48 protein-coding genes and 2 pseudogenes (1 of these 50 cut by a window edge) are annotated in these 56,498 nt (G+C 73.4%); 29 read left to right on the top strand and 21 right to left on the bottom strand.

Annotation, left to right across the window (positions count from 1 at the left end):
* Positions 1-92: 92 nt before the first annotated feature.
* The 3 genes from ACWDYF_RS29200 to ACWDYF_RS29190 form a co-directional block, all read right to left on the bottom strand.
* A complete protein-coding gene (locus ACWDYF_RS29200) occupies positions 93-698 on the bottom strand; it encodes an Rv1733c family protein (RefSeq protein WP_389471681.1) in 606 nt (201 codons plus the stop codon).
* 165 nt (positions 699-863) lie between these two features.
* Complete coding sequence (locus ACWDYF_RS29195; RefSeq protein ID WP_389471677.1) at positions 864-1,688, bottom strand: MOSC domain-containing protein; 825 nt, start codon at positions 1,686-1,688, stop codon at positions 864-866.
* A gap of 42 nt (positions 1,689-1,730) precedes the next feature.
* Entirely contained in the window at positions 1,731-2,159 is a 429-nt protein-coding gene (locus tag ACWDYF_RS29190; protein WP_026253062.1) for a DUF6643 family protein, read from the bottom strand.
* Positions 2,160-2,458: 299 nt separating this feature from the next.
* Here ACWDYF_RS29190 and ACWDYF_RS29185 point away from each other — a divergent pair, with 299 nt between their 5' ends.
* The gene (locus ACWDYF_RS29185) at positions 2,459-3,805 is read left to right on the top strand and encodes a TerD family protein (RefSeq protein ID WP_389471745.1); all 1,347 of its coding nucleotides are present in this window, start codon (positions 2,459-2,461) and stop codon (positions 3,803-3,805) included.
* Between the two features lie 33 nt (positions 3,806-3,838).
* On the opposite strand, the gene ACWDYF_RS29180 is transcribed toward ACWDYF_RS29185, so the two are convergent.
* The gene (locus ACWDYF_RS29180) at positions 3,839-5,008 is read right to left on the bottom strand and encodes a glycosyltransferase (protein ID WP_389471743.1); all 1,170 of its coding nucleotides are present in this window, start codon (positions 5,006-5,008) and stop codon (positions 3,839-3,841) included.
* 69 nt (positions 5,009-5,077) lie between these two features.
* Here ACWDYF_RS29180 and ACWDYF_RS29175 point away from each other — a divergent pair, with 69 nt between their 5' ends.
* The 6 genes from ACWDYF_RS29175 (at position 5,078) to ACWDYF_RS29150 (ending at position 11,808) form a co-directional block, all read left to right on the top strand.
* Positions 5,078-5,863, top strand: a complete 786-nt coding sequence (locus ACWDYF_RS29175) for a glutamate racemase (RefSeq protein ID WP_389471673.1) — start codon at positions 5,078-5,080, stop codon at positions 5,861-5,863.
* A gap of 116 nt (positions 5,864-5,979) precedes the next feature.
* Entirely contained in the window at positions 5,980-6,522 is a 543-nt protein-coding gene (locus tag ACWDYF_RS29170) for a hypothetical protein (RefSeq protein WP_389471670.1), read from the top strand.
* A gap of 193 nt (positions 6,523-6,715) precedes the next feature.
* Entirely contained in the window at positions 6,716-8,326 is a 1,611-nt protein-coding gene (gene lnt / locus ACWDYF_RS29165) for an apolipoprotein N-acyltransferase (RefSeq protein ID WP_389471668.1), read from the top strand.
* A 79-nt stretch (positions 8,327-8,405) separates the two neighbouring features.
* Positions 8,406-8,885 carry an NUDIX hydrolase gene (locus ACWDYF_RS29160; protein ID WP_381737989.1) on the top strand — a complete coding sequence of 160 codons (480 nt, stop codon included), beginning with the start codon at positions 8,406-8,408 and terminating at the stop codon, positions 8,883-8,885.
* Between the two features lie 54 nt (positions 8,886-8,939).
* Positions 8,940-9,740 (top strand): 3-hydroxybutyrate dehydrogenase, encoded by an 801-nt coding sequence (locus ACWDYF_RS29155; protein ID WP_381737990.1) that lies wholly within the window; start codon positions 8,940-8,942, stop codon positions 9,738-9,740.
* A 76-nt stretch (positions 9,741-9,816) separates the two neighbouring features.
* Positions 9,817-11,808, top strand: a complete 1,992-nt coding sequence (locus ACWDYF_RS29150; protein ID WP_381737991.1) for a helix-turn-helix domain-containing protein — start codon at positions 9,817-9,819, stop codon at positions 11,806-11,808.
* Between the two features lie 85 nt (positions 11,809-11,893).
* On the opposite strand, the gene ACWDYF_RS29145 is transcribed toward ACWDYF_RS29150, so the two are convergent.
* Positions 11,894-13,351, bottom strand: a complete 1,458-nt coding sequence (locus ACWDYF_RS29145; RefSeq protein ID WP_389471664.1) for an MFS transporter — start codon at positions 13,349-13,351, stop codon at positions 11,894-11,896.
* 158 nt (positions 13,352-13,509) lie between these two features.
* Positions 13,510-13,935: a MarR family winged helix-turn-helix transcriptional regulator gene (locus ACWDYF_RS29140; protein ID WP_389471662.1), complete on the bottom strand. Its 426-nt coding sequence runs from the start codon at positions 13,933-13,935 to the stop codon at positions 13,510-13,512.
* Between the two features lie 95 nt (positions 13,936-14,030).
* Here ACWDYF_RS29140 and ACWDYF_RS29135 point away from each other — a divergent pair, with 95 nt between their 5' ends.
* The gene (locus ACWDYF_RS29135; protein ID WP_389471659.1) at positions 14,031-14,672 is read left to right on the top strand and encodes an MBL fold metallo-hydrolase; all 642 of its coding nucleotides are present in this window, start codon (positions 14,031-14,033) and stop codon (positions 14,670-14,672) included.
* Positions 14,673-14,763: 91 nt separating this feature from the next.
* Here ACWDYF_RS29135 and ACWDYF_RS29130 read toward each other — a convergent pair whose 3' ends face one another.
* The 5 genes from ACWDYF_RS29130 to ACWDYF_RS29110 form a co-directional block, all read right to left on the bottom strand.
* The gene (locus tag ACWDYF_RS29130) at positions 14,764-16,296 is read right to left on the bottom strand and encodes an epoxide hydrolase family protein (protein WP_389471656.1); all 1,533 of its coding nucleotides are present in this window, start codon (positions 16,294-16,296) and stop codon (positions 14,764-14,766) included.
* A gap of 270 nt (positions 16,297-16,566) precedes the next feature.
* The gene (locus ACWDYF_RS29125; RefSeq protein ID WP_389471654.1) at positions 16,567-17,226 is read right to left on the bottom strand and encodes a TetR/AcrR family transcriptional regulator; all 660 of its coding nucleotides are present in this window, start codon (positions 17,224-17,226) and stop codon (positions 16,567-16,569) included.
* 93 nt (positions 17,227-17,319) lie between these two features.
* Positions 17,320-18,096, bottom strand: a complete 777-nt coding sequence (locus tag ACWDYF_RS29120; RefSeq protein ID WP_389471651.1) for an SDR family NAD(P)-dependent oxidoreductase — start codon at positions 18,094-18,096, stop codon at positions 17,320-17,322.
* A gap of 63 nt (positions 18,097-18,159) precedes the next feature.
* The gene (locus tag ACWDYF_RS29115; protein ID WP_389471648.1) at positions 18,160-19,599 is read right to left on the bottom strand and encodes an MFS transporter; all 1,440 of its coding nucleotides are present in this window, start codon (positions 19,597-19,599) and stop codon (positions 18,160-18,162) included.
* Positions 19,596-19,886: an Atu4866 domain-containing protein gene (locus tag ACWDYF_RS29110; RefSeq protein WP_381738001.1), complete on the bottom strand. Its 291-nt coding sequence runs from the start codon at positions 19,884-19,886 to the stop codon at positions 19,596-19,598. The genes ACWDYF_RS29115 and ACWDYF_RS29110 overlap by 4 nt, the downstream gene beginning before the upstream one ends.
* Positions 19,887-20,024: 138 nt before the next feature.
* Between ACWDYF_RS29110 and ACWDYF_RS29105 the strand changes: the two genes are divergently transcribed.
* Positions 20,025-20,873: a helix-turn-helix transcriptional regulator gene (locus ACWDYF_RS29105; RefSeq protein ID WP_381738002.1), complete on the top strand. Its 849-nt coding sequence runs from the start codon at positions 20,025-20,027 to the stop codon at positions 20,871-20,873.
* A 176-nt stretch (positions 20,874-21,049) separates the two neighbouring features.
* Here the strand turns inward: ACWDYF_RS29105 and ACWDYF_RS29100 are convergent, their stop codons facing one another.
* Positions 21,050-21,502, bottom strand: coding sequence for a winged helix-turn-helix transcriptional regulator (locus ACWDYF_RS29100; protein ID WP_389471643.1), 453 nt, complete (start codon positions 21,500-21,502; stop codon positions 21,050-21,052).
* A gap of 137 nt (positions 21,503-21,639) precedes the next feature.
* On the opposite strand from ACWDYF_RS29100, the gene ACWDYF_RS29095 reads away from it, so the two are divergent.
* On the top strand, positions 21,640-22,512 hold the full coding sequence (locus ACWDYF_RS29095; RefSeq protein WP_389471638.1) for an aldo/keto reductase family oxidoreductase: 873 nt from the start codon (positions 21,640-21,642) through the stop codon (positions 22,510-22,512).
* Between the two features lie 333 nt (positions 22,513-22,845).
* On the opposite strand, the gene lysA is transcribed toward ACWDYF_RS29095, so the two are convergent.
* From lysA to ACWDYF_RS29080, 3 genes are all read right to left on the bottom strand, one after another.
* The gene (gene lysA / locus ACWDYF_RS29090; protein ID WP_389471633.1) at positions 22,846-24,180 is read right to left on the bottom strand and encodes a diaminopimelate decarboxylase; all 1,335 of its coding nucleotides are present in this window, start codon (positions 24,178-24,180) and stop codon (positions 22,846-22,848) included.
* Positions 24,181-24,194: 14 nt separating this feature from the next.
* A complete protein-coding gene (locus ACWDYF_RS29085; protein WP_381738009.1) occupies positions 24,195-24,551 on the bottom strand; it encodes an SAV_915 family protein in 357 nt (118 codons plus the stop codon).
* A gap of 283 nt (positions 24,552-24,834) precedes the next feature.
* Positions 24,835-25,731 carry an aminoglycoside phosphotransferase family protein gene (locus tag ACWDYF_RS29080; protein WP_389471630.1) on the bottom strand — a complete coding sequence of 299 codons (897 nt, stop codon included), beginning with the start codon at positions 25,729-25,731 and terminating at the stop codon, positions 24,835-24,837.
* A 28-nt stretch (positions 25,732-25,759) separates the two neighbouring features.
* Here ACWDYF_RS29080 and ACWDYF_RS29075 point away from each other — a divergent pair.
* Both ACWDYF_RS29075 and ACWDYF_RS29070 read left to right on the top strand, forming a co-directional pair.
* Positions 25,760-26,087: pseudogene (locus ACWDYF_RS29075) on the top strand (metallophosphoesterase family protein); the annotation flags it as partial.
* Positions 26,088-26,268: 181 nt separating this feature from the next.
* Positions 26,269-26,832, top strand: coding sequence for an RICIN domain-containing protein (locus tag ACWDYF_RS29070; RefSeq protein ID WP_381738013.1), 564 nt, complete (start codon positions 26,269-26,271; stop codon positions 26,830-26,832).
* 31 nt (positions 26,833-26,863) lie between these two features.
* Here ACWDYF_RS29070 and ACWDYF_RS29065 read toward each other — a convergent pair whose 3' ends face one another.
* The gene (locus tag ACWDYF_RS29065; protein ID WP_389471627.1) at positions 26,864-27,760 is read right to left on the bottom strand and encodes a LysR family transcriptional regulator; all 897 of its coding nucleotides are present in this window, start codon (positions 27,758-27,760) and stop codon (positions 26,864-26,866) included.
* A 259-nt stretch (positions 27,761-28,019) separates the two neighbouring features.
* Between ACWDYF_RS29065 and ACWDYF_RS29060 the strand changes: the two genes are divergently transcribed.
* Together ACWDYF_RS29060 and ACWDYF_RS29055 are read left to right on the top strand one after the other, a co-directional pair.
* Positions 28,020-28,730: a peptidylprolyl isomerase gene (locus ACWDYF_RS29060; RefSeq protein WP_389471625.1), complete on the top strand. Its 711-nt coding sequence runs from the start codon at positions 28,020-28,022 to the stop codon at positions 28,728-28,730.
* Positions 28,731-28,897: 167 nt separating this feature from the next.
* Complete coding sequence (locus ACWDYF_RS29055) at positions 28,898-29,143, top strand: hypothetical protein (protein ID WP_381738017.1); 246 nt, start codon at positions 28,898-28,900, stop codon at positions 29,141-29,143.
* Between the two features lie 76 nt (positions 29,144-29,219).
* Here ACWDYF_RS29055 and ACWDYF_RS29050 read toward each other — a convergent pair whose 3' ends face one another.
* Positions 29,220-30,131, bottom strand: coding sequence for an aldo/keto reductase (locus ACWDYF_RS29050; protein WP_389471622.1), 912 nt, complete (start codon positions 30,129-30,131; stop codon positions 29,220-29,222).
* Between the two features lie 135 nt (positions 30,132-30,266).
* Positions 30,267-30,746 (bottom strand): hypothetical protein, encoded by a 480-nt coding sequence (locus tag ACWDYF_RS29045; RefSeq protein WP_381738021.1) that lies wholly within the window; start codon positions 30,744-30,746, stop codon positions 30,267-30,269.
* Between the two features lie 197 nt (positions 30,747-30,943).
* On the opposite strand from ACWDYF_RS29045, the gene ACWDYF_RS29040 reads away from it, so the two are divergent.
* The 5 genes from ACWDYF_RS29040 (at position 30,944) to ACWDYF_RS29020 (ending at position 36,146) form a co-directional block, all read left to right on the top strand.
* Positions 30,944-32,251, top strand: coding sequence for a sensor histidine kinase (locus ACWDYF_RS29040; RefSeq protein ID WP_389471619.1), 1,308 nt, complete (start codon positions 30,944-30,946; stop codon positions 32,249-32,251).
* Positions 32,248-32,853 carry a response regulator transcription factor gene (locus ACWDYF_RS29035; RefSeq protein WP_389471617.1) on the top strand — a complete coding sequence of 202 codons (606 nt, stop codon included), beginning with the start codon at positions 32,248-32,250 and terminating at the stop codon, positions 32,851-32,853. Before ACWDYF_RS29040 ends, ACWDYF_RS29035 begins: the two co-directional genes overlap by 4 nt.
* Positions 32,854-32,964: 111 nt before the next feature.
* Positions 32,965-33,678, top strand: coding sequence for a FadR/GntR family transcriptional regulator (locus ACWDYF_RS29030; protein ID WP_389471614.1), 714 nt, complete (start codon positions 32,965-32,967; stop codon positions 33,676-33,678).
* Positions 33,679-33,830: 152 nt separating this feature from the next.
* Entirely contained in the window at positions 33,831-34,961 is a 1,131-nt protein-coding gene (locus tag ACWDYF_RS29025; RefSeq protein ID WP_451584311.1) for a CynX/NimT family MFS transporter, read from the top strand.
* Between the two features lie 147 nt (positions 34,962-35,108).
* Positions 35,109-36,146, top strand: coding sequence for a hypothetical protein (locus ACWDYF_RS29020; protein ID WP_389471609.1), 1,038 nt, complete (start codon positions 35,109-35,111; stop codon positions 36,144-36,146).
* Between the two features lie 86 nt (positions 36,147-36,232).
* Here the strand turns inward: ACWDYF_RS29020 and ACWDYF_RS29015 are convergent, their stop codons facing one another.
* On the bottom strand, positions 36,233-39,607 hold the full coding sequence (locus ACWDYF_RS29015; RefSeq protein WP_389471606.1) for a trypsin-like serine protease: 3,375 nt from the start codon (positions 39,605-39,607) through the stop codon (positions 36,233-36,235).
* 563 nt (positions 39,608-40,170) lie between these two features.
* On the opposite strand from ACWDYF_RS29015, the pseudogene ACWDYF_RS29010 reads away from it, so the two are divergent.
* The 4 genes and pseudogenes from ACWDYF_RS29010 to ACWDYF_RS28995 form a co-directional block, all read left to right on the top strand.
* Positions 40,171-40,503: pseudogene (locus ACWDYF_RS29010) on the top strand (glycosyltransferase family 2 protein); the annotation flags it as partial.
* A gap of 669 nt (positions 40,504-41,172) precedes the next feature.
* Positions 41,173-42,594, top strand: a complete 1,422-nt coding sequence (locus ACWDYF_RS29005; RefSeq protein ID WP_451584312.1) for a polysialyltransferase family glycosyltransferase — start codon at positions 41,173-41,175, stop codon at positions 42,592-42,594.
* A gap of 147 nt (positions 42,595-42,741) precedes the next feature.
* Positions 42,742-45,351, top strand: a complete 2,610-nt coding sequence (locus ACWDYF_RS29000; RefSeq protein ID WP_389471603.1) for a YfhO family protein — start codon at positions 42,742-42,744, stop codon at positions 45,349-45,351.
* An 88-nt stretch (positions 45,352-45,439) separates the two neighbouring features.
* Positions 45,440-46,357 carry a DUF6891 domain-containing protein gene (locus tag ACWDYF_RS28995; RefSeq protein ID WP_389471599.1) on the top strand — a complete coding sequence of 306 codons (918 nt, stop codon included), beginning with the start codon at positions 45,440-45,442 and terminating at the stop codon, positions 46,355-46,357.
* 48 nt (positions 46,358-46,405) lie between these two features.
* Here the strand turns inward: ACWDYF_RS28995 and ACWDYF_RS28990 are convergent, their stop codons facing one another.
* Complete coding sequence (locus ACWDYF_RS28990) at positions 46,406-49,675, bottom strand: BTAD domain-containing putative transcriptional regulator (protein WP_389471597.1); 3,270 nt, start codon at positions 49,673-49,675, stop codon at positions 46,406-46,408.
* Between the two features lie 192 nt (positions 49,676-49,867).
* On the opposite strand from ACWDYF_RS28990, the gene ACWDYF_RS28985 reads away from it, so the two are divergent.
* The 4 genes from ACWDYF_RS28985 (at position 49,868) to ACWDYF_RS28970 (ending at position 54,114) form a co-directional block, all read left to right on the top strand.
* On the top strand, positions 49,868-51,451 hold the full coding sequence (locus tag ACWDYF_RS28985) for an FAD-dependent oxidoreductase (RefSeq protein WP_389471595.1): 1,584 nt from the start codon (positions 49,868-49,870) through the stop codon (positions 51,449-51,451).
* Positions 51,452-51,552: 101 nt separating this feature from the next.
* Positions 51,553-52,218, top strand: coding sequence for an SGNH/GDSL hydrolase family protein (locus tag ACWDYF_RS28980; protein WP_389471592.1), 666 nt, complete (start codon positions 51,553-51,555; stop codon positions 52,216-52,218).
* Positions 52,219-52,267: 49 nt separating this feature from the next.
* Entirely contained in the window at positions 52,268-52,879 is a 612-nt protein-coding gene (locus tag ACWDYF_RS28975) for a winged helix-turn-helix domain-containing protein (RefSeq protein WP_389471589.1), read from the top strand.
* 2 nt (positions 52,880-52,881) lie between these two features.
* Positions 52,882-54,114, top strand: a complete 1,233-nt coding sequence (locus ACWDYF_RS28970; protein ID WP_389471586.1) for an MFS transporter — start codon at positions 52,882-52,884, stop codon at positions 54,112-54,114.
* Between the two features lie 129 nt (positions 54,115-54,243).
* On the opposite strand, the gene ACWDYF_RS28965 is transcribed toward ACWDYF_RS28970, so the two are convergent.
* On the bottom strand, positions 54,244-55,224 hold the full coding sequence (locus ACWDYF_RS28965) for a S41 family peptidase (protein ID WP_389471737.1): 981 nt from the start codon (positions 55,222-55,224) through the stop codon (positions 54,244-54,246).
* Positions 55,225-55,499: 275 nt separating this feature from the next.
* On the opposite strand from ACWDYF_RS28965, the gene ACWDYF_RS28960 reads away from it, so the two are divergent.
* Together ACWDYF_RS28960 and ACWDYF_RS28955 are read left to right on the top strand one after the other, a co-directional pair.
* On the top strand, positions 55,500-56,132 hold the full coding sequence (locus ACWDYF_RS28960; RefSeq protein ID WP_389471584.1) for a DUF1345 domain-containing protein: 633 nt from the start codon (positions 55,500-55,502) through the stop codon (positions 56,130-56,132).
* Positions 56,133-56,408: 276 nt separating this feature from the next.
* A protein-coding gene (locus ACWDYF_RS28955) for a glycoside hydrolase family 65 protein (RefSeq protein ID WP_389471581.1) crosses the window boundary here: on the top strand, positions 56,409-56,498 show its beginning. Its footprint extends 2,334 nt past the window's final position; the window shows 90 of its 2,424 coding nt (coding positions 1-90); it begins with the start codon at positions 56,409-56,411; its stop codon lies off the right edge, out of view.

Here is a 56,498-nt window from a genome sequence, read left to right as displayed (position 1 = left end):
CCGCGCGCACGCGCGCGGAGAGTCGCCGAACGCGTCGGCCGGTCCACCGTAGCGTGTGCGTGGACGGTCGGTTGACCGGAGTCGCGACGCCGTCAGCTGCCGGCGCCGGTGCGGCCCCAGTCGGGACCCGCGCGGTCCCATGCCTGGTCCCAGCGGGCGTACCTGCGGCGGACCAGGCGCCACAGGACCAGTCTGCGTATGCACTCGGTCAGGCCGGCCGCCAGCAGGGCGGTGCCGAGTCCGGCCAGCACCGCGTGGGTGGTGGCGGTGGCGGTGTCCAGGGGGCGGGTGACGGTCCGGCCGTGCCGGTCGGTCCACAGGCCGAAGCGGTCGCCGGGGTGCGGGTGTCTGAGGCCGGTGCTGACCGGGCCGTGCTGCCGGGTGCCGTCGGGACCGGTCCAGTCGGCGAGGACGCGGCTGCGGATCTCCCGGCCCGTCGCGATCTCCGGGTCCGGCGCCGGAGCGGACGCGGTCAGTCGGCGGACGACGACGGCGGAGACCAGGTGCCGGGTGCGGTGCTGGTCGCGCACCGTCCGCTGAAGGGCTTCCTGGGTGACGGAGCCGACGAACGAACCGAGCACGGGGGCGGCGGCCAGGACGAGCAGCAACGAGGCCAGGGCCAGCCAGGATTCGACCAGATCGGTGGTGCGCCGCAGCGGGTTGTGCCGCCAGCGCCAGAGTCCGCAGATCGCTCGCACGGTCCCGCACCCCCTTCCCGCTCCGTGATAACCCCCGGCGGAGCCGTTCGTCCGCGAACCCGGTCGAAGAGAGAGGTACATCACCCCGCACGGGGACTCTCACGAACCTCTCACGAAACCCCAACGAGCGGGCCGCCGCCGGGGGTTCCCGGGACGGGGCGGATGTCACTCCAGGATCGTGACCGGGTCGCCGAGACGGATGGTGCCGGTCGTCTCGGGCACCAGGTTCTGTCCGAAGACCAGGGAGCCGCCGAACCGGCGGTGCCGGCCGAGGGTGCGCAGCGGCTCCTTGCCGCGGGCGCCGGTGTCCTGGTCGGTGGTGGTGACCACGCACCGGCCGCAGGGCTTGGCGACCCGGAAGGAGACCTCTCCGATCGCGACGCGCTGCCAGTCGTCCTCGGCCCAGGCGGCGGTGCCGCCCACCACGACACTGGGCCGGAAGCGGTTCATCGGCACCGGGCCCTCCTCCGCGCGGTCGCCCTCGGCGATCAGCGAGTTGAGGGAGTCGAGGGAGGACAGCGACGTGAGCAGCAGCGGGAAGCCGTCGGCGAAGCTCACGGTCTCGCCGGGGCGCGCGAAGGCCGGGTCGACGGGCCGGCGGGTGGTGGGGTCGTCCATGTGCACGAGGCGCACCGCGGCGCCCACGAGGGCGCTGCACCAGGCGTGCGCGGCGGCGTCGGCCGCGACGGCCTCCACCTTGTCGCCGAAGATGTCCACCGCGACCGTCGTCCCCGGTACCGGCACGGGGACCGTGAGCGGCTCGTGTCCGGGCGCGGAAAGCCGCAGGCCGCCGCCGGGCATCAGCTCGGCGACGGCCGGTGCGAGATGTGGCCGCTGACGCTGGGTGACGACCTTTCCCCCGTCGTCGATCAGCACCCAGCGCCGGTCCCCGGCCAGTCCCCAGGGCTCCACCACGGCCTCCCGCAGCCCCACGGGCCGGAACGCCTTGACCGGGTGGATGTGTAGCGCGCGCAGTTCCGCAGTCCCCATGACCTCATCCTGCCAGGTGGCACGGACAGCCGGGGGGAGCGGTCAGTAGCCGCGGTACTGCTGGTTGTTGTACGGGTCCTGGTACGGCGCGGCGGCCGGCCGCGGGGCCGCGGGGCGCATCGCCTCGTAGCCGGTGCCGTTGACCATCGGGCGGGGCAGCTGCTGCTGCGGGCCCGGGTAGCCGCGCGGGGCGGCGGCCTGCTGCGGGATGTAGGCGGCGGGGGCCTGCTGGAGGGGGGCGGGCTGCTGCGCCTGCGGGTAGCCGTAGGCGGGCTGGGACGGGGCTGCCGGCAGGGCGGGCAGCGCCGAGGGAAGCGCGGGCAGGTGGCTTCCCGTGTCGTACGGCGCGGGGACCCGGATCGGGGCGATCTGCGGGGTGCCCCGCTCGGCGACGAGGGAGTCGTAGATCGGGGTGTCCGGGAAGGAGGCGGAGTAATAGCCGCCGCCATAAGTGGAGCGGGGGGAGGTCATGGCCATAAGTTAAGCCCACGATGTGCTGGTTGGGGAGACCGATAAGAGGGTTGTTTTCCGTGTCGGCGGTGACGTGGGATCCCCAATACGAGCGAAATTGACAAAAAGGGGCGCCGCGAACGGCCCAGATCCTGTAAAAGAGCAGGGTTCTGGGGGGTTACCGGCGGTCGCCCCGGTCGGTTCCGCCGCTCGCTGTGGGAGTTGTGCGCCGCCGGGCATAGGTTGGGCGGGGAGTGAGCCGACGAACTGCCGTGAGCCGGGAAACCGCCTGGCCGAAGTGATGGGGGCGCGACATGTCCATGCCGAAGGGATCGAACACGCCGGTGCCGACGACGGCCCTGCGCGTCGAAGTGGGCCGGCGTTCCGGTCCCGGCGTCCCCGACGTGGACGCCTCCGCCCTGCTGCTCGCACCGAGCGGGAAGGTGCGCTCGGACGGCGACTTCGTCTTCTACAACCAGCCGGCCCACACCTCCGGCGCGGTACGGCACGAGGGCAAGCGGGACGCCGCCGGGCAGGTGACGGACACGCTCCTCGCCGACCTCGCGCGCGTGGAGGCGGCCGTCGACCGGATCGTGCTCGCCGCGTCGGCGGACGGCGGCGCCTTCGGCCAGGTGCCGGGCCTGTACATCGAGGTGCGGGACGCGGCGGCCGACACCGTCGTCGCCCGCTTCGACAGCAGCGGCGCCAGTGTCGAGACCGCCTTCGTGCTGGGCGAGTTCTACCGCCGCCAGGGCGCCTGGAAGTTCCGGGCCGTGGGCCAGGGATACAGCAGCGGACTGGCGGGCCTGGCCACGGACTTCGGCATCACCGTCGACGAACCGCAGCACGCCGCGCCGCCGCCCCCGGCGGGCCGCACCCCGGCACCGCCCGCGTTCCCGCCCCCGGCCCCGGCGACGGCCGCCCCCCTCGCGCCGCCGCCCCCGACCGGTCCCCCGGTGCCCCTGCCGCCGCCCGTCGGCGCCACCGGCGCCGTGCCCCCGCTGCCCCCGGCTCCCGCCGCGGCCCCGGTGCGCCTCACCAAGGTCACGCTCACCAAGGCGGCGCCCTCCGTCTCGCTGACCAAGCAGGGCGGCACCTCGGGCACCATGCGCGTCAACCTCAACTGGCAGGTGCGCAAGCAGTTCTCCGGCTGGACGGGCAAGCGCGGGCGGGCCACCGCCATGCACTCCGACCTCGACCTCGACCTGTGCGCCCTCTACGAACTCAGCGACGGCCGCAAGGGAGTCGTCCAGGCCCTCGGCAACGCCTTCGGGGCACTGCACCGGCCCCCGTACATCCACCTCGACGGCGACGACCGCACGGGCGCCGTGACCGACGGCGAGAACCTCACCCTCAACCTCGACCACACCCACGACTTCCGGCGCGTTCTCGTCTTCGTGACCATCTACGAAGGGGCTCGGTCCTTCGCCGACCTGCACGCCACGGTCACCCTCCAGCCGCAGCACGGCGCCCCGGTCGACTTCTCCCTGGACGAGTGCACGGTCCCTTCGACCGTCTGCGCCCTCGCCCTGATCACCAACACCGGCGGCGACCTCGTCGTCCAGCGCGAGGCCCGCTACCTGGTCCCCGCGCGCGGGGTGAGCCCCCAGCGCACCGTCGACCAGGCCTACGGCTGGGGCATGAACTGGACCCCCGGCCGCAAGTGAGCCCGGCCCCTCCCTCAGCCCCCTCGGCCCTCCTCAGCCCTCCTCGGGCAGGGCGTCCGGACGCGCGTAGGTGCGGCCCTTCCAGGCCGCACCCCGCCCCCGGTAGTGCTGCACGGCCGAGTCCACCGTCATCAGCAGATAGAGGAACGCCGTGAACGGCAGCAGCGGCGCGAGCCACAGCGGTTGGCGGTAGTACCGCAGCATCGGCGCGTACGTCGCCGCCATCACCAGCCACGCCCCGCCCCCGGCCGCGGCCGTCGTCGCGCCGCCCCACCACAGCCCCGCGACCAGCGCCACCGGCGGCACCAGATACACCAGCGCCAGCCCCGCCACCGTCCCGGCCAGCACCAGCGGGTTGTGCCGCAACTGCGCGTACGCGCTGCGCGAGACCATCCGCCACAGGTCGTGCAGCCGCGGATACGGGCGCACGCTGTCCACCCGCTCGGCCAGCCCCAGCCAGATGTGCCCGCCGCCGCCCTTCACCGCGCGGGCCAGGGCCACGTCGTCGATCACCGCGTGCCGGATCGCGTCCGGGACCCGCGCCCGCTCGGCCGCCTCGGCGCGCAGCAGCACACAGCCGCCCGCTGCCGCCGCCGTCCGCCCGCCCCGCCGCCCGATCCACCGGAACGGATACAGCTGCGCGAAGAAGTAGACGAACGCCGGTACGACCAGCCGCTCCCACAGGCTCTCCACCCGCAGCCGGGCCATCTGCGAGACGACGTCGAAGCCCCCGGTGCGCGCGGCGGCCACCAGCCGGCGCAGGCTGTCCGGGGCGTGCGCGATGTCCGCGTCCGTCAGCAGCAGGTACTCCGGCGCACGCGCGCGTGCCAGCGCGATGCCGTGCCGCACGGCCCACAGCTTGCCGGTCCAGCCGTCCGGCGGCTCACCCGGCGAGTCCACCGTCAGGGGCAGCCCGCCGCCGCGCCGCCCCAGCTCGCGGGCCAGCTCCCCGGTGCCGTCGGAGCTGCCGTCGTCGACCAGGAACACCTCCGCCCGCCCCGGATAGTCCTGCGCGAGCAGCGACGGCAGGCTCTCGCCCAGCACCGCCGCCTCGTCCCGCGCCGGGACCACGACGCAGACGGCCGGCCACTCCTGCGGTCCCGGCTCCCGTCCCGCGGGCAGTCTCACGTCCGTACGCCAGAAGAACCCCTGGCCGAGCAGCAGCCACAGCCAGGCGGCGAGGGATCCCAGGGCGGTCCACATGATCACGCTCACCCCCGCAGTCTGCCCCACCCGGACGGCCGGTTCGAGGGGATCGTCTATCGTGGCCGGGTGAAGATCGCGCTCATGGACTCCGGAATCGGGCTGCTGGCGGCCACCGCCGCGGTACGGCGCCTGCGCCCCGACGCGGATCTCGTCCTGTCCCTGGACCCGGCCGGCATGCCCTGGGGCCCCCGCACCCCGCAGGACCTCACCGCACGCGCCGTCGCCGTCGCCGAGGCCGCCGCCGCGCACGCCCCGGACGCCCTGATCGTCGGCTGCAACACCGCGACCGTGCACGCGCTCACCGCGCTGCGGGAACTCCTGGAGCCGGACCTCCCGGTCATCGGCACCGTCCCCGCGATCAAGCCGGCCGCCGCCGGCGGCGGACCGGTCGCCATCTGGGCGACACCCGCCACCACCGGCAGCCCCTACCAGCAGGGCCTCATCCGCGACTTCGCCGGTGGTGTGCCGGTCACCGAGGTGCCCTGCTGGGGCCTGGCCGAGGCCGTCGAGCACGCCGACGAGACGGCGATCGACGAAGCAGTCACCGCCGCCGCCGCACTGACCCCCGACCAGGTGACGACCGTCGTCCTGGGCTGCACCCATTACGAACTGGTCGCCGAGCGCATCCGGCACGCCGTGCAGCGCCCCGCGCACCCCCCGCTGGTCCTGCACGGATCCGCCGGTGCCGTCGCCGCCCAGGCGCTGCGCCGGATCGGCGGCCGTCCCGCGCCCACAGCCCCGGCCGAGGGCACCGTGACGGTGCTGCTCAACGGCGCCGAGGGCGCCCTGCCCGCCCCGGCCCTGGCCTACGCCGAAGGGCGCCTCCTGCGGGCGGCCACCCCCGCCCGCTGACGCACCGCCCCCGCCGCCGCCCGGGGCCGGTCGTGCGCCCGCGCGGGCGAGCGCCCGGGACACTCCCCGTGTGCGACGCGCTACCCAGGCGGCGAAACCTGAGTAACCTCGAAGGCATGAGGGACCCTTCCCGTGTCGAGAACGGCCCGCATCCCGAGGTGTGGACAGGGCGGGCCACCAACCGGTTCCAGTGGCTGCTGGCGCTCGTCGGCGCCGCCTGCCTGGCGCTCGGCATCGAGCTGGCCGTCGACTCCGCCTGGAGTTCCGGCGTTCTCGCGCTGGTGATGTCCGTCGTGGGCTGCATCGCGGCCGGACTGCTGGTCCTCTTCGGCACCCTCGCCTTCGTCCATGTCGCCCTCAAGGTCGACAAGGAGTCCCTGGAGGTGCGCTGCGGCCACATCGGTCTGCCGCGCCGCCGTATTCCGCTGGCCCATGTGGCGGGCGCGGACTTCGTCCCCCATGTCACCCCGCGCCACTGGGGCGGCTGGGGCTACCGCTGGCGGCCCGAGAAGGGCACCGCGGTGGTCGTACGGCGCGGCGAGGGCGTCGTGCTGCGTCTGTGGGACGGCCACACCTTCACGATCACCGTCGACAACGCCGAATCAGCGGTCCGGGTGATCAGGGCCCGGCTGCGCCCGCCGACACCCGGCCCGGCCTGAGCCCGCGGGCCACCACCGCGCGGGCCCCGGAGCCACGACCGGGGCGGCCTCTCGGAAGCCCCAGGTCCGGAGTCCGTGATTCCGCCCCCCGCCGTTCCCGTCCGCCGTACGCGCGCCGGTGACGGCCCGGACACCGGTTCACGCCCGTGCACCGTGCTGTCAAGGGGCAGGAAAGCCGCCGTACACTCCCGGGGTGACCGTCACCGCAACCTCCGTCGACGAGTCGGACCGGGTGGGCCCGCCCTCCGCCCGCGCACCCTGGCCCGCGCGACTCGTCCGGCTCGTACCCGCCGTCGTGGCGGCACTGTCCGGCCTCCTCCTCTACGTCAGCTTCCCGCCGCGGACCCTGTGGTGGCTGGCCCTGCCCGCCTTCGCCGCCTTCGGCTGGGTACTGCGCGGGCGCACCTGGAAGGCGGCGCTCGGCCTCGGCTATCTCTTCGGCCTCGGCTTCCTGCTGCCCCTGCTGGTGTGGACCGGCGTGGAGGTCGGCCCCGGCCCCTGGCTGGCGCTGGCCGCCGTGGAGGCACTCTTCGTCGCCCTGGTGGGCGTCGGCGTCGCGGCGGTCTCCAGGCTGCCCGCCTGGCCGGTGTGGGCGGCGGCCCTGTGGATCACCGGCGAGGCGGCACGCGCGCGCGTGCCCTTCCACGGCTTCCCCTGGGGCAAGGTCGCCTTCGGCCAGGCGGACGGCGTGTTCCTGCCGCTGGCCGCGGTCGGCGGCACCCCCGTGCTCGGCTTCGCGGTCGTCCTGTGCGGCTTCGGCCTGTGCGAGGCCGTACGCCTGGCGGTCCACGGCCGGCGCACCGGGACCCTGCGGCGCCCGGCCGCCGCCGTCGCGCTGCTGAGCGTGGCCGTACCGGTGGGCGGCGCGCTGGCGGCCCGCACCCTGGTGAGCGACAAGGCCGAGAACGGCACCGCCACCGTCGCGCTGATCCAGGGCAACGTGCCGCGCGCGGGCCTGGAGTTCAACGCCCAGCGCCGCGCCGTGCTCGACTACCACGCGCGGGAGACCGAGCGGCTGGCGGCCGAGGTCGAGGAGGGCAAGGCGCCCCGGCCCGACGTGGTGCTCTGGCCGGAGAACTCCTCCGACATCGACCCCCTGGAGTTCCCGGACGCGCGCCTGGTCGTCGACCAGGCCGCCAAGGCGATCGGGGCGCCCATCTCGATCGGCAGCGTCGTGGAACGCGACGGCAGGCTGTACAACGAACAGATCCTGTGGGACCCGGTCAAGGGCCCCCTCCAGACGTACGACAAGCGGCAGATCCAGCCCTTCGGCGAGTACCTGCCGCTGCGCTCGCTGCTCGGCGCGATCAACGGCGACTGGACCTCCATGGTCCGGCAGGACTTCAGCCGGGGCACCGAGCCGGGCGTGTTCACCGTCGGCGGCACCCGGATCGGCCTGGCCACCTGCTACGAGGCCGCCTTCGACTGGGCCGTGCGCGACACGGTCACCCACGGCGCGCAGATGATCTCCGTACCGAGCAACAACGCGACCTTCGACCGCAGCGAGATGACCTACCAGCAGCTCGCGATGTCCCGCGTCCGCGCGGTCGAGCACAGCCGCACCGTCACCGTCCCGGTGACCAGCGGCGTCAGCGCGGTCATCATGCCCGACGGCCGCATCACGCAGAAGACCGGCATGTTCGTCCCGGCCCACCTCGTCCAGAAGGTGCCCCTGCGCTCCTCGCGCACGCCCGCCACCGAGCTGGGCGTCCTGCCGGAACTCGCCCTCGTCCTGGTCGCAGCGGGCGGCGTGGGCTGGGCGATCGGAGCCGGTGTGCGCGGGCGGCGCGCCCGGGACGTGTGACCGTACGCCGGGCGGACGCGCCCGGCCGCCCCGTGGATCGGGCGGTGACCTGGGACGTCCGCCCGTTAGGGTCGGCCCCATGGCTACTCCTGACTTCATCCGCACGATCCGGGCCTCGGCGGGCACCCAGCTGCTGTGGCTGCCCGGGGTCACCGCCGTGGTCTTCGACGACGAGGGCAGGGTCCTGCTGGGCCGCCGCTCCGACACCGGCAGGTGGTCGGTGATCGGCGGGATCCCCGAGCCCGGGGAGCAGCCCGCCGCCTGCGCCGTGCGCGAGGTGCACGAGGAGACCGCGGTGCACTGCGTCACCGAACGGGTGGTCCTGGTCCAGGCGCTGTCCCCCGTCACCTACGCCAACGGCGACGTCTGCCAGTACATGGACATCACCTTCCGCTGCCGTGCCGTGGGCGGCGAGGCCCGGGTCAACGACGACGAATCACTCGAGGTGGGCTGGTTCACGGTGGACGCGCTGCCCGAGCTGGACGAGTTCGCCCTGTTCCGGATCAAGCAGGCCCTGTCCGACGCCCCCACGTGGTTCGACACTACGGACCTTGGCTGAAGTGTGGGCCGCGCCCACATGTAGTGGGGCGGGGGCCCTGCCTAAGGTCGACACATGACCTCGCCCAGCCCGCACCCTGCCCCACAAGGCCCTCCGCTCGACCTCGACGGTCGCACCGCGCTCGTCACGGGCGCCGCCGGCGGGATCGGCCGCGCCTGCGCGCTCCGGCTGGCCGCCGCGGGAGCCAAGGTCAAAGCCGTCGACCGGGACGCGGAGGGCCTGGCCGCACTCGCCGGACACTCCGCCCACCTCCCGGGCGTCCTCGAACCCCACGTCCTCGACCTCACCGACCTCGACGCCGCCGAACACGCGGCGGCGGGCACCGACGTACTCGTCAACAACGCCGGGATCCAGCTCGTACGCCCCATCGAGGAGTTCCCGCCCGACGTCTTCCACACCGTGCTGACCGTGATGCTCGAAGCACCCTTCCGGCTCATCCGCGGCGCCCTGCCCCACATGTACGGACAAGGCTGGGGCCGGATCGTCAACATCTCCTCGGTGCACGGCCTGCGCGCCTCCGCCTACAAATCGGCGTACGTCGCCGCCAAGCACGGCCTCGAAGGTCTCTCCAAGACGGCCGCCCTCGAAGGCGCCCCGCACGGAGTCACCTCCAACTGCGTCAACCCCGCCTATGTGCGCACCCCCCTGGTCGAACGGCAGCTCGCCGACCAGGCCGAGGCCCACGGCGTACCCGAGGAGCGGGTCCTGTCCGACATCCTGCTGAAGGACAGCGCCGTCAAACGCCTGATCGAACCGGAAGAGGTCGCCGAGGCCGTGGCCTACCTGTGCGGCCCGCACGGCTCCTTCGTCACCGGCAGCTCGCTGGTCCTCGACGGCGGCTGGACCGCCCACTGACCTGCGCCGTCGCCACCGGGAGCGGAGTTTTCCACAGGGCCCGGCGGACCACGGGCCGATGGGGAATCCTGTGAGCATGTCCAGCGATCACGCGCAGTCCGCCGGGCGCCCCGCCGCCGACGCGGGCCCGCCGACCGGCACCGCCGCCCTGCCCGGCGGCGCCGCACCCCCGCCCGACGGCAGCGCGGGCACCCCGTTCCTCGAACTGCTGGCCCGCGGCGCACCCGCCACCGCCTACGAACAACCGGTGCTGCTCGCCCGCGCCGAAGGCCGGTCCGCCGAGTGGATCGCCGCCCTCGACCACGCAAAACTGCTCGCCCTGCGCGTACGCGCGGAACTGGAAGGACGCAGACGCCGCGAGGCCGAGCTGTCGGCCCTGTTCGAGACCGCCCACGACCTGGCCGGTCTCAGAGACCTCGACGCGGTGCTCCAGGCCATCGTGCAGCGCGCCCGGTCGCTCCTCGGCACCGACGTCGCCTACCTCACGCTCAACGACCCCGCCCGCAAGGACACCTACATGCGGGTCACCGAGGGCTCGGTGGCCGCCCGCTTCCAGCAACTGCGCCTGGGCATGGGCGAGGGACTCGGCGGCCTGGTCGCCCAGACGGCCCGCCCGTACGTCACCGACGACTACTTCGAGGACGCCCGGTTCCAGCACACCGGCACCATCGACGCGGGCGTGCAGGACGAAGGACTCGTCGCCATCCTCGGCGTCCCGCTCATGCTCGGCCCGCACGTCATCGGCGTACTGTTCGCCGCCGACCGCCGGGCCCGGGTCTTCGAACGGGAGCAGATCGCCCTGCTCGGCTCCTTCGCCGCCCTCGCCGCGGCCGCCATCGACAGCGCCAACCTGCTCACCGAGACCCGCGCCGCCCTCGCCGGACTGGAACGCGCCAACGAGATCATCCGCGACCGCAGCGCCGTCATCGAACGCGCCTCCGACGTCCACGACCGCCTCGCCGAACTGGTCCTGCGCGGCGGCGGAGTCCACGACGTGGCAGCCGCCGTCTCCCAGGTCCTGGAGGACGGCACCGTCGAGTTCAGCGAAGCCGCCGCGGCACCCGCCGACGCCCTGGAGGCGTCCCGGGCCGAAGGACACGCGGTGCGCCACGGCGACGACTGGGTCGCCGCCGTCACCACGGGCGGCGAACTGCTCGGCGCACTCGTGCTCCGCGGCCACCGCGGTCTCGACCCCGTCGACCAGCGCACCCTGGAGCGCGCCGCGATGGTCACCTCCCTGCTCCTGCTCGCCCGCCGCTCCGCCGCCGAGGCCGAGCAGCGCGTCCGCGGCGAACTCCTCGACGATCTCCTGGACGCCCGTGACCGCGACCCCCGCCTGCTGCGCGAGCGCGCCACCCGGCTGCACGCCGACCTGGACGCCACGTACGTCGTCCTCGCCGCCCGCCTCGACACACCCGCAGCCGACGCGGACCAGGAGGCCGACGCCCGCCGTCGGCTGTGGTCGGCCGCCTCCCACCTGGCCGCCACCCGGCACGGCCTCGCCGCCGCCCGCGACGGCGGTACGGTCCTCCTGCTGCCCCTCCAGCGCGGCGCCACCGCGACGGAACTGGCCCGCCGCACCGCCCGGCACCTGGGCACCGCCGTCCACGAGGCGGTCACGGTGGGCGCCTCCGCGCCCGTCGGCGACCTGGCCGCCCACCCGGGCACGGCCACGGCCGCCTACGCCGAGGCCCAGCGCAGCCTGGAGGCTCTGCGCCTGCTCGGCCGCACCGGCGACGGCGCCGCCGCCGAGGACTTCGGGTTCCTCGGCCTGCTCCTGGCCGGGGAGCGTGATGTCGCCGGGTTCGTGGACCGCACCATAGGCCGGGTCACCGCCTACGACGACCGCCGGGGCACGGACCTCGTACGCACCCTGGAGGCGTATTTCGCCTGCGGGATGAGCCCCGTCCGCACCAAGGACGAACTCCACGTCCACGTCAACACCGTCGCCCAGCGCCTGGAACGCGTCGGCCGCCTGCTCGGCGAGGACTGGCAGACACCCGCCCGCGTCCTGGAGATCCAGCTCGCCCTGCGGCTGCACCGGCTGTCCTCGCCTGCACGGGGTTGATCAGAAGGAAGGAGGGAGGGGGAGGTGGGGGGAGGGGGAGGGGGAGGGGGGAGGGGGAGGGAGGGCGGAGGAGAGAGCGGCGGAGTCAGACGGTGCGGGCGGTGTCGGCGCCGTCCGTCGAGGGCTCACCGTCCTTCACGGCACCGGCACCGGCACTGGCAGCGGCACTCTGGCCGACGGCAGCGGAGGAGGTGTCGGCGTCCTCGGCGGCGGCGAGATCACGGTGCCGGGTCTCCTTGGCCACGCCCACGGCGATCAGCGTCAGCACCGACGCGGCGATGACGTAGAGGGAGATCGGGGTCGAGCTGTCGTAGTCGGAGAGGAGGGCCGTGGCGATCAGCGGGGCGGGCGCGCCCGCGGCGACCGAGGCGAACTGGGCGCCGATGGACGCTCCCGAGTAGCGCATCCGGGTGGCGAACATCTCGGAGAAGAAGGCGGCCTGCGGGGCGTACATGGCGCCGTGCAGGACGAGGCCCACGGTCACCGCGAGGATGAGGTTGCCGAAGCCGCCGGTGTCGATCAGCGCGAAGAACGGGAACATCCACAGGCCGACACCGGCCGCGCCCAGCAGGTAGACCGGGCGGCGTCCGATCCGGTCGGAGAGGGCGCCCCAGGCGGGGATCACCGCGAAGTGCACGGCGGAGGCGATCAGTACGGCGTTGAGCGCGGTCTGCTTGGACACTCCGGCGGACGTGGTGGCGTAGACGAGGATGAAGGCGGTGATGACGTAGTAGCTGATGTTCTCCGCCATGCGCGCGCCCATCGCGATCAGGACGTCACGCCAGTGGTGCCGCAGTACGGAGACGAGCGGCAGCCTCTCCTCCTGGGCGCCGGGATCGTCCGCCCGTGCCGCCTTGCGCGCCTCGGCCTGTGCCAGGGCCTGACGGAACACGGGTGACTCGTCCACGGACAGACGGATCCACAGACCGACCATGACGAGCACCCCGGACAGCAGGAACGGGATCCGCCAGCCCCAACTGCCGAAGGCGTCGTCGGACAGTACGGCGGTCAGCAGCGACAGCACACCCGTGGCGAGCAGTTGCCCCGCCGGTGCGCCGGTCTGCGGCCAGGAGGCCCAGAAGCCCCGCCGCCGCGCGTCCCCGTGCTCCGACACCAGCAGCACGGCCCCGCCCCATTCCCCGCCGAGCGCGAACCCCTGCACGAGCCGCAGGGTGGTGAGCAGCACCGGAGCCGCCGAGCCCACGCTCGCGTGGGTGGGCAGCAGCCCGATGGCGAACGTCGCCCCGCCCATCATGAGCAGGCTGAGCACCAGCAGCTTCTTGCGTCCCAGCCGGTCGCCGTAGTGCCCGAACACCAGCGCACCCAGCGGCCGCGCCGCGAACCCGACCGCGTACGTCAGGAACGACAGCAGCGTCCCCACCAGCGGATCCGAGTCCGGGAAGAACAGCTTGTTGAACACGAGCGCGGCGGCGGACCCGTACAAGAAGAAGTCGTACCACTCGATCGTCGTACCGATCAGGCTGGCGGCGACGATCCGGGACAGGTTCGAAGGGGCTGGCGGAGCGGTCGCGGGGGAGGACATGGCACCACTTCCTGGCGTTCGGCGGGGACGACTACGTGTCGTGTGTCGCCACACCGTAGGAACGTGCAGGTCAGAGGCGTATGTGGTGGGACACCATAGTTCTGGGTGCTGGAGTGCGCGTGTACACCATGGAGGCGGCAGGGAACTGCGACGGACGGTCAGTTCCCGGTGAGGTGGGCCGTCAGGCGGGACAGCAGGGTGACGGACGCGCCGAGTCGCAGTATTTCGTCGGGTGTGAAGACCTCGCGGATCGCGGCACCGAGGGCGTCCGCGCGGAGAGTGCGTTCCCGTTGGAGGCGGGAGCGGCCGTCGTCGGTGAGGTGCAGCAGCAGTTTGCGGCCGTCGTCGGGGTGTCGCTCGCCGCGGACCAGGCCCTCGGCGGAGAGGTTCTTCACCGACTTGGCCGCCGACTGGTGTGTGACGCCGCGCAGGCGGGCGAGGTCCGCTGTGGTCAGGGGGCCGTCACGGTCGAGGTAGCCGAGAACGGCGGCCTCGCCGGGCGGCATGGTGTCCACGGTCCGCACCGCCCGGACCAGGTCGCCGAGCGACCGCCGCAGTTCCTCGGCCAGCGCGTCTTCGTCCATGGGGGCATCCTAGCCCGCGCTACTCAGTTGTACAGTCTGATTGTACAGTCTGGTTGTGCAAGTAAGTTGAGGTAAGGCGGAGCGGTATGCCGGTCATGGAACTCACCAAATTCGGTCATGCGTGTGTGCGGCTGGAGAAGGACGGGCGTCGCCTCGTCATCGACCCGGGCGGTCTGACCGACCAGAGAGCGTGGGAAGGCGCCGACGCCGTGCTCGTGACGCATGAGCACTTCGACCACTTCTCCGAGGAGGCGCTGCGCCGGGCCGCCGCCGCGCGTCCGGGGCTGCGCATCTGGACCAACTCCTCCGTCGCGAAGCGACTGGACGGGCTGGGCGCGCAGGTCGCCGTCACCGGGGAGGGGGACGCCTTCAGTGCGGCGGGCTTCGACATCACTGTTCACGGGGCCTGGCACGCGGTCATCCACCCGGATGTCCCCCGCATCCCCAACGTGGGCTTCCTGGTGGACGGAGCCCTCTTCCATCCCGGCGACGCTCTCACCGTCCCCGGCGCTCCGGTCGACACGCTGCTGCTGCCGGTGCACGCTCCCTGGTCCACTGTCGGCGACCTGATCGACTATCTGCGCGAGGTCGCTCCCCGCGATGCCTACGCCGTGCACGACGGCGCCCTCAACGACACCGGCACCGCCATGGTCGAGGGCTTTCTCGGTGAGCGCGGTCCCGGAGTCCCGACCCGCTACCGCCGGTTGGCCCCGGGCATGAGTGCCCGGCTCGGTTGACGGGCGGGGGAGGCGCCTCCCTCCCTCTCTCCCTCGCCCGCCCGTCCCCGGCCCGCTGCCTTCCACGGACGTACGCGCACGGCCGTGCGGCTCAGGGGCGGTGGGGGCGGAGATCACGGAGGAACGCGGTGATGTCGTCGGCGAGCAGGGCGGGTTCCTCGTGGGCGGCGAAGTGTCCGCCGCGGGGCATGCGGGTGTAGCGCGTGAGGCGGTAGGTGCGTTCGGCCCAGCTCCGCGGCGGCAGGGAGAGGTCGACGGGGAACAGCGCGAGGGCGGTGGGGACGTCCACCCGCCGTACCCGGCGGGTCAGATGGCGGGCGTACTCGTAGTACGGGCGGAAGGACGTGGAGATGGTGCCGGTGAACCAGTAGAGGGACGCCTGGGTGAGGAGGAAGTCGTCGCTGAAGCGGCTCGGCAGGTCGCCTCCGCAGTCGCTCCACGCGCGGTACTTCTCCAGGATCCAGGAGAGCAGTCCGGCGGGTGAGTCGCTGAGGGCGGGCGCGAGGGTGAGGGGGCGGGTGTTCTGCTGGTGCAGGTAACCCCCCTCCTCCGTCTGCCAGGCCGCGACGGAGGCGAGATGGGCCTGCTCCTCGGGCGTCAGCGAGGCCGGGTCGTGCCCGGCCGGTGCCGCTGCGGCGAGCAGGTGGATGCCGACGACGGACTCGGGGTGGGCCTCGGCGAGCCGGGAGGTGATGCCGGCGCCGAGGTCCCCGCCGTGGGCCGCGTACTGCCGGAAGCCGAGGTGGCCGTGCATCAGCCGGTGCCAGAGCTCGTGGGTCTGCTCGGCGCCGGTGAGGGCGGGCCGCTGGGGGGAGAAGGCGAAACCGGGCAGTGAGGGGACGATCACGGTGAACGCGTCCCGGGCGTCACCACCGTGGCGGGACGGGGCGGCCAGCCGCTCGGCGAGGGCGGTGAGTTCCAGGACGGTGCTCGGCCAGCCGTGGGTGAGCACGATCGGCAGGGCGTCCGGATGTTCGGCGTCGTATCGGAGGTAGTGCACGGGGGTGCCGTCGATGTCGGCGAAGCGGGACGGCAGGGCGTTGACGGCGGCTTCGTGGGTCCGCCAGTCGTAGTCCGAGGCCCAGTACGCGACGAGGCGGCGGAGTTCGGTGGCGTCGGTGCCCGCCTCCCAGCCGTCGACCGGCCAGGGCTCGGGCCACCGGGTGGCGCGCAGCCGGGCACGGAGGTCCTCCAGGCCGGCGTCGCTGACCTCGATGACGGGGGTGGTGGTCGGCACGGTGCGCTCCTCGGCGGGTCGGTGCTCAGGGGGTGGGGGTGTCGGTTGCGGTGTCGGCCGCGTCCCGGCGCGTGGTGTGCGGGGCGGCGCGCAGGGCGGGGGCGAGGGGGAGGGACGCGGCCACGGCGGCGGCGGGGCCGCCGCGCGCAAGGCGCCGGGCCTGCCCAGGCGGTCGACGGTCAGCGGTCCGAGCCGGCGGCCTGGCGTGACGGCCGTGAGGAAAGCGGCGTAGGCGAGGGTGCCGACGGCCGCCGGTGTCGCCAGGGCGACGAGCAGGGCGACCGCCCCGATGTGCAGGCTCACCGGAACGCGCAGCATCGTCATCAGTGCGCCGAGGCAGGCGCCCGCCACGGTGCCGGCGCTGAATCCCGCGAAGAAGCGGGGCATCAGGGCCCGCCCGAGCCGTCGTTCCAGCGCGCGCCGCGTGCACGCTCACCGCGACGTCCCAGAACCCCGTGGCGGTGCCCAGGACGAGAAGTCCCGCCAGGAGCAGCAGCAGAAGGCGGACCGACGCGGTGTCCAGGCCCATGCGCTCCTGGATCTGCGGCAGGCGGGACGTCCAGGTCGACCCGGCCAGGCCGAGGGGGGTGAAGACCAGGTGCATCGAGCGGACGGCCTTCGCCGTCCTGGCGGCGCGCGGGTCCGGGGGGCGGGTGTTCACGTGCCGGGTGTTCGCGTGCCGGGTCCGGTGGCCGGACCGAGCGTCTGCACGATGGCCGCCCGGGTCGTCGCACGCGGTTCCCGCTCCGTGGACAGCAACGTGTGCATGATCATGCCTTCCAGGAGGGCGTCGAGGCGGGCCGCGGTCCCGGCCCCGGTGAAGCGGGCCAGCACCGCGCGGCTCGACCTGGTCCACTCCTGGGTCAGCGCGCGCAGCGCGGGATCGCGCAGCGCGGCCAGATGCAGCTCGAAGCCGAGTACCGCGCTGCGGTCCCGGGACGGCCCGCCCCGCACCAGTTCCACCAGAACGTCGATGAGTTCCTCGTGGGAGGACACCTCGGTGAAGAGGGCTTCGTACTCGGCGGTCCGCAGCTCGACGTACCGCGCGAACGCCTGCGCGCACAGCTCGGTCAGGCTCGCGAAGTGATAGGTGACGGAGCCCAGCGGCACGTCCGCGCGGGCGGCGACCTTGCGGTGGGTGATTCCGGCTACGCCGTCCTCGACGAGCACATCCAGCGCGGCGTCGAGTACGCGCTCCCGGCGCCGTGGATCGTGGCGGCGGGAGCGGCGCCCCGCACCACCCGCCGCCCCGTGCTCTCCAGGCTCTCCGTGCTCTCCGTGCTCTCCGTGCTCTCCCGGCTCTTCTCTCCTCTGCATAAGAACAAACGTACACTACGTTAGGAACGAACGTTCTTATCCGGGCGGCGCGGTGACCCGCGACCCGCGGACAAGCGGACGGCGGACGGCGGATCAGGCCGCGGTGAACCCGCCGTCCGCGGCGAGTACGGCGCCCGTGACGAAGGACGACCGCGGCGAGGCGAGGAAGCAGAGGACTTCGGCGATCTCGCTGGGCCGCGCCACCCTTCCCAGGGGATGGACGTCCGCGAAGGACGCCAGGTAGGCGCGGCTGTCGGGGCGGAAGGTGTCGAGGAAGTCGGTCTCGACCACACCCGCGGCGACGAGGTTCGCGCGGATGCCCAGGGGGCCGCCCTCCAGGGCCAGCACCTTGGTCAGCTGGGCGAGGGCCCCCTTCGACGCGCTGTACGCGGCGCCCGCGGGCAGGCCGACGGTGGACGCGTAGGAACCGGTGCTGACGATGGCGCCGCCGCCGCGCTGCTCCATGGCGCGGAAGGCCTCGCGGGCGAAGAGGAAGGCGCCGCGGGCGTTGACGTCCATGACGCTGTCCCAGTCCTGGGCGGTGGTGTGCGTGACGGGCTTGTTCAGGGTGCGGCCGGCGTTGTTGACCAGGATGTCCAGGCCGCCGAACGCGTCCATGGCGGCACCTACCGCGCGGGTGGCGGATTCTTCCGCGGTGACGTCGCCGGTCACGGTCACGACCCCCGGCAACTCGTCCGACAGCACGGCGAGTTCGGGACGTGTGTCGAGGGCGACGACGTGTGCGCCGCGGGCGTGGAGGAGGGCGACGGTCTCCTTGCCGATGCCGCGCGCGGCACCGGTGACGAGGGCCGTCCTCCCGGCGAACTCGGCGGCTACGGCGGCTTCGGCGGACGGTGTCGTGGATGTCATTCGGGTGCGCTTCCTGGTGGGATCGGTGCGGAAGGGGGAGAGAGGCGGGACGCGGGACCGTCGTCAGCGGGCCCGGCCGCCGGGCCGGTGCCGGATGAGGACGGTGACGCCCAGCCCGGCCAGCACGGTGGCGACGATGACCGCGGTGCCGGGGCCGTAGCCCGCCAGGGGGTCGCCGGGGTGCGTCCGTTGCCCGGCGTCGACGACCGCGGTGACGAGAGCGAGGACGACGGCACCGCCGATCTGCATGAACGTGTTGAGCAGGGCTCCCGCCAGTCCCTGGTCCCGGTCGGGCACGTCGGCGACCGCGCTCATGTTCAGCGCGGGAAAGGTCGCGGCGGTGCCGATCCCGTTGACGGCCATGACCGGCAGGACCACGGTGAGGAAGGGGCTGCCGGGGCCGATCCGGAAGAACAGGGCGTAGGACAGCGCGAGGAGCAGCATCCCGGCGGCGATGACCCTGCGTGTACCCAGCCGGGCCGCGATCCGCCCCGCGAACGGCGCCAGCGCGCCGTTGACGAGGCCCAGCGGGACGAAGGCCCCGGCGGTCTGCAAGGGGGTCCAGCCGAGCACGTTCTGTAGGTAGAGCGTGGCGAGGAACGCGAACGACGTGTACGCGCCCCACATGGCGAAGATCGTCAGATTGGCGCCGGCGGTCGCGCGCCGGGTGAGGAAGGACAGCGGCACCAGGGGCCGGTGCGCACGGGCCTCGACGCGGAGGAACAGGACCAGCAGGCAGACCGCGGCGCAGAGGAGGACGAGGGTGCCGGGGGACAGCCAGCCGTGCGAGGGAGCCCGGGTGAGGGCGTAGACCAGGAGCACCAGTGCTCCGGTGGCCGTCAGCGCGCCGGGGATGTCGAGCTTCTCGCGGGCGCCGCCCCGGGAGTCCGGCGGGAGCAGCCGCAGGCCCGCGAGCAGCGCCGCCACCGCGATGGGCACCGGGAGCGCGAGCACCAGTCGCCACGACGCCTCGGTCAGTACGCCGCCGAGGACGAGCCCTCCGACGAAGCCGCAGGCACCGGCGGTGGCGTACCACCCGAGAGCACGGCCGCGCCGCGGGCCCTCCGGCCAGCCGGTGGTGATCAGGGAGAGGGCCGCCGGTGCCAGGAAGCCCGCGGCCATGCCCTTCACCAGCCGCGCGGCGACCAGCAGGCCGCCGGTCGGCGCGAGCGCCCCCAGCACGCTCACCACGCCGAAGACGGCGACCGCGGTCAGGAAGGCGCGGCGCCGGCCGAACAGATCGGCCACCCGGCCGCCCAGCAGGAGGAACCCGCCGTAGCCGAGCGCGTAGGCGGACACGACCCATTGCAGGGACCCCGACGCCATGCCGAGGTCGCGCTGGATCGCGGGCAGGGCCACGCCCACGTCGGACAGGTCGATGGCGTCCATGAAATGAGCCGCGCACAGCACCAGCAGGGCCGGGCTGCCGGGTGCGGGGGAGACCCGCGCGTAGCCGTGAGGGTCGGTACGGGCGACGAGGGCGCTGTCGCTGTGCTTCCTCACGAGGGCTTCTCCGCCGGGTCCTCGCGGTGGAGCACGAGGTGCTCGTGGTGGAGCACGCCGTCGCGGATGTCACCGGTGGCGGTGAACCCGGTGTCGTCGACGTAGTCGAGATGGTCGCCGGTCACCGTGTACCGGCCGGTGTACGCGCTGCGCCGGTCTCCCCGGGCCTCGTCGTAGCGCCCGTCCGGCAGCAGCTCCTGGCGGATGTGACCGTCCGCGGTCACCCACATGCCGACCACGTCGGCGTTCCCGCGGGTGCGGTCGCCGCCGCGCGCGTCGCCTGTCATCGGATTCCCTTCGTCGGTGGGCGTCAGCTGTCGTGCCCGACCGAGTCTGCGCAGCTCGGCGAAGGGGTACCAGGGTCCTCTCCGCCTGGGTGCGGCACACCCAGGAAGCGCGCGCGGACACCGCCTAGCCTGGGACCCATGGACGACAACCACCTGGGGGAGTTCCTCCGCGCGCGCCGCGCCGGCCTGCGGCCGCAGGACGTCGGCATGGCCGATCACGGCGTGCGCAGGGTCGCCGGACTGCGCCGCGAGGAGGTCGCCGTCCTGGCCGGTGTCAACGCCGACTACTACACGCGGCTGGAGCAGGGCCGCGAGCGGCACCCCTCGCCCCAGGTGCTGGACGCCCTCGGCCGTGCCCTCCTGCTCGGCCCGGACGCCCACGCCCACCTGCACCGCCTGGCCGGGGTGGCACCGCGGGGCGGCTCCCTCCACGCCACGGAGCGGGTGAGTCCCGCGCTGCGCCAGCTGATGGACGGCTACGCGCACACCCCGGCGTTCGTCATGAGCCGCACCCTCGACCTCCTGGCCGCCAACGCCCTGGCCGACGCGCTCTACGCCCCCTTCGCCCCGGCGGACAACCTGGCCCGCATGACCTTCCTCGACCCGGCCGGACGGCAGTTCTACCAGGACTGGGACCGGGCCGCGCAGGCCGCCGTGGCCAATCTGCGCCAGGCGAGCGGCTTCGACCCCGAGCACCCACGTCTGCGCCGCCTCGTGGACGTACTGGCCGAAGACAGCGCCGAGTTCCGGCGGCTGTGGGCGCGGCACAGCGTGCGCGGCAAGACCCAGGACGCCAAGCGGCTCCTCCACCCGGAGGTCGGCCCGCTCTCCCTCACCTACCAGTCCTTCGACGTCCGCGACGCCCCGGGTCAGCAACTCGTCATCTACCACGCCGAACCGGGCAGCCCCTCCGCCCAGGCCCTGGCCCTCCTCGGCTCCCTGCACGCCGACAGCGGGCGAGCCGCGTCGCGTTCCACCGTGGAGTGACTTCCGCGCCGGGGCGTTTCGACCGAGGTCCGCATCCGCCGGGCGACCGAGGTCCGCATCCGCCGGGCGATCGGGGGCCGCTTCCGCCGGGCGATGGGGGTCGCGTCCGCCGTGTCACGCTCTTGCTTGCGCAGGCAGCTCCCGGCCGGTGGCGGAGACGGTGAAGGCCGTCCGCGCTAGGAAGCCCGTGCGTCGTGGCTCTCGCGATGGGCGAGGACTTGTTCCATGTGGGTCTGGGCCCACTGCCTGAGCCCGCGGGTGAGGTGGTGCAACGAGAGGCCGAGCTCGGTCAGTTCGTAGGTGACGGTGACCGGGACCGTCGGTGTCACGGTGCGGGTGAGCAAGCCGTCGCGTTCGAGGGAGCGCAGGGTCTGGGTCAGCATCTTCTGGCTGACGCCGGCCAGCAGCCGGGCCAGTTCGGAGTAGCGCATCGCTTTCGCGGCGTGCGAGGTACCGGGCTGTCCGGGCGCGTCACCGCCCAGTGCGCACAGGATCAGGACGACCCACTTGTCCGAGATCCGGTCGAGGAGCCGACGGCTGGGGCACACCGCCAGGAACGCGTTGTACTCGGCCTTTTCCTGCGCCTTCTTGTCCGCCCTGTCCGCCCTGTCTGCCCTGTCTGCCTGCATCGCCCCTGACCTGGCCTCTCACCTTCTGGGTGGTTACGCACTTCTGAGTGCCTACTTCCCAATGGGAAGCTTCTCTCCAATGCTGGTGCAAAGAGGCGGGAGACACCACCCCCTGACATGGAGTGAAAGGCACCACGATGAACACGCCCTCCACCACCCTTCCCGGCGGAACCTGGACGCTGGGTGACGCGGTCGTCACCCGGTTCGGGTACGGCGCTATGCAGCTCTCCGGCCCGTGGGTCATGGGGCCGCCCGGCGACCACGACGGCGCCCTGGCGGTGCTGCGTGAGGCGGTCGGCCTCGGGATCACCCACATCGACACCAGCGACGCCTACGGACCGCGCGTCACGAACGAGCTGATCCGGGAAGCGCTGCATCCCTACCCGGAGTCGCTGTTCATCGCCACCAAGGTGGGTGCGACGCGGGACGCGCAGGGCGGTTGGCCCACGGCCCGGCGCCCGGAAGACCTGCGCAGGCAGGTCCAGGAGAACCTCGGATCTCTCGGCGTCGAGACCCTCGACCTGGTCAACCTGCGCATGGGCGACGCCCAGGGCCCCCGGCCCGGTTCGCTCGCCGAAGCGTTCGAGACGCTCGTCGGCCTCCAGCACGAGGGCCTGATCCGCCACCTCGGCGTCAGCAATGTCACGGGGGAGCAGGTCGCCGAGGCACGCGGCATCGCCCCGATCGTGTGTGTGCAGAACATGTACAACCTCGCCCACCGCGACGACGACGATCTCGTGGACCACCTCGCCGCCGATGGCATCGCCTACGTGCCGTTCTTCCCCCTGGGAGGCTTCACGCCGTTGCAGTCCGAGGCCCTCTCGCGGGTCGCGAAGCGACTCGGGGCGACTCCGATGGCGGTCGCGCTGGCCTGGCTGATGCAGCGCTCGCCCAACATCCTGCTCATCCCCGGCACTTCGTCCGCCGCCCACCTGCGCGAGAACATCACCGGCGCTGGTCTCTCCCTCTCGGGCGCGGATGTGGCCGAGCTGGACGGCATCGACCACTGACCGGCGCGCGGGCCGCGCACGGACCGCACATCGTCCACCGGCCGGGACCGGGCCACATCGTCCACCGGCCGGGCGGCAGGGGCATGTGGCGGTGCCCCCGCCCGCCCCCGGGTGCGGGACACGCGGACGGGTCGCTGTCGCCACGCGCCGTCGACGGCCCACATCCGCGGACGGCCCACATCCGCGCCCGGTCGCGGACGCCCTCACCCCTGTCGCCGCCACCCGATCAACGGCGAGGTGGCCACCAGGGCGACGGCACGGTCATGGCGTACGTGCGTGCGTACGTGTGGGCACGGTGCGGTGGCGGGTCCCGCCGCCGCTTCGCGGCCGTGGTCACAGGCCCACGTCCCGGCTGCGGATGTCCTCGATGGACTCCCGGCGGACCAGCAGCCGGGCGAGGCCGTCGCGTACGGCGACCACGGGCGGGCGGCCGACCAGGTTGTAGCCGGAGGCCATGGACAGGTGGTAGGCGCCGGCCGCGGGGACCGCGAGGAGGTCGCCGGGGCGGACGTCGGCGGGGAGTTCGGTGTCGGAGGCCACGATGTCGCCCGCCTCGCAGTGCCGCCCCACCACGGTGACCCGCGCCGGGGCCGCGGTGCTGTTCCGGCCGGTCAGGCGTGGTGCGTAGCGGACGCCGTACAGGGCGGGCCGGGGGTTGTCGCTCATGCCGCCGTCCACGGCCACGAACACCTTCCCGCCCGAGTGCTTCACGGCCAGGACGCGGTACAGGGCGACTCCGGCGGGACCGGCGATCGCCCGGCCCGGTTCGATGACCAGCCGGGGGACGGGGAGCCCGGCCGAGGCGCACGCGTCGGCGAGTTCGGTGCGGACCTTGCGTGCCAGGGACGTCAGGTCGAGGGCGTCGTCGCCGGGCCGGTAGGCGATGGCGTGTCCGCCGCCGAGGTCGAGTTCGGGCAGGACCAGGCCGTGCTGTTCGTGCAGCCGGGCCATCAGACCGACCATGCGGCGGACGGCGGCGAGATACGGCTTGACGCTGGTGATCTGCGAGCCCAGGTGGCAGTGCAGGCCGGTGAGGCGGAGCTGGGGCTGGCCGAGGACGCGCGCGATGGCGTGCTGGGCGTAGCCGTCCGCGATGGACAGTCCGAACTTCTGGTCGTCCGTGCCGGTGCGGATCTTCTCGTGGCCGCCCGCGCTGATGCCGGGCACCACCCGCACCATGACCTTCTGGCTGCCGCTCGGACCCACCGCGGCGGCCAGCCGGGCGATCTCCGAGGGGCTGTCGATGACGATACGGCCCACGCCCAGCCGCAGAGCCGTCTCCAGGTCCCGCGGGGACTTGGCGTTGCCGTGGAGCACCATCCGCTCCGGCGGGAAGCCCGCGGTGACGGCGAGCTCCAGCTCACCGGCCGAGCAGACGTCGAGACCGAGGCCCTCCTCGTCCATCCAGCGGACCATGGCCCGGCACAGGAACGCCTTGGCGGCGTAGAGGACTTCGGCGTCCGGGAAGGCGTCCCGGTAGGTCCGGCAGCGGTGCCGCACCTCGGCCTCGTCGAGGACGTAGACGGGCGTGCCGAAGCGGTCGGCGATCTCCGCGAGCGGTACGCCGCCCACGGCCAGCTCGCCGGGGCGCGGCGTGGTGGTCGAGGCGGGCCACACCCGCAGTGCGGCGGGGGCCTCGGGGAGGGCGGGTTCGTGAACGGTGGTCATCGCCTGCTCTCCTCTCAGCCGACGCGCTGGGCCGGGGCGGCCAGTGCCGCTTCCAGGACGGCCGGCGCCGGGCCGGACATGCCCGGGGGCGGGGCCGTGAACAGCGGGTCGACGGTGACGGTGGCGGCGCCGAGCGGGGCGGCCAGTGCGCGCAGCGCGGGCTCGGCGAGGCGGATCCAGGCCTGACCGGCGCCGAGCGTGGCGGCGAGCCTGCGCTCGGAGGTGAAGCCGACGGCCGTGCGGTCGCCGAGCGGGGTGCGGAAGAGGCGGGCCGCGCAACCGCGGGGGCCCGGCCGGACCGGGACGTACAGCGGACCGGCCGGGGACCGATCGGACGGCTCGGGGTCCTCGGCGGACAGGAGTTCTTCCATGGAATGCCTCCGGAAAGGGAGCTGAGAGGCCCCGGACGCGGGGAGGCTGCCCGGGGCACGCCATCGAAGCTATGCCCGCCCGCGCCCGGTTCCGGCCGCCCCTGACGAGATGTTGACCGGGACCGGGGGGACCTTGACGCGATGATGACGCGCCGCCTCGGGAGGTTCATGCGCGGATGCACGGATGCACGGATGCACCGATATGGGGATGCGGAGGTGTGCGGATGTGGGGGTGTGCGGATGTGCGGCCTGGCGGAGGGCGTGGCCCGCTACGCCGTCTGCGTCAGACGCCCTCCAGGACACGGCCGAGTGCCGCCCGGCCCAAGGGCCCCCAGTGCGGCTTGCCGCCGGGAAGACCCCGGTCTCCGTTCTGGCCCATGAGCATCAGGAAGAGGCTCTTCATCGCGGCCAGCCCGCGGGCGCGCCGGACCGCTGCCTCGTCCGCGTGCGCGTAGGCGTCGAAGAACCGTGAGGCCGCGCCCGACGGCAGCAGCACCCAGGCGGCGGCGAGGTCCCACGCCGGATCGCCGGCGGACAGGTCACCGAAGTCGACGACGCCCGCGAGCGTGCCGTCCGAGACGACGACGTTCGCGGGATGGAGGTCGCCGTGCACCCACACCGGCCGCCCCTCCCACGCCCCGGCCGCGACCGCGTCGTCCCAGACGGCCCGTACGCCGTCGCCGGTGCCGTCGAGGACAACCGCCTGGAAGAGCCGGTCGAAGCCGTCAGCGCAGTTCCGGGGATGGGCACCGCGGTCCGCGGCGACCGGGGCGTCCGCGGGCGCCTCCAGATGGAGCGCCCGGAGGAAGGCAGCCAGCGTGTCGGCCGCGTGGACGCCGCGGCTGATCGAACCGTGGTCCAGCGGCTCGCCGGGAACCCATGTCATCACGGTCCAGTGCTTGGGGAAGCGCTCGGACGGTGCGCCGGACCGCACCGGCGTCGGCACCGGGAGTGGCAGGCGGGGAGCCAGCACGGGCAGCCACCGCCGCTCCTTCAGCTGAAGCTCCGGAGTGGGGTCCATGCGCTGCATCCGTACGGCCAGATCGTCGCCGAGACGCCACATCTGGTTGCCCCAGCCGCCCGGCACCTCACGGACGGCCAGCCCGGCGAGGTCCGGATGCTGCTCCCGCAGCAGGTCGCGAACCAGGTCCGCGGTGATCTCGGTCTCCGTGCCGCTCATGTGCAGACACAGTACCGGGGCGGTGATCATGCCGAGCCGAGTGGCCGTCCTGTCCGACATCCATGGAGTCCGGCCGGCCCTGGAGGCCGTGCTCGCCGAACCAGAAGTACACGCTCTGCGCGAGGACCACCTCGACCTGCCCGGCCGGCTGCCCCGCTCACTCACTCTGCCCGTGTGTGGCCTGGGCAAGGTGCTGTTCTGCCACGCCACCCCACCGGGACGACGAAGAGGCCGTCCCGGTGGACTCACGTCCCGACCGCTGGCGAGAGGTCTTCGGCGGGCTCGAACCCGAGGTCCGCACGGTGGTCTGCGGACATACGCACATGCCGTTCGTCCGCCTCGTCCACGGCCGGCTCGCTGGTGGGCGTCGCCGCGTCATAAGCATGAGTGATCGCAGACCGTGCGAAACCGGCGTTGATCCGCTCCCGTCGCTCGGAGAGGGTTGATCACGGCGTGCCCGGCCGGTCCTGGAGACCCGCGGTCGCGCCGCACGCACCACAGCGGGACCGCTCCGCGGTCCGCGACCGAAGGGGAAACATGTTCTTCCGCAAGACCGTGGCAGCGGCGGCCGCGACGGCCGGGCTCGCCGGAACCGGACTGCTCGCCGGAGCCGCGCCCGCGTCGGCCGGTGTGCTGCCGCCGACACCGGCCGACGCGATCAGGATCACCAACTACAACAGCGGCAAGTGCCTGGAGATCGCCGACTGGCGCACCGACAACGGCGCCCCGGCCCGCCAGTGGGACTGCACCGGCGGCGACAACCAGTTGTGGTACGTCACCGACAGCAGTGGCATCGGCACCACCCTCGTGAACAAGAACAGCGGCAAGTGCCTGGAGATCGCCGACTGGCGCACCGACAACGGCGCCCCCGCCCGCCAGTGGGACTGCACCGGGAACCGCAACCAGGAGTGGAACTACGACCACGCGGTGATCCTCGGTTCGGGCGCGGCTTCTTACCTCAAGGGCCTGTCGAACCGCAACAGCGGCAAGTGCGTGGTGATTCAGGGCGCCCAGAACGGAAGCCCTGCGTTCCAGTACTCCTGCACCGTGCAGAGTTACGCGGACCAGTGGTGGTACGACGACCGTGTTCTGCCCGGCTGAGCCGGACCCCGCACGCGGTGTGCCGCGGGCGTCAGCGCGGTGCCGCGGGGAGTCGGCCCAGGTCGGAGGCGACCTGGGCCAGGGAGCGTATGGCGTCGCCCTCCGTCTCGGTGCGCCACACCATGGCGAAGGTCAGTGAGGGCAGGCCGTCCGCGGGGAGCCAGGTGAGGTCCGGACGGGACCAGTAGGGCACGGAGTGGGCCGGGAAGAGGTGGAAGACCTCGCCGTGGCTGATCAGGGAGAGCAGTTGCCCCATGTCGGTGACCAGCGGCCCGCGTTCGATGAGCCGCCCGGCGGGGGTGTGCGAGGGGACGATGGTCTCGCCCCAGTAGAGGGGCATCTGCGCGCTGGTGACCGGGAAGTCGGCCAGCGTCTCGACCGAGACCTTGCCCCGGGCGGCCAGCCGGTGATCGCAGGACACCGCCACGGCCCGGTCGTCCACGAAAAGGACGGGACCGACCGTGAGGTCGTCCTCCACGACCGGCAGCCAGGTGACCAGGACGTCCAACTCCCCCTTCCGGAGCGCGCCGAAGGGGTCGGTGAAGGGGGCGTGCCGGAACCGCAGGTTCACCTCCGGATGCCGGGAGCGGAACTCCTGCCAGTAGCCCCGCAGATGGTGCACGTTCCCCGGGATCATGCCCACGCTCAGGGAATTGCCGACTCTGCGCGCGGCGACCCGCGCACGCTCCAGGCTCTCGCGCATGCTCGCGTGCACCGGCAGCAGATCGTCGCGCAACTGCCGGCCCACGGCCGTGAGTCGTACGTCTCGCCGGTTCCCCCGGTCGAAGAGCACGGCGTTGAGCTGCCGCTCCTGTTTGGCGATGGCCTGACTGACCCGTGCCTGCGACACGTACAGCCGCTCGGCGGCCCGCCCGAAATGCAACTCCTCCGCCAGCACCAAGAAGATCTCGATGTCCCGCAACTCCACCGCCGACGCCCCCCCGTCGTCCTTCTCCCCGTGCTCCCCGTGCCGAGCCGCGAGGCCCCGCGGGGCACCGCCCGTCGCGATCGGCGACGCGCACTGTACACGGACCCACCGGCAGCAGCGGCCGCCGACCGAAGGCCGAAGGCCGGGAGGGCGGATGTGGCTTGCGGGAGGGTTCTCGCCGGTCGGCACGCGCCCTAGACTTCGACCGCTCCGAAATCCGGCGATCTTCTGGAGGGCGTGCAGGATGGGCCGAACTCTCATGACCGCGTTGGCGGCAGCAGCGCTGGTCGTGTCCGGGGGCGGTATCGCCTCCGCCTCCGATGCCCCGCCGCGGACCACGCACGGTCCTTGCCAGTACACCCGGACGCCGGACGAACCGGCGGCGCGGCCGGTTCCCCTGCCGCCCGATCCGCGGCGCACCCCGAGCCGCGGCACCGTCGACACGGCTGTCCGGACCACTCAGGGCCCGCTCCCGCTGCGGCTGGACCGGGCGAAGGCGCCGTGCACGGTGCAGAGCTTCACGCACCTGGCGCGGCACCGGTTCTTCGACCGTACGGTGTGCCATCGGCTGACGGCGTATCCGACGCTGAAGGTCCTTCAGTGCGGCGACCCGACCGGCACCGGCGAGGGCGGCCCGGGGTACAAGTACAAGGACGAGCTGCCGGTGGACCTGCCGCAGGCACCGAGCGATCCGACCGGTGTCCGCCGCGTCTACGGGCGCGGCTTGCTGGCGATGGCCAACGCCGGTCCGAACACGAACGGTTCGCAGTTCTTCGTCGTCTACGGCGACTCCGTGCTGCGACCGGACTACACGGTGTTCGGCACGGTCGGTGCCGCCGGTCTGAAGACGCTCGACAAGATCGCCGCCGGTGGCATCGAACCGACTGCCGAGGACCCGGCGCCTGTCGACGGCACACCCGTGCTGCGCAGCGAACTGCTCAGCGTCCGGCCGTCCTGCCGGACAAGCTAGCCCGTGCCCGGTCCCGCCCGGCAGCGGACAGAAGTCACGCTCACCGTCTCGGCATGACCGGGAGCGGGCCGGGCAGCCCCGAGGAGTTCGGGAAGCGGCTCGTGGAACTCCTCGGGGACGGGGTGCGTCTCTCCTGTTGTAGATCATGGTCTGGGAGGGGACGCAAGGTGAGTGACCGCGAGCGAGACCGGGACACCGGGTCCGCGTCCGACGGAGACGGCCCCTGGTGGGCCGGGCTCGGGCCGGTCGGAGGTGCGGTCCTCGCGGTGTGCGGGGCGGGGCTGCTGCTCTGGCTGGTGCTGCGCGGAGCCGACGCGGACGACGACTGGTCCCGCTACTACGGGGCCGGCAAGATCCTGGCCATCGGTTGTGTGGTCGCCGGGACGACGCTCCTGGCCCGCCGCCGCGGCTGAGCCAGCGCCCTGGGAGGAGGGGCGGGCAGGGCACGCCCCGGCTCGCGCGCCCTGCCCGCCCCGACGGCACGCGATGTCACCGCTGCCGGAGGGTCTCCTCCGTGTGCCGTCCACCGGCCAGCGCGTTCAACTCCGTGATCTGGGCCGGGTCCAGCCGTACCGCCGCCGCAGCGATGTTCTCCTCCAGGTGGCTCAGGGACGCCGTACCGGGAATCGGCACCATGTTCTCGGCCCGAGCGAGCAGCCAGGCGAGCGCGATCTGGGCCGGTGTGGCGCCGATCCGCTTGGCGAGGCCGCCGAGCGGACTGTCCGGCCGGGCCAGGGCGCCGATGTCGAGCGGGAACCAGGCGATGAACGGAAGCCCCTCGCGCGTGCAGAGGTCGAGTACGTCCTCGTGCTTGCGTTCCGTGATGCTGTACTGGTTCTGCACAGAGGCGATCTCGACGATCTCCCGGGCGGCGGTGATCTGCTCCACCGTCACCTCGTTGAGCCCGATCGCGCCGATCTTCCCCTCCTCCTTCAGCCTCTTCAGCTCACCGATCTGGTCCTCGAACGGCACCAGAGGGTCGACCTGGTGCAGCTGGTAGAGGTCGATGTGATCGACGCCCAGCCGGCGCATGCTCAGCACACACTCCTGCCGCAGGTACTCCGGACGCCCGAGGACGGCGTAGGAACCCGGACCCGACTGTGTCTGACCGCCCTTGGTCGTGATCAGCAGGTGCTCCGGAAAGGGGTGCAGCGCCTCGCGGATGATCTCCTCGCTGATGTGCGGCCCGTAGACGCTGGCGGTGTCGATGAAGTCGACGCCCAGCTCGACCGCGCGCCGCAGGAGCCGCACCGAGGCGTCACGGCTGGCCGGTTCCCCCCAGACGCCGGGCCCGACCAGGCGCATGGCCCCGAAGCCGAGCCTGTGGACGGTCTTTCCGGCGATCTCGATGGTCCCGGACGCGTGGTTGACGCGGTCCCCGAGAGGCTGGTCCTCGGCCATGGGCACTCCTTGTCGAACTCTGTGAACGGCGTGCGAACACTGTACTGATGGCGGTGCGGGGAGATGTACGGGCGCAGCACCGGCGCTTCGGTCCAAGTGGCGCTGCGACAGCGGGAATTGGGGGAGAGGTGGGCGTCAGCCGCCCGCGAGGGAGGCGGTCCGGACCGCTGCCGCGGCCCGCTTGCGCCGCCCGCGCAGCAGGACGACGACGAGTGCGAAGACCTGGAGCAGGGGGTCGAGGCCCGGCAGGTCGGCGGTCGCCTCGGTGTGGAGGTGTCCGGTGCGGCGGATGGTGCCGGCGGGCTCACCGTCGCCGCCGAGCATGGTGTACTCCCGGCCGGCCGCCGCGGTCTGCCGGAACGCGACGACCCGTCCCAAGGACGTGAGGTTCCAGCTGCGGCGCACCCGGTCCGTGGTCGCGACGGTGTTCCCGTCGGCGTCGAGCAGTTCGCAGACACCGCTGAAGCGGTGAACGCGGACGAGATGGCCGACGCCGCGCAGGGTGAACCGCGCGCCGACGCGGCCTCCGCGCAACGAGAACGTCGTCAGCGCCCGGCCGTCCTCGGTGAGCTCGTACTCCTGGGCCGGGACATGGATCCTCTTCGCGTGCAGCATGTCTCCACTGCACCACCGGCCCGCCGGTCGCACCCATGCCATTTGTCATGCATGACCCGGTGACAACCCGGGCGGGTGCGCCGGTCCCGGGCGGGGCACGCTTTCCCACATGGTTCATGTGACTCATGTGACTCGTGCGACTCATGCGGCACTCACCGGGCCGCCGCTCCGGTGCCCCCGCGGCGGCCGGGCGTAGCATGCTCGACGTGGGCGCACGCGATCCGGACGAGTTCTCCGCCGACCGGTGGCCCGACTGGAGTTTCTGGAAGGAACAGCCGGACGGTCCCGAGGCGTACGGCCGGGGCCGGGGCAGGAACCGGGGGCGCGTGGTCGTCGCCGCGGCGACGGCGCTGGCTTCCCTCGCGCTGATCGCACGGGCCGTGGACATCGCGCACGGCACCGGTCCCGCCCCGCTCACCTGGCTCGCGATCGGCCTCGTCGTCTGTTACGGCGTCGGCTGCCTGCCCGCGTCCTGGTACGGGCCGATGGCGCTGCGGCGCGGGCGCGTCGCCATCGTGGCCGTGATGTTCCTGCTCGGGGCGGCACCGGCGGTGCTCCTGGCGTCGCCGTACCACCTGACCGATCTGACGTACGCCCTCGCGATCGGGCTCATGCTGCTGCCGCTGCGCCACGCCCTGCTCCTCGGCCTCGGCACGGTGCTGGGGCAGATCCTCTGGATGCGGCTCGCGCAGGGCGGGGTGGCGTGGGCGCAGGTGGCCATCCTCGTCGGCGTGACCGCGGCACTCGGCACCGTCTTCGCGCTCAACTTCACGATCGGCCATCTGCGCGCCGCGCGCGAGCAGGTGAGGCGGCTGGCCGTGAACGAGGAGCGGGAACGGGTCGCCCGGGACATGCACGACGTCCTCGGCCACAGCCTCTCCACGATGACCGTCAAACTGGGGCTGACCCGGCGCATCCTGGAGTCCACCGGAGACGTGGCCCTCGCCGTCGGCCAGGTCACCGAGCTGGAGACCATGGCGCGCACGGCGCTGTCCGACGTGCGCGCCACCATCTCCGGCTACCGCACCCTGTCGCTGGACAGCGAACTCGCGGGCGCCCGCCTGGCCCTGCGGGCCGCCGGAGTACGGGCCGACCTGCCCGCCGCGACCGATGCCGTGCGCCCCGAACTGCGCGAGGTGTTCGGCTACGTCGTGCGGGAGGCGGTGACCAACGTGCTGCGACACTCCGACGCCGAACGGTGCACGGTCCGGGTGGGGCCCGACTGGGTCGAGGTCACCGACGACGGCAGCCCGACCGGCGATGCGGCCGCCGGGAACGGACTCACCGGACTCACCGAACGCATGGCCGCCGTGTCGGGCACCCTCGGACACGGGCCCGCCCCCGGCGGCGGGTTCCGGGTCGTCGCCCGCGGGCCGGACCCGGCGCTCCGTCCCGCGCCACCGCGGCCTCCGCGGCCTCCGGGGCCTCCGGGGCCTTCAGAGAAGACCGAGCGGCCGGGAACCGGGCCGACGGGAACCGACCCGGCAGGAGACGAGCCCACATGATCCGTGTCCTGCTGGCCGACGACCAGGCACTCGTACGCGGCGCCCTGGCGGCCGTGCTGCGGCTCGAACCCGACCTCGACGTGGTCGCCGAGATCGGCACCGGCACCGAGGTGCTGGCCGCCGCGCAGCGGACCGCGCCCGACATCGCGCTGCTCGATGTGCAGATGCCCGGCCGGGACGGGCTGACCGTCGCCGCCGACCTCCGGCGGGCGCTGCCCGGCTGCCGCACCGTCATCTGCACGACCTTCAGCCGGCCCGGCTACCTCGCGCGGGCGATGTCCGCGGGCGCCGCCGGATACGTCGTGAAGGACTCCCCGCCCGAACAATTGGTCGACGCGATCCGTCGCGTCCACGCCGGACTGCGCTTCGTGGATCCGGCCCTCGCCGCGGAAGCGCTGGCCGGCGGCGCGAGCCCGCTGACCGGACGCGAGGCGGACGTGCTGCGCGCCGCCGCCGAGGGCGGCACCGTGGCCGACATCGCCCGAGTGCTGCGGCTGTCCCAGGGCACCGTGCGCAACCACCTGTCGTCGGCGATCGGCAAGACGCAGGCCCGTACCCGCGCCGAGGCGGCCCGGCTCGCGGAGGAGAGCGGCTGGCTGTGACCGCCGCCCTCGTGGAGTGACACACCCGGGCTCGCTGCCCGGCGGCGCCATGGGCACGACCGGCCATAACCTGCGATGTTCAAACGTCTGATGTTTGTGTACGGTGTTCCCATGAAACGCATCAGCGCACCGCGGCGGACGGCCAGCCTGTCCGCTCAGCTCGTGGACAGTCTCCGCTCGCACATCGAGTCCGGCGGCTGGCCGGTGGGGACGCGGATCCCCCCGGAGCAGGCCCTCATCGAGGAGCTGGGGGTCGGACGCAGCACGCTGCGGGAGGCGATCGGCGCGCTGGTGCACCTGGGCCTGCTGGAGCCCCGGGCCGGTGACGGCACCTATGTCCGCTCCGCCAGCGAACTCCAGTCGGTCATGGTGCGGCGGGCGAGTTCCGCGCAGCGGGACAACGTACTGGAGCTGCGGACCGTCCTGGAGGAGTACGCCTCGGGGACCGCGGCCCTGCGCCGCAGCGAGAGCCAGTTGCAGCAGCTGCGGGAGCTGCTGGCCGACGCCGACGCGGCCTGCGCCGGTGAGGACACCGCCGCGGCCACGGGCGTCGACGCGCTCTTCCACCGGGCCGTGGTCCGGGCGAGCGGGAACGACCTGCTGATCGAGGTGTACGACTACCTCGGCACGGCGCTCACCTCGTCCCTGGGAGGTCTGCCCTGGGACGCGGCGCACGCCGGGGAGCACGCCCGTCTGCACCGGCGGCTCGTCGACGCGATCGAGGCCCGGGACCAGGGCGGTGCCCGCGACGCGGCGGCCGCGATCGTCCGGCTCACCCATGACCACGGGACCAGCACGACACGAGCAGCGGAGGAGGACCGGTGAGCACACGTCCGGCATCGACGTCCCGTCAGCATTCCGCCCCCGGATCGTCGGCGTCCGGATCGTCGGCGTCCGGATCGTCGGCGTCCGGACCGGCCGCGTCCGGTTCCGCCCGGCCCGCCGTGTCGGTGGGACTCCTCGTCGCCGTCTGTCTCGTGGCGGCGAACCTGCGCACCACCCTCACCGGCGTCGGCGCTCTGCTGCCGGAGATCGAGCACGGCAGCGGTCTGACGGCGAGCTGGGGCGGCCTGCTGAGCACCCTCCCGCTGCTGACGTTCGCCGCGACGTCGCCCCTGGTCGCCCGAGCGTCCCACCGGTTCGGGAGCGCGCGCCTGCTGGTGGCGGCGCTCGGCGTGCTGGCCGTCGGGACGGTGGTCCGCTCCCTTCCCTCCGTCGTCTGCCTGTTCGCCGGGACGGTGATCCTCTCCGCGGCCATCGCGTTCGGCAACGTACTGCTGCCCGCTCTGATCAGGCGGAGCGTGCCCGCACACCGTATCCAGGGCGTCAGCGCGCTCTACGTGACCGTCATGGGCCTCATGGCCGCGGTGTCCTCCGGCGTCTCCGCGCCGCTGGCCCACAGTGTGCCGGGCTCCTGGCGCACCGCGCTGGCCTGGGGCGTCGTCTTCACCGTCGCGGCGTTCCTCGCCTGGCTGCCCCGGATCCGGGGTGACAAGCCGCAGGAGACCGGCGGCGCGGCGCACAGCCCGGTGCCCTGGCGGTCGCGGCTGGCCTGGCAGGTCACCTTCTTCATGGGCCTTCAGTCCCTGGCCTTCTACACCGCCGTCGCCTGGCTGCCCAGCATCCTGATCGACCGCGGCACGAGCAGCACCACGGCCGGATGGATGCTCTTCTTCTACCAGGTGGTGTCCCTGGCGGCCAGCAGTCTCCTGCCCCTGCTCACCCGCGGCCGCCACGACCAGCGCTGGACCGCGGCCGGGGCCTCGGTCCTGGTGGCGGGCGGCTTCACCGTACTGGTCGCCGCCCCCGCGCTGTCCGTCCTGGCGTGCGCCCTGCTCGGACTCGGCGGCGGAGCGTGCCTCGTCCTCGCGCTGACCTTCCAGAGCCAGCGCGCCGGCAGCTCCGGCGAGGCCGCCGCGCTGGCGGGCATGGCACAGTCCATCGGCTACCTCGTGGCGGCGGCCGGGCCCCTGCTCCTGGGCATCCTGCACGACACCACGCACAGTTGGACGCTTCCGCTTGTCGTCCTGGCCGTCCTCGGCCTCGCCACGGCGGTCGCCGGACACGGTGCGGGACAGGACCGCCACCTGCATCAGCCCGCGCACTGAGACGGCCGGTCCGCGCCGGAGGGGGAGGCGGACCGGCCCGCTCGGCGGGCCCCGCCCGTACCGTCCGGTGCGGACCTCGCTCTGGACCTTTGACGGGGAGGCGCCGATAGTGGACCGGATGCCGTCAGGGGCGGAGGGAGGCACGCGATGGCGAGCGGTTCGCCCTCGGTTCCCCCCGGCCGGTCGCCGGACAGCGACCGTACGGGCCACCCGCCGGCCCCCGGTCCGGCGGGACCGGCCGGTTCGCCCGTGCTCGCCCACCCGGGCGCTCCCGGGGACCGGCCGGTCGACCGTGAGCTGCGGCGGCTCCTGCGGGACGGCACCTTCGCCCAGGTGCTCGACTACGCGCTCAACCACCGCGGTCTGAGCCTGGAACGCGTGCAGCACCACCTCGCCGCGCAGGGCGTCCGGGTCAGCCGCGCCGCACTCAGCTACTGGCGGCACGGCCGCAGCCGTCCCGAGCGCGCGGAGTCGCTGCGCGCCGTCCGCGGTCTGGAGGCCGTCCTCGGTCTGCCCGCCGCGTCGCTGGTCTCGCGGCTCGGGCCGCCGCGGCCGCGCGGGCGGTGCCGCAAGGCCGAGCCGGACGCGATCGACCGGCGTCGGCTGTGGCCCGCCCACCGGCCGCTGCTCGCCGCGATGGGCGCGCTGCCCGACGACCGGATCAGGAAACTCGATGTGCACGAGCACGTCCTGGTGGGGGAGGACCACCGGCTGTCGAGCCTGCGCACCCGGATGGTGTTCGAGGCGTCGGCCGACCGCGTCGACCGCTGTGTGGTCCTGCTCTGGGCCGAGGACTCGGCCGCCGCCGTCCCGTCCGACGTCAAGTACTGCCGGGTGGGCCGGGTACGGGCCGACGACGCGACCGGCGCCACGGTGTGCGAACTGCTCCTGGAACAGCGCCTCGCCGCCGGCGAGCGGAGCGTCGTGGAGTTCACCTCGCACTTTCCGCCCGGACCCGAACTCACCTTCTACCACCACCGGTTCACCCGGCCGATCCGGCAGTACGTCCTTCAGACCGAGTTCTCCGGGCGGCTTCCGGTGAGCTGCGTGCCGTTCCGGCAGGCCGGTGTGCACGCGCCCCGGCACGTCGGCGCCCCGCTGTGGATCGGGCCGTCGGGCACCGCGCACCTGGTGATCACCGACAGCGGTCCCGGCATCGTCGGCATGTCCTGGGAATGGGACTGACCGGCGGCTCGGCGAACCACCGGTCGGCCCCTCACACCACGCGGAGGTCAGGGCAGCCCCCGGTTACCCCTCCGTACACGAACCGGTCAGTACACGTACCAGCTGAACCCCGCCTTCCCGCTCCGGCCGCCGCTGTCGGTGGCCGTCACCGTCACGTCGAAGACCTTCGACGCCTGCGACGCGGTGCCGCTGACCACCCCGGTGCGGCTGTCGACCGAGAGCCCCGGCGGCAGACCCGTCGCCGACCAGGTGTACGTCCCGCTCCCGCCGCTCGCGCGCAGATGCAGACCGACCGCGGTCCCGTGCTGGGTGAACTGGAAGCCGGGGTCCTGCACCGTGACCGCCGCCGGGGTTCCGCCCCGGACCGTCAGCGTGAACGCGGCGTCATGGCCGGCCGTCGCGTTCCTGCCGCCGACCGTCAGCTCGTACGTCCCCGCGGGCGTCGACGCGCTCGTGGCGACCGTCAGCGTGGACGAGCCGCCCGCGCTCACCGACGACGGATCGAAGCTCGCGGTCGCGCCCGAGGGCAGACCGCTCACCGACAGCGCGATGTCCCCCGAGGGCGGTGTGCCGCCCGGCAGATGGGCCTTGATCTCGTCGGCGTACGTCGTCACACGTGTGTACACGCCGTACGTGTCGCAGTTGGTGGACATCCAGGAGAAGAACCCGGCGATCTGGTTGCCTTCGAGGAACGGGCTTCCGCTGTCGCCGACGCACACACCCGCGTGGCCGTCCGCGTAGCCGGTGCACAGCATCGACCCGTCGCCCTTCCAGTTCGACGACAGTACCGGCTGCCGCGCGCACGCCGAATCCGCGGCCACCGGCAGGTCGACGGTGCGGAGCACGTCGGAGTACGTACCGGCGCCGGTCCTGCCCCAGCCGATGCCCTTGCCCATCGTGCCGGGGGCGTCGACCGAGGTGTTCGTCGCGATCGTCGGGTAGACCGTGCCGGACGGCACCGGGACGTCCTGCGCCAGGGTGAAGACGGCGACGTCGTGGCCGGTCTGCCAGCCCTGGTAGTCCGGGTCGGTCCACACGCTCTTGATGTCGGCGCGGAATCCGGTGTCGTTCAGGTGGGTCGCCCCGTACACGAACCACTTGTCGCCGGAGTTCTCCAGCCAGCAGTGCGCCGCGCCGACGACGGTGTGCGGACCGGTGAGCGCCATGCTGCACGACTGCTGCCCGGGGAAGGAACTGCCGTTCCTGCGCATCGAGATCATGAACGGGTACGCGTCGACCGTGGTCGGGCTGCCGCCCACGACCGCCGGGCCGACGCGGCGGGTTGCCGTGGTGCCGTCGGTCGTTCCGGCCGCCGGGTGACGGACCGCCCGCGGCGCGGCCGCAGTGCTCACGGTCGCGCTCGCCGACTGCCCGGCGGTCACCGTCGCCGCACCCGGACTCACGCCGAGGGAGAAATCGCCCTGCCCGGAGCCGTTGACGGTCAGCGACACCGGGGTGCCGTGGGTCGTGTCGGCGCTCCTGCCGGTCACGGTGACGTCGCTCCGTCCGGGCGACGCCGAGGACGCCGCGGTCAGGGTCAGCGTGGACGAGCCGCCCGCCGTCACCGACGCCGGGTCGAAGCTCGCGCTCACCCCCGCGGGCAGCCCGGACGCCGACAGCGCCACGGACCGCGCGCTGCCCTTGACGACCTCGGTGCTGATCGTGGTGGTCACCGACGTGCCCGGGTCGACGCTCACCGACTGCGGACCGGCGCTGATCGAGAAGTCGTCGGCCGCGGGCGGGGCCGCGCCGTCGATCAGCGGGTCGGCGAGGTTGTCGCCCTGCATCGAGCCCCAGCCGGTGCACAGGTCGTAGCCGGTGCCCGCCTGGTACGTGCCGTTGTCGCCCGTGGTGACGTCGTGGAACGCCGAGCCGTACCGGGACGACTGCGCGACGGCGTAGACCGTCGGGTTCATCGCGCCGAGGTTGCCCTTGCCCGCGGCCCCGGCCTTCTGGTTGACCATGGCGATGTAACCGGCCCACAGCGGCGCCGAGGCGCTGGTCCCGCCGACGTCCTGCCAGCCGCCGTTCAGATAGACCGACACGGCACCGGCGCCGTAGTCCGCGTCGAGCGCCACATCGGGCACCGACCGGTACCTATTGGTCCCGGGCTGCCAGTCGGGTCTGGCGAAGATCTGCGAATAGCCGCCGCCGGAGCGGGTGTTGCCGGAGCCGCCCTGGTTCCAGCAGGATTCCGACCGGTACGTCCCGGCGCTGTCGCTGGTCCGCAGCTGCGTTCCGCCGACCCCGGTGAACAGCGGGTCGCTCGGCGGATAGTCGGCCTGCACCGTGGAGTTGTCGCCCTGGTAGCCGCAGCCGGTCGCCCCCCAGTCACCGGAGGCCGACAGCAGGGTGACCCCCTGCGCGACCATCTGGGTGTACGAGTCGTGCGACGCCTGGATGGGCGCCGACTCGCACTTCTCGCCGTTGAGCCAGGAGCCGGACAGCACGGTGATCTGGTCGTCGCTCGCGATCTTCGCCATCTCGTCGACCCAGGCGTTGTCCGAGTTGGGCGCCTCGTACACGATCTGGGCGGCGTTCGGCGCCGTCGCGGCCACCGACTCCACGTCCAGGGTGACTTCGAGCTGGTCGCTCCCCGGGCTGCGGACACCGCCGTTCACCGGGACGACCCGCGCGTCCACCGACGGCTGGCCGAAGTACTTCGTCCACGCGTCGATGTCGGACTGCTTGAACGCGTCGAACTCGATCAGTCCGACGGTCTGCCCCGAGCCGTTGTACGACGCGGACAGGTTCTTCATGCCGTAGGCGGTACGGAACTGGGCCGGTGTGTATCCGCCTGCGGGCCCGGCCGGACCGGCGGGACCGCGCGCGGGCGTGGCGCCCGGTGCCCGGCCGCTGTGCCCGGCCGGTCCGCCGCCCGCCCGGTGCGCCACCGGCCGGTCGGTCAGACCGGTCACCGCCCGCACGGTGGACGCGAGCGCGGACGGCACGGAAGGCGCCTTGTCGCTCGCGTAGAAATGTCTGCCCGCGGCGTCGGCGTAATCGCCGATCGACGTGCCGAACGCGGCCTGCACCTGCTCGGCGGTGCCGGTCGCGTCGATGACCTGCCGGTTGCCCGAAACCCTCGTGACACGCAGCCCGTTGGACTTCAGGAAGGCGCTCGCCCCGGCGACGTCGGACGCCCGGGGCGCGTACCGCTCGTTGTACTGCGCGCTGGTGAGGTAGTGGCGGTAGTGCGGTGACGCCGGATCGCTGACCGACGCGACGAACGCGTCGAGCCCGGCCTCGTCGTGCGGTCTGAGCGACAGCGCGACGTCGAGCGTGCGGCCGCCCGCCGTCGCACCGAGCCGGTGCGCGCCCGCCGGGGCCGCCCCGACGGCTCCCAGCGACGTTCTGGGATGTGGGTCGGCCGCCGCGGGTACGGCCGCGGCCAGCGCGGCCACGGTGGCCAGACAGGCCGCCGCCGCGGCCGTCCGCGCCGCTATCGGCAATCGTGACACGATGCCTCCAAGATGGGGGAGGGGAAACACCGCGCCAAGCTAGTGACCCGCGGGCCGCACAGGACCTCCCTCGTGGACGTTCCACGACGTTCACAGAATGCGCCGGTACGCAGGGTGAACGCGCAGGTGGGAGCGGGTGCGGTGGGCCGGTTGTCAACAGCGTTGAACGGGCCGTCAGTTCACTCCGCCCGACTCGGCGGGACCGGCGGCGCGAGGACCGCTCGGTCTGAGCTGTGGGGGACCAGGGGGACCAGGGGAAGCGGATATCGCTGTGAGCGGTCGGGCGGATCCGAGGCGGTGGGTGTTCATCGCTTCCTCGGGTGATGCGCACCGGAACGGAAGCAGACCGACTCGGCCGGGAGATGCTCGGCGCACGGAAATACGGCACAAGAACTATTCGGGATTCTTTCCGCCGCGCGAGGGCGTCGGCGGAAATTGCCGCGGCAGTGGCGATCGCATTTAACCGCCCTGTCGGCGGCTGTTCATTTACGGGTCACGGAAAACCCTTGGGGGTGGATAGCATGCGCAGGTTCCTGGAATGAAATCCCCTGGGGGGCTCGTACATGTCCACACTTTCCGTCATCGTCCCGTGCCACAACGTCGAGGCGTATGTCGCGGAAACGATGCGCAGTCTGGCCGCCAACGCGGACCCGGAGTTCGAGTTCCTGCTGATCGACGACTGCTCGACCGACCGCACCGGACAGATCATCGAGGACATGATCGGCAAGGTGCCGAACGCGCGCGTCATCCACCACGAGACCAACCAGGGAGTGGCGCAGGCCCGCAACACCGGACTCGACGAGGCGACCGGCGACCATGTGACGTTCCTGGACGGGGACGACTGGTACGCCCCCGGACATCTGCGCGCCCTGGTGGACGGCATGTCCCGGCTCGGATGCGACTTCGCCCGCACCGACCATGTGCTGGCCACCGGCCGGAAGCGGCAGATCCGGTACGCCCCGGCCCGGCTGCGGGACGTCGTGATGGACCCGCGCGACGGCATCGCGCCCGCGCACCTGTCCACGATGGTGGACTACCCCTTCGTCCCGTTCGGCATCTACAGCTCCCGGCTGTTCGCCGACGGCGAGGGGCGGTTCGAGACGCGGCTGCGCACCGCCGAGGACCGCCTGTGGGTATGGCGCCTGCATCTGCGCGCCCGCAGCTACGCGGCGCTCGACCTGCACGGAGCCTTCTACCGGCGGGGCGTCGGAACGTCGCTCACCCAGATCTCCGACACCCGCCAGCTGGACTTCATCCCCGCCTACGACACCGTCCTGCGCGAGCTGGCCGACGATCCCGAGGGGGACCGCTTCATACCGAAGGCGGTCCGCACCTACTGCGCGATGATCGCCTTCCACATGAACAAGTCCGACCAGTACGAGAGCCAGGTGGCCAGACAGCTCAAGGCCGAGTCGACGGCCGCGCTGCACCGGATGCCCCGGCAGGTCCTCGACGAGACCCTGGCGACCATGGACCCCGCCCGCGGCACGCTGCTGCGCCGACTGCGCGACACAGGGGAGTCCCGTCCGGACCGTGCCGCCGCCGTGGTGGTCCCGCCCCCGGTCCTGCGCGCGCCGCGCACCGCGGCCACCCCCGCCGACACGGGCGTCCCCGCCCCGGCCGGCCGCACCGACGGCACGACGCCGGTGCAGATCTTCCAGGCGTCCACGCTGTACGGCGCCGCCACGCTGGCCGCGGCCCTGGACGCCGGCCGGTTCGGACCCGCCGACCGGGCCCGGCGCGTGCTGCTGCTCACCAACAACGCGGCCGTCCCCGAAGTGGCGCCGCACATGAGCGACATGACGGGCTTTCAGGAGATCGCCGCCCGCTTCGACCAGGTGGAGGACTGGAACGAGGCCATCGCCCCGCACCACCCGGGCGGCTGGCAGCCGCGCCCGGACGACGTGCCGCTGTGGGAGCGGGTGCTGCGCACCCGGTGGCGGCTCGGCACCGGACCGGTGACGCTCGTGGTGGAGTCGATCCAGGTCAGCCCGGCCAGAAGCCTCGCCGCCGTGTTCGCGGGCGCCCCGGTGCACGTGTACGCCGACGGCCTGATGAGCTACGGCCCGACCCGCGACGAGCCGCCGCACTCCATCGCGGTACGGGTCCAGCGGCTGCTGCACCTGGACCTGGTGCCGGGCCTGCGCCCGCTGCTGCTCTCGGAGTTCGGTGTCGAGGCCGAACTCGTCCCGGACGACGCCTTCCGCGCGGTGCTGTCCGAGCTGTCCCGGGCCGCGTCCGGCGACGCCGAGGTCGCGCGGGCCGCCGAGGCCGCGCCGACCGCGCTGCTGCTCGGCCAGTACCTGGCCGCCCTGGACATCCTCACCGCCGAGGAGGAAGAGGACCTGCATGTGCGGATGCTGCGCGCCGCCGCCGAGGCCGGTCACCGGTCGGTCGCCTTCAAGCCGCACCCCACCGCGCCGGTCCGCTACGGCGAGGCCCTGCGGCGCGAGGCCGACAGGGCCGGAGTGCGCCTGACGGAACTCGGCGGGACACTGCTCGCCGAGGTCTTCTACGACCACCTCCCGCTGGAACTGGTGGTCGGCTGCTTCTCCACCGCGCTGCTCACCGCCGCGGTCTACCACGGCATCCCCACCGCCCGCGTCGGTACCGGGACGGTACTGCGGCGGCTCGCACCCTACGAGAACAGCAACCGCGTGCCGCTGGTGATCGTCGACCGCGTCGTCCCCGGTCTCGAAGCCGGTGCCGCTCCCCGGCCGCCCGAGGACCCGGCCACCCTCCAGCCGCTGCTGGAAGCGGTCGGGTACGGCATGCAGCCCGCCCGGTACCCCTGGCTGCGGCCGCGCGCCGTGCGCGTGCTGTCGCAGGCCGCGGAAGACGCGGGCGCGGTCCAGGAGGCGCCGTGCGCCGCGTACTTCGACACCGAGCGGCTGACCGAACTGGAACTGCCCGGCGGCCGCAAACGGCGCGCCCCGCTGCGGCAGGTACTCCCGCGCGGCCTGCGCGAGGCGGCGTCCCGGTCCTGACCACCCGTCCCGGCGGCGCCTGCCGTCCGTCCCCGGCAGGCGCCCGGACACCCCGAGGCTCCGCGACGGACGCTCCGCCTTCCGTGCACACGGACGTTCCGCCTTCCGTACGCGAGGGCCCGTACCAGATTCCCGAGGAGAGGAACCGTGTCCGTCACCGTCAGACCCTCGTCCGGCCGTCCGGCACCCGACGACGACCGCGAAACCGGATCCGGCGGGCGCGCCGGTCTCCCCGCCCGGCTCCGGGCACTGGCCGACCGGTCGCGCGACAGCGTCCCGCTGCGCGCGGCCCTCGGCGCCGGTGTCCTGTCGTGCGTGGTGTTCTGCCTGGGGAATCTGCTCGCGGGCAGCTATCCGCTGGGCCCGCACAGCCGCAACGTCGTCGACATGGGCACCCAGTACGTGCCCTTCCACGCCTACTGGCGCACGGTGCTGCTCGGCGGCGCCGACGGCGACCTGTTCATGAACTGGGGCTCCGGTTACGGCTCGAACTTCCTCGGTGACGTCGGCACCTATCTGAGCAGCCCCTTCGACCTGATGGTGGTGCTGTTCCCGGCCGACCGCGTCGAGCTGGCCCTCTACTTCATCACCACGGCGAAGATCACCGCGGCCGGGGCGGCGATGGCGGTGCTCCTGCTGCGACTGCGCCGCGGCCCGTGGCCGGTGGCGGCGCTGCTGGGGTCGGCGTACGCGCTGTGCGGCTGGACGCTCGACAACGGCGCCTACGTACCGATGTGGCTGGACGGACTGCTCGCGTTCCCGCTGCTGTGCCTGGTCGGCGAGTGGGCGCGCGGCGCGCGGCGCCCCGTGCTGGGGCCGCTCGTCGTGGGGCTGGCCTGGGTGTCGAACTTCTACACCGCCTACATGGCCACCATCGGCGCCGCCGTCTTCCTGCTGGTCCGGCTGCTCACCGACGACAAGGACCGCCGTCGGCCGTCCGCCGTGCTGCACGCCGCCCGGAGCGTGCTGATCGGCGTCGGGCTCGCCGCCCCGCTGGTCCTGGTGATCTACTCGGCCACCAAGACCGCCCACCCCACTCCGCCGGTGACCTTCTCCCCGGCCGCCTGGCCGGACGTCTTCGCCCGGCTGCTGCCCGCCACCAGCAGCACGGAGTCACCCGCGCTGTACATCGGCACCCCGGCACTCGCGCTGGCGCTGGCCATGCCGTTCCACCGTGGTCTGGCGGCCCGGACACGGTTCGGCTGGCCGGCCGCGATCTGCCTCGTCGCGCTCTCGCTGCACTGGCGGCCCACCCACCTGCTCTGGCACGCGGGCGCCGAGCCCAACGGCGTCCCCGACCGCCAGGCGTTCGTGCTCTGCGGCCTGCTGCTGATCGCGGCCTGGCTGTCCACCGCGGACGGCCTGCCCCGGCCGGCCGCGCTCGCCGCGGGCCTGGCGGTCCTGGCCGCCCTCGCCCTGGCGGCACGGGGCACCTACGCCGTCGACCGGTGGTCGTACCCGGTGTTCGCCGTCGCCCTGCTCCTGGCCGTCCTCGCCGCGGGCGCCGCGCTCGTCGCACCCCGGCTGCGGGGAGGCGGCGCGGGAGCCCGGGTCCTGCCGGTGCTGGCCGTCGCCCTCCTGGTGACCGCCCAGGCGGGCGAGACGGCCGTGGCCGGGATGCGGGTCGCGCAACTGGAACTGCGGCACAGATCCTGGTCGCCACGGCTGGGCGGGCAGGAGCGGGCCGTGGCGGACGCCGTCGCCGACGCCGACGACTGGCCGCACTCGCGCACCGACCCCGGCGAGGACCCCGGACGCAACGACCCGATGGTCGTCGGCGGCCAGAGCGGCGGCTACTACAGCAGCCTGACCGCGCAGATCACCGAGGACACGCTGACCTCGCTGGGCTACGGCTACTTCGCCAAGGGCCGGCGCCTGGTCAGCCTGGACAACCCCGTGACCGACGCCCTGTTCTCCGTCGGTACGCGCATCCGCCTGGCCGGGGATCCGGCGGGAGGGCCCGGCCAGGTGCCGCGGGCCACCACCACCGCCGTACCGCCGCTGGTCACCGTCCGCCCCCGGTTGCGCCTGCCGGACGGCACCGCACGCTTCGGCGCCTCCGTCTTCGCCAACCAGGAGATGCTGCTCGGCGCCCGTGTCTACGATCCACCGGCCCCGACCACGAGGACCCGCACCGCAAAGGGCTCGGTCACGCTCACCACCACCTGCACGCCCGGCAGCCGGGCCTACCTCTCGGCGCTGACGTTCAACGGCACCGCGACCCTGGACGGCGGCCGGCCGGTGGCGTTCGCCGGAAAGCTGCCCGCCGTGCGGCCCCCGCTGCGGAGCATCGGGGTCGTACCGGCCTCCGGAAAGGTCCGGGTCGAACTGCGTCACACCGGATGGCTGGACCTGCCGGAGCAGCCGATCGGCTGTCTCGTCCCCGCCCGGCTGGAGCGGGCCGTGAAGCAGTTGAGCGCCACCGGTGCCACCCGTGTCCAGGTGGGCGGGCACTCCGTCACCGCCCGGATACCGGCCGGCAGCACCGGCACGGCGGTCCTCGCGATTCCGCGGATCAAGGGCTGGAGGTGCTCGGCCGGTGACGGCCCCGAGCGCCCCGCCGCCGCCTATCTCGGCCTGATCGCGGTGCCCCTGGACGGCACGGCCGGTTCCGTGCGCTGCGACTTCCGGCCGCCCGGCCTGCGCAAGGGCGCAGCGGTCGGAGCGGCCGCCCTGGCCGGACTCGTGGCGACCGCGCTCTGGTACCGGCGCACCCGCCGCAGGCAGGAGAGGCCCGCCCCGCCACCGGCGGTGTGACGCCGCCACCGGGTAGTTCGTCAGCGGGACCGTGTCAGCGGGACGTTGTCAGTGGGGCGTTGTCAGTGGGGTGTGCCAGAGTCTGCGCATGCTTGAGATCGTGGTGAAGACGGAGAACCAGGAGCGGCACCTCCGTGTGTCCGCCGGGGAACTGGCCGCGCTGGTGCGGCGCGTCGGCGGTGACGGCGACCGGTTCCTGGTCGTCCAGCGGATACCCGACCTGCCCGACGTCTTCGTCCAGGTCTGGCACGAGGCCGGTGGCGACTACACGCTGGAACACCGCGACGGCGCCGCCGACCGGCACTTCCAGGCCCTGACCGGCCGTCCCGAAGCCGTGTCGGCGGCGCTGACCGGCTGGGCCCGCCGACAGACCGGCTGGGACGCGGGACTGGAGTGGCGCCTGCTCGACATGGGACCCGCGCGGGACGTCCCGCCGCTCGCCCTCGGCGCGGACGAGCGCGCCGAACTGGAGCAGCGGGTCCGCGAGGTGCTGGTCGGCGGCTACGCCTCCCGCGAGGAACTGGCCGAGGTCGCCGAGGAGTACCTGGTCACCGAGGACCGACGGCCCCTCTCGCGCGAGCAGGCGCGGGAGCTGGCCGACCGGCTGTGGCGGGAACGCGTCGAGGAGCAGGCCCGCTGGCAGGGCGAGACCGACCCCGAGCGGCTCACCCGCGCCTTCACCGCGCTGGAGGCCGCCGGGATCACCGCCCGGGAGAACTTCACCTGCTGCCGCTCCTGCGGCAACGCGGAGATCGGCGCCGAGGCGGCGCCCGGCGCGCGCGGCTTCGTCTACTTCCACACCCAGTGCACCGACTCCGCCGCCGTCGGCCGCGGGCTGATGCTTCTGTACGGCGGCTTCGACGGCTCGGAGGAGACCACCGCGGCGGTCGGACACGAAGTGGTGGCCGCGCTCGACGCCGTCGGACTGACCACCGCCTGGGACGGCGATCCGGGCCGGGCCGTCCAGCTCACCGCGCTCGACTGGCGCCGACGCCTGGTGGGCTGACGGGCGCCGGTCGCCCGGCGCCGGGCGGCGTCGCAGTCACCGTGACCGTCAGCCCGAGTGCCCGGCGTCGTGCGGCAGCGGCGGCGGCGCTCCGCGCAGCCGCGCCGGATCGGTCCGGACCAGGGCGGCCGCCGTGTCCAGCCGTCGGCCGTGGCCGTACGCCTCGGTGAAACGCTCGTCGCCGAGTGCGGCCCGGCCGCGCTCGCTCAGCGCGCGGACCTGCGGGTCGGTGCGGTCATGGGCGCCGCGCAGCCGGGCGGCCGCGCCGAGCAGGACGGCGGCCTCGCGGTGGTTCCCGTGCAGCGCGGCGAGGCCGGCCACGGCCACCGCGACCGACGCCGCCATCGGCATGTCGCCGCTGCCGACCGCGGCGGTGTGCGCCCGCACCAACGCGTCCCGTGCGCCCGCCGCGTCACCGAGTTCGAGACAGAGCGCGCCCCGCACCGTCCCGGCCAGCGCCTGCCCCTGGTCGCCGTCGAACAGGACATGCGTGGACAGTCCGGCCTCGACCGACTCGACCAGCTCGCGCGCCCGGACCAGCTCGCCGGTCCGCGTCCGCAGCGCGGCTTCCCGCGCGTCGAGCAGGATCACCGTCTCGGGCGTCGACGAGCGCAGCGCGCGCTCCCGGGCCGCGGCGATCGTCTCGGCGGCTCGCGCGCTCTCACCGAGCCGCACCCGCAGATCGGCCAGGCGCAGATCGACGAAGATCTCGTCGCTGAGGCCGAGCGAACCGAACTCGCGGGCCAGCCGCTTGGCCTCGGTCACATCGGCCAGCGCGCCGTCGAGATCGCCGTCGTACTGCCGCACCAGCGCGCGCAACGGCAGTGCCCTGGCCAGGCCCCAGCGGTCGCCCGCCCGGGTGAAGCACTCCAGCGCGACGCGCAGATCACCCCGGGCCCGGTCCAGCCGGCCGTCGTTCTCGGCGAACTGGGCCCGGACCAGGCACGCCATACCGGCCGCCCACACATCGGGCCCCTCGACGAGCCGCTGGAGGACGCCCGGCGGTACCTCGGTGCCGGTGAGGGAGGCCAGCCAGACCGCGGTCAGCACCCCGCTCGGGCCCGGCAGCCGGGGATGGTCCAGCAACCGGCGGTTGAGTGCCCGCAGTCCGTCGCGCCGCTCCTCGAACCAGTCGTCGGCCGACGCGCCCCGGGTGGCGGAGATGTTGAGCGCGAGCAGCCCCTCGGCGATGTCGCGGGTCAGGCTCGGCCGTCCGGCGGGCAGCGCGACCGCCTCGCCGAGCCAGTGGGCGGCGTCACGGTGGCGGCCGAGCAGCTGCCAGTACCAGATCAGGTCCACCGCGAGGGCGAGCGCGCCGGTGTCGGCGCTGTCGCAGAGGTGGCGCAGGGCGGCGAGCACGTTGTCGTACTCGGCGTGCAGCGCGTGCAGCGCGGGGAGCTGGCCGGGACCGCGCAGCAGCGGGTCGTGGTGGGCGACCAGCGCGGCGAAGTGGCGGGCGGCCCGGTCCCGTACGCCGGGCAGCGCGCCCTGCTCGGCCAGGCGCTCCAGGCCGTACTCGCGGATGGTCTCCAGCATCCGGTGGCGGCCGGTGTCGGGTGCGAGGTGCAGCAGCGACCGGTCGACCAGGTCCGCGAGCAGTTCCGGGACGTCGGCGGCGGGCACCGCGGTGCCCTCGCAGAGCGCGGTGGCCGAGGCCGCCGTGACGCCGCCGGGCAGGACGGAGATCCGCTCCGCGACCGTGCGGGCGTCCGGGTCGAGCAGGTCCCAGCTCCAGGCGATGACCGCGCGCAGGGTGCGGTGCCGGGGGAGCGCGGTCCGGCTGCCGGTGGTGAGCAGGCGGAACCGGTCCGACAGCCCGGCGGCCAGGCCGGTCAGCGGGAGTGTGCGCAGGCGGGCCGCGGCCAGTTCGAGGGCGAGCGGCATGCCGTCCAGGCCGCGCACGACGCGCAGCACCTCGGCGAGGTTGTGCTCGTCGACACCGAATCCGGGCCGTACGGCCGCCGCCCGCTCGGTGAACAGGCGCACCGACGCCGTACGGCGGGCCCGGTCGAGCGCCGCGTCCGGCTCCGGCAGGGCGAGCGGGCCGAGCGGGACCAGCGCCTCGCCGTCGACCGCCAGCGGTTCCCGGCTCGTGGCCAGCACCCGCAGTGCGGCGCAGCGGGCCAGCAGGGCCGTGATCAGACGGGCCACGGCGTCGACCAGGTGCTCGCAGTTGTCCACCACGAGCAGGACCTCGTGTCCGCCCAACTGGTCGGCCAGTACGTCCACTTCGTCGGCCGGTGTGCCGCGCAGCCCGGCCGGGGCGTCGAAGAGCGCCGAGCCGCGCAGCCCGATCGAGGCCAGCAGCGCCGCGCCGGTCTTGGCGGGCTCGGTGACGGAGGCGAGGTCGATCAGCCGGACGCCGTCGCGGTACTCGTGCCGGTGGCGGCGGGCCGCCTCGACGGCCAGGCGCGTCTTGCCGGCCCCGCCGGGACCGAGCACCGTCACCAGGCGTCCGGCGGTGAGCAGCGCGTCGATCCGGGCGAGGTCGTCGTCCCGGCCGAGGAAACTGGTCAGCGGCGCGGGCAGGTTGTCCCGCCGGACCCGCGTGGCACCGGGGGCGGGCCGCTCGGCGCGCAGCAGACTCAGATGGCGTGCGCTCAGGGCGGCGCCGGGGTCGGTGCCGAGGGTGTCGGCCAACTGCTCGCGGACCCGCTCGTACAGGGCGAGGGCCTCGGCCCGGCGGCCCTGGGCGGCGAGCGCGTCCATGAGCAGCGCGGCGGCGTGCTCGTGGAGGGGGTGTTCGGCCAGCAGCGGGGCCAGCCGGGCGGCGGCCATGTCGGCGCTGCCGAGGGCCAGTTCGGCGTCGGCGAGGTCGGTGACGGCCTCGGCCGAGGCATGGGCCAGCCGGGCCGCGACGGGGGGTGCCACCGCCGAGACGGCCGGGGGTTCGGTGCCGGGGTGGTCGCCCCACAGCGCCACGGCCTCGCCGAGCACCGCCGCCGCGGACCGCGGATCGGCGGCGCGCAGCCGGTCGCGGCCCTCGGCGGCGAGCCGCTCGAACCGCAGCGCGTCCACGTCGGCCGGGTCCACGGCGAGCCGGTAGCCGCCCGCGTGCGGGGTGACGGCGTCGGCCGAACCGAGGGTCCGGCGCAGCCGCGAGACGAGGGCCTGGAGCGCGTGGGCCGGGTCCGTGGGCGGTTCCTCGGCCCAGATCGCCTCGATGAGGCCGCGCTGTCCGACCGGGTGCCCACCGGCGAGGGCCAGCCGTACGGCCAGGGCCCGCAACCGGGCGCCCGGTACCGGCAGGACGGTGTCGTCACGGGACACCTGGCAGGCGCCGAGCAGTGTGACCCGAAGCCGTGCACCCCCGTCCATTCCCCGATCCTCGCACACGGCTGACCGGGTCCGCTCACGGCGCGGGGGCGCTGCCTGCCCACGTGTCAGCGGCGTGTGCGCCCCGTGTGAGCGGCCCGCGCCAGTCTTGCCGGGACGCGGGGAGGCCGCGGAGGGACCGTGGCCCAGGCGTGCGGAAGCCGTGCGGGAAACGGCTTCGGGGAGGTGGTTGTCGTGCATGACGTGGTGATCGTGGGCGGTGGTCCGGTCGGGCTGTTCCTGGCCGGCGAACTCGGTCTCGCGGGCTGCTCGGTCCTGGTCCTGGAGCGGGAGCCGGCGCCCGGCTCGCCGTGGCGGGCCGAACCGCTCGGCATGCGGGGTCTGTCCGCCGGATCGGTCGAGGCGTTCTACCGCCGGGGGATGCTGCCCGCGCTCCGTGCGGCATCGGGCCCGAAGGACGGCCCGGGACCCGGCACGGACAGGAACGCGGGCACGCACATGAACGCGGACACGAACGCGGACACAGACACAGGCACGGACACGGACGCGGACGCGGACGAACCGTCCCCTCCGCGCGCGGTGGGCCATTTCGCGGGCATCGTGCTCGATCCGGCCCGGGTCGACCTCGCCGCCCTGCCGTACCGGCTGCCCGGCCCGGCCGGGGACGGCGTCATGACCTGTCTCGAAGCGGTCGAGGCGCTGCTGTCCGAGCGGGCGTCCCTGCTCGGTGCGGAGATCCGGCGCGGCGTCACCGTGGACGGCGTCGAACAGGACGACGAGCGCGTGGTCGCGCGAGCCGGCGGACAGGCGTACCCGGCGCGCTGGCTCGTCGGCTGCGACGGCGGACGCAGCACGGTGCGCGGACTCGCGGGCTTCGAATTCACCGGCTCAGCACCGCAGTTCACCGGCTACGTCATGCTCGCGGACATCGCCGAACCCGATCTGCTGAGCCCCGGGTTCCAGCAGACGCCGACCGGCATGTACCTCCGGATGCCCGCCGAGGGGCACATCGGCATGATGGACTTCGACGGCGGCGCCTTCGACCGCTCGCGGCAGCCGGCCCCCGGCCATCTCCAGTCCGTGCTGCGCCGCGTGTCCGGCACCGATGTGACGCTGAACGGCGTCTCGCTCGTCTCGACGTACACCGACCGGGCGATGCAGACGACGACCCACCGGCTCGGGCGCGTCCTGCTCGCCGGCGACGCGGCGCACATCCACTCACCCCTCGGCGGCCAGGGACTCAACCTCGGCATCGGCGACGCCATGAACCTCGGGTGGAAACTCGCGGCGACCGTGCACGGACACGCGCCCGACGGGCTCCTCGACACCTACACCCGCGAACGGCACCCCGTGGCCGCCGACGTGCTCGACCGCTCGCGCGCCCAGGTCGCGGCGATGCGGCCGGACGAGCACGGCCGCGCGCTGCGCGGGATGCTGGCCGACCTGCTCGCGACCCGCGACGGGACGACCCACATGTTCGGGAAGCTGTCCGGGACGTCGATCCGCTACGACCTCGGCGGCGACCACCCGCTGACCGGCCGCAGCGCCCCCGACCTCCGCCTCGACGACGGCACCCGCCTCGGCGAGCTGCTGCGGGACGGCCGAGGTGTCCTGCTCGACCTCAGCCCCGACCGCCGCCTGCGCGGCACGGCCACCGGCCGGCCGAGCCGACTGCGCTACGCGGCGGGCACGGCGAAGAACGACCTCGGCCTGGGCGCCTTGCTCGTCCGCCCGGACGGCTTCGTCGCCTGCGCGGGCGGCCGCGACGCCGACCTGCGACCGTTCGAGCAGGCCGCCGAGCGGTGGTTCGGCCGCTAGGAGAAGCGGCGGCCGCCCTGCGACGGCACCCCGCGAAGACCTGCCTCTCCCCCTCACCCGCATCTCGACCCGCATCTCGATCCGCATCTCAAGGAGCACACATGACGATCACCCTGCGCCCGGGAACCACCGTGATGTTCACCGGCGACTCCATCACCGACAGCGGACGGTCGGCGAGCGAGGACGGCCTCGGGTCCGGCTACCCCCTGCACATCGCGGGGCAGTGGGGCCTGCGGCACCCGGACCGGCCCGTGACCTGGCTGAACTCCGGGATCGGCGGCCACAAGGTGAGTGACCTGGAGGCCCGTTGGCAGACCGACGTGCTCGACGCCCGTCCCGACGTGGTGTCGGTCCTCGTCGGCATCAACGACGTCGGCTGGCACACCCTCGACCCGGAGGGCCACGTGATCCCCGTCGAGGACTTCGCGGCCGGCTACGACCGCCTGCTCGCGCCGCTGGCCGAGCGCGGCACCGGACTGATCCTCGTCGAACCCTTCCTCCTGCCCTACAGCGACAGCCTGGACATCGACGCCGAACACCACATCGGCCCGGACGAGTGGAAGCAGTGGCGCGCCGACCTGGACCCCAAGATCCAGGCCGTCCGCGACCTCGCCCACCGCCACGGCGCCCGACTGCTCGCCGCCGACGGCATGTTCGCCCAGCTCGCCGCGGTGACCGGCCCGGCGCACTGGGCCGCCGACGGCATCCACCCGACCCCGGCGGGCCACGCCGCCCTCACGGAGGCGTGGCTGCGGCTGGTCGCCTGACCTTCCGGACTCTTTCGAAAGACATGTTTCGAGCGTAGAGTCTCGAAACATGTCTTTCGAAACGGGCGCCACTCCCCGCGAACCCCGCGACCTCACCGAGCCGAAGGCCATGCGCGCCCTCGCCCATCCCACGCGCCTGGCCCTGCTCGAAGCGCTCGGCCGCCGCGAGCCGCTGACCGCGACCGAGGCCGCCCGGATGGTGGGCGAGTCCCCGACCAACTGCGCCTTCCATCTGCGTACGCTGGCGAAGTACGGCTTCGTCGAGGAAGCGGGAGGCGGCGCGGGGCGCAGCCGCCCCTGGCGGCGCACCCACATCGGCTTCCGCTTCGAGGACGCGGCCGACGCCGGCGACGCCGAGACCACGACCGCCGCCGCCGCGCTCGGCGCGGTGCTCTGGGAGTCGTGGCTGGAGCGGATCCGCAGGATCGGTGCGATGCGGGCCGGGTTCTCCGGGGACTGGAGCAGGATCACCAGCTCCGCCGACGCGGTCTTCCACCTCACCCCGGAGGAAGCCGAGTCCTTCCTGGAAGAGATGACCGCGCTTCTCCACCGCTACCGCGAGCGGCTCGACGATCCCTCGCTGCGCCCCGAAGGCGCCGTCCCGATGGAGCTGATCCAGTTCACGTTCCCCGCCGACGCCCTGCGCCCGCTGGAGGACTGACCGTGCGCGCCCTGCTCGTCCGCCGTGACATCCTGCTGCTCATGCTGGCCCGGCTGATCGACATGGCGGGGAGCAACGCCTTGTGGATCGCTCTCGGCGTCCGTGTCAAGGAACTCACCGGCAGCGACTCGGCCGCCGGTCTCACCTTCTTCGCCTTCGTCCTCGGCACCTTGGGCGCACCTCTGTGCGGTGCTCTGGTGGACCGGTCGCGCCGCGCGCCGCTGCTGATCGCCCTGAACCTGTTCTCGATGGCGCTGGTGCTGCCGTTGCTGCTGGTGCACGATCGCCACGGCATCTGGATCTGCTACGCCGTCATGGTCCTGTACGGACTGGCCAGCGGCACCTCCGGCTCGGCCATGACCGCGCTCACCCAGGCGCTGATCCCGCCCGAGCGCCTGGGTGATGCCAACGGCCTTCTCCAGACGCTGCTCCAGGGAGTACGCCTGATCGCGCCGCTCCTGGGGGCGGGTGTGCTGTCCGCGTCCGGTCTGGCGCCGCTGGTGGTGGGCGACGCCGTGACCTTCGCTCTCGTGGCCCTGCTGGTGGCCCTGATCCGCCTCCGGGAGAACGGGCCGCGACCCTCCGGGCCCGAGGCGGAAGGGCAGGGAGCCGGGGCCCGTCTCGCCGCCGGATTCCGGCACATCGTGGGGACTGCCGCCCTGCGCCGGTTCACCGTCGCCACGATGATCGCGGTCGTCGCCTTCGGGTTCTCGCAGTCGGTGCTCTTCGCGGTGGTCGACTCCGGGCTGGGCCGCCCGCCTGCCTTCGTCGGGGTGCTGGGGGCGACACAGGCCGCGGGTGCCGTGGTGGCCGGGGCGGGTGCCGCGATGCTCATGCGGCGCGCGGGGGAGACCCGGACGGTGGTGTTCGGTCTCGTCCTCTCCGCCGCCGGGTTCCTCCTGACCGCCGTCCCGGCTCTGCCCGCGGTCGTGCCCGGCACGGTGCTCATGGGGACGGGCCTGCCCTGGATCATCGCGGGCGGCACCACCCTCCTCCAACGGCGCACGCCCGCCCACCTGATGGGGCGGACCGACGCCGCGCTGGGCGTACTGATCGGTCTGCCGCAGACCGTGGCGATCGCCGTCGGAGCCGCTCTGGTCGCGCTCGTCGACTACCGCGTCATGCTCGTCCTGATGGCGGTGCTCACATCGGCCGCGGCGCTCTACCTGGCCACCCGTACCGCTCGCCGGGCGACCGGAGGACCACATCCCGACCCCGTCACGACGAGTCCCTGACGGGACCTCACCAAGCGTGCGCGCATGACCTCGCCGGTCGTCCGGGCGGCCCAGGTCCGCGCGCCCGCGAGCGCCGTGCCGCCGCCCCCCGGGAGCGCCGGGCCCGGTGGCCCGGCTCCGGCGGTCGGATCATGAGCTGCGGCAGCCTTCTTGGGTGAGCAGCCAGGCGCGGGCCGCGTCCAGGACGTCGTCACGGTCGCGGGCCACCGGACGGGGATCCTTGACGACCTCCTCGTCCGGCGGGATCGGCCCGTCGTACACGCGGCCGGCCCGGTCCGCCTCCCGGGCTCCGGTGAGGAGGAGCAGCGCGCCGTCGGGAAGGGGATACGACGCGTTCCCCGTCGGGAGGCCCTGGGTCGGTTCGCCGAAGAAGCGGGTGTGCGGGCGCCCGTGGAAGGCCACCACGACCGCCTCGCCCGCGCTGCGTGTCGCCCCTCCGGTCAGTACCGCGACCGGCGGCATGGTCTGGGCGAGGGGCTTCGCGGCGCCCCAGCCGGCCGAGGTGCCGTCCTGGTACGGGGAGCCGTTCTCGACCGACCACACGGACTTCTTCCCGTCGGCGTCCACGAAGGCGCCCACCGTGCCGTCGCCCAGGACCGGTCCGGCGACCGCGAGGACCGGCCACATCCCGCCGCCCGTCGCCCCTCTCAGATCCACCACCCAGCCGCAGACTCCCGCCCGGTCCGTCCTCGCCACGGCGTCGCGGCCCTGCCGCACATATGTGTCGTACGTCTTCTGGGCGCCGTCCACGCCGGGCAGGGCGAGATAGCCGACGCCGTGCCCGAGCGAACGGCCCCGGGGTATCTCGACGGGCGTCGCGGAGGGATCCAGTTGGTCCTTGGCCTGCGCCGGATCCCAGAACTGGCTGTGCCGGTCGCCCAGACGGCTCAACGCCACCTCGATCGCCTCGTAGGTGTCCGCCGGTCCGCGCGCGCCGTGTGCCTGTGCGAACGCGCTGCGGCGCAGGGCGGCCCAGTCGACCTGGTGACGGCGGAGCGAGTGCTCCTCCATGATGTCCAGCGCCTTCGACAGATACGTCCGCGCCGCGGGCGCCATGTCGCCTTCGGCCGAGTCACGCGCACCGCCGCCGGTGCACGCCGTCGCCGCCATGACGACCGCGAGCAGGACGGCCCACGCCGGTACCCGCGGTGAACGTCCTCGCCCCATTCCGTCCCCCCCTGATGCCCCGAACGACCCCATGACCGCACGGCCACACGGCCAGATGCCCGGGACGCACAGGTCCCGGTCCTGGAAGGCACCCTAACGCCGGTGATCGTCCGCCGTTCGAGCCTGTGGAGAACCGGCGTCCGGCGGTGGGAGCGCGGGCCGGAAGGCGGTGCGACTCCGGAAGCCGCACACCGGGGAAACCGCTACCGTTATGGCGTATGAGCAGACGGTTTCCGCTCTTCTTCTCCGCGATCCCGCGTCTCGTCTGCGCGGTGGTCGCCGGAGTGCTGATCGGGGCGGCGGTCGCCGTGCCGACGGACGCACCGCTCGGTGTGCTGGCGGGAATCACCGCGACGGAGACGTTCTTCGTGGTGACCGGGTGGATCGTGCTGTGGCCCATGGACGCCGAGGAGACTCATGTGCACGCACGGCGCGAGGACCTGCGGCCGGTCGCCGAGGAACTCGTCGTGGTCGCGGCGGCCGTGTGCGGTCTGGCGGGTATCGCGGTGCTGCTGCTCGGCAATTCCGATCCCGTGCACGCCGCGACCGCGCTCGGCGGTGTGTTCATGGCCTGGGCCGCGCTGCACCTCATGTACGCCACCCGCTACGCGTTCCTCTACTACCCGGAGTCCACCCGGGGGATCGACTTCAATTCCCCGCAGCCACCGGCGTACCGGGACTTCTTCTATTTCAGCTACAACCTCGGCATGACCTACCAGGTCTCCGACACCGGAGTGTCGAGCACGGCGATCCGGGCCATGGTGCTGCGGCACTGCCTGCTGTCGTACGTCTTCGGCACCAGCATTCTCGCCACGGCGATCAACCTCGTCGCGGGCATCGTCACGCGCTGAGCCCGCCGCGGCGGAGCGGGGCACGTCAGCTGTCCGGCACGGACCCGCGCGCCCGTTCGGTGTCACCGGTCCCACCGAGGAGCCGGGAACCATGTGACCGGTCTCCCGCACACCGTCCCCCGGCTCCCCGCTCGCGGCCGTGCCGCCCGGCTGCGACCATGGCCGTGGAGCGGACGCGCGGACGCACCCGCGCCGCCCCGGCCACCGGCGGCCACGACGCCAACGCTGTGATCGACCATGACGAGAACGCTGTGACGAAGACGCTGTGATGCTGAGATGCAGGCGCTGACCTGGGCCTACGACGGCTACGAACCGGAGCACGAGCGCCTCAGGGAGGCGCTGTGCACCCTCGGCAACGGCCGCTTC

This window comes from Streptomyces sp. NPDC003284 (assembly GCF_053589675.1).
The sequence above is the reverse complement of the archived record's forward strand: the minus strand, read 5'-3'. Positions and strand labels throughout refer to the sequence as shown.

Bases quoted from the DNA above. Each gene is read 5' to 3' on its own strand.
- ACWDYF_RS29110 (WP_381738001.1), bottom strand. From the start codon at position 19,886: ATGACAGGCGACGCGCGCGGCGGCGACCGCACCCGCGGGAACGCCGAC.
- ACWDYF_RS29145 (WP_389471664.1), bottom strand. From the start codon at position 13,351: ATGTCCTCCCCCGCGACCGCTCCGCCAGCCCCTTCGAACCTGTCCCGG.
- ACWDYF_RS29050 (WP_389471622.1), bottom strand. From the start codon at position 30,131: ATGGCCGAGGACCAGCCTCTCGGGGACCGCGTCAACCACGCGTCCGGG.
- ACWDYF_RS29035 (WP_389471617.1), top strand. From the start codon at position 32,248: ATGATCCGTGTCCTGCTGGCCGACGACCAGGCACTCGTACGCGGCGCC.
- ACWDYF_RS28960 (WP_389471584.1), top strand. From the start codon at position 55,500: ATGAGCAGACGGTTTCCGCTCTTCTTCTCCGCGATCCCGCGTCTCGTC.
- ACWDYF_RS29170 (WP_389471670.1), top strand. From the start codon at position 5,980: ATGAGGGACCCTTCCCGTGTCGAGAACGGCCCGCATCCCGAGGTGTGG.
- ACWDYF_RS29020 (WP_389471609.1), top strand. From the start codon at position 35,109: ATGGCGAGCGGTTCGCCCTCGGTTCCCCCCGGCCGGTCGCCGGACAGC.
- ACWDYF_RS29105 (WP_381738002.1), top strand. From the start codon at position 20,025: ATGGACGACAACCACCTGGGGGAGTTCCTCCGCGCGCGCCGCGCCGGC.
- ACWDYF_RS29140 (WP_389471662.1), bottom strand. From the start codon at position 13,935: ATGGACGAAGACGCGCTGGCCGAGGAACTGCGGCGGTCGCTCGGCGAC.
- ACWDYF_RS29040 (WP_389471619.1), top strand. From the start codon at position 30,944: ATGCTCGACGTGGGCGCACGCGATCCGGACGAGTTCTCCGCCGACCGG.
- ACWDYF_RS29130 (WP_389471656.1), bottom strand. From the start codon at position 16,296: ATGCCCCGCTTCTTCGCGGGATTCAGCGCCGGCACCGTGGCGGGCGCC.
- ACWDYF_RS28990 (WP_389471597.1), bottom strand. From the start codon at position 49,675: ATGGACGGGGGTGCACGGCTTCGGGTCACACTGCTCGGCGCCTGCCAG.
- ACWDYF_RS29100 (WP_389471643.1), bottom strand. From the start codon at position 21,502: ATGCAGGCAGACAGGGCAGACAGGGCGGACAGGGCGGACAAGAAGGCG.
- ACWDYF_RS29155 (WP_381737990.1), top strand. From the start codon at position 8,940: ATGACCTCGCCCAGCCCGCACCCTGCCCCACAAGGCCCTCCGCTCGAC.
- ACWDYF_RS29095 (WP_389471638.1), top strand. From the start codon at position 21,640: ATGAACACGCCCTCCACCACCCTTCCCGGCGGAACCTGGACGCTGGGT.
- ACWDYF_RS28965 (WP_389471737.1), bottom strand. From the start codon at position 55,224: ATGGCGGCGACGGCGTGCACCGGCGGCGGTGCGCGTGACTCGGCCGAA.
- ACWDYF_RS29190 (WP_026253062.1), bottom strand. From the start codon at position 2,159: ATGACCTCCCCCCGCTCCACTTATGGCGGCGGCTATTACTCCGCCTCC.
- ACWDYF_RS29150 (WP_381737991.1), top strand. From the start codon at position 9,817: ATGTCCAGCGATCACGCGCAGTCCGCCGGGCGCCCCGCCGCCGACGCG.
- ACWDYF_RS29185 (WP_389471745.1), top strand. From the start codon at position 2,459: ATGCCGAAGGGATCGAACACGCCGGTGCCGACGACGGCCCTGCGCGTC.
- ACWDYF_RS29045 (WP_381738021.1), bottom strand. From the start codon at position 30,746: ATGCTGCACGCGAAGAGGATCCATGTCCCGGCCCAGGAGTACGAGCTC.
- ACWDYF_RS29135 (WP_389471659.1), top strand. From the start codon at position 14,031: ATGGAACTCACCAAATTCGGTCATGCGTGTGTGCGGCTGGAGAAGGAC.
- ACWDYF_RS29070 (WP_381738013.1), top strand. From the start codon at position 26,269: ATGTTCTTCCGCAAGACCGTGGCAGCGGCGGCCGCGACGGCCGGGCTC.
- ACWDYF_RS29180 (WP_389471743.1), bottom strand. From the start codon at position 5,008: ATGTGGACCGCCCTGGGATCCCTCGCCGCCTGGCTGTGGCTGCTGCTC.
- ACWDYF_RS29060 (WP_389471625.1), top strand. From the start codon at position 28,020: ATGACCGCGTTGGCGGCAGCAGCGCTGGTCGTGTCCGGGGGCGGTATC.
- ACWDYF_RS29030 (WP_389471614.1), top strand. From the start codon at position 32,965: ATGAAACGCATCAGCGCACCGCGGCGGACGGCCAGCCTGTCCGCTCAG.
- ACWDYF_RS29080 (WP_389471630.1), bottom strand. From the start codon at position 25,731: ATGAGCGGCACGGAGACCGAGATCACCGCGGACCTGGTTCGCGACCTG.
- ACWDYF_RS29085 (WP_381738009.1), bottom strand. From the start codon at position 24,551: ATGGAAGAACTCCTGTCCGCCGAGGACCCCGAGCCGTCCGATCGGTCC.
- ACWDYF_RS29120 (WP_389471651.1), bottom strand. From the start codon at position 18,096: ATGACATCCACGACACCGTCCGCCGAAGCCGCCGTAGCCGCCGAGTTC.
- ACWDYF_RS29160 (WP_381737989.1), top strand. From the start codon at position 8,406: ATGGCTACTCCTGACTTCATCCGCACGATCCGGGCCTCGGCGGGCACC.
- ACWDYF_RS29195 (WP_389471677.1), bottom strand. From the start codon at position 1,688: ATGGGGACTGCGGAACTGCGCGCGCTACACATCCACCCGGTCAAGGCG.
- ACWDYF_RS29125 (WP_389471654.1), bottom strand. From the start codon at position 17,226: ATGCAGAGGAGAGAAGAGCCGGGAGAGCACGGAGAGCACGGAGAGCAC.
- ACWDYF_RS28980 (WP_389471592.1), top strand. From the start codon at position 51,553: ATGACGATCACCCTGCGCCCGGGAACCACCGTGATGTTCACCGGCGAC.
- ACWDYF_RS28975 (WP_389471589.1), top strand. From the start codon at position 52,268: ATGTCTTTCGAAACGGGCGCCACTCCCCGCGAACCCCGCGACCTCACC.
- ACWDYF_RS28995 (WP_389471599.1), top strand. From the start codon at position 45,440: ATGCTTGAGATCGTGGTGAAGACGGAGAACCAGGAGCGGCACCTCCGT.
- lysA (WP_389471633.1), bottom strand. From the start codon at position 24,180: ATGACCACCGTTCACGAACCCGCCCTCCCCGAGGCCCCCGCCGCACTG.